Origin of the sequence: Thermococcus sp. EP1, from assembly GCF_001317345.1 — an archaeon.
Lineage (GTDB): Archaea > Methanobacteriota_B > Thermococci > Thermococcales > Thermococcaceae > Thermococcus_A.
Map to the genome: position 1 here is coordinate 1 of NZ_JXCG01000003.1, position 52,957 is coordinate 52,957.

Consider the following 52,957-nt stretch of genomic DNA (forward strand, 5'->3'; position numbering starts at 1 on the left):
TTTTGTGTTTGGGACGAATACTACAAACCCCTTAATCCTAGCTATGCCATCTCCACCTTGACCTATACTCTCTATCTTCACTTTATATCTTTCCCCAACCTTCACTGGGGCTTCAAATCTCCTTCCACCAAATCTATCTCCATACATTTCCAACAATCTCCTTTCAAATTCTTAACGCTCCTTAAAAGAGCGCCAAACTTACTTCTTTCTGGAGTTTATAAACTTTTGCATTTTTATTCTAACTTCGCATGGAAGTAAACATTAGTGCTAATAAAAGTTGTGCATCGTGTATTTTAGTACATTGTTCATTCTAATCTGCCATCAAAAAACGGGTTTTTACATAACTTTTGGTTGGAAACGAGATCTTATATACCTTTGTTGTTAATTTAGCCCTTTACAAAACCCTTTTAAAAGAAACAATTGAATTTAATATCGATAAATAGAAAAATAGGTGAGGACTGGGATGTAAACCAAAAGTTGAGGTGGGAAAAATGAGTTTCATTGTTGCATTCATGTGGTCGTTTGTGCTCTGGCTTGTACTTACGGCAGGTAGCAAAGGCATGCTCTGGAGTACAGAAGAGATTATAGCGGGCATTATTTTCGCGTTCGTAATTGGATTCTCTACTAGGAATATCGTAGGAGAAAAAGCAAAGAGGTTCTTAAACCCTATTAGGGTAGTAGGCTTCTTGGTATATGCAATAGGGCCTTTATTCTGGGGCATGGTGAAAGCCAATTTAGATGTAGCTTATAGGGTTGTCACAGGTAAAATAAAACCAGGAATCGTTAAGGTCCCTGTTGATTTGGAAAATGAAGCCCAGTATACTATTTTGAGCAATTCCATTACATTAACTCCGGGTACTTTAACAATAGATGCTTGTCCCGAGGAAAATGCCCTTTATGTTCATTGGATACACGTAACAGAAGAGGAACCAGAGAGTTCAGAGCCCGTTGCAGGCTCATTTGAAAAATGGGCAAGGAGGTTAGGAAAATGATTTTCACCGGGTTTTTCTATGGGATACTAGGAGTGATTCTTGCAGGGGTCATAACTTTGGTTCGTGTGATGTTGGGGCCAAGTGTTCCTGATAGAGTTGTAGGGGTTGATACACTAAATACTCTCATAGTTGCAGGAATGATCCTGCTGGGCGCAGCTTATGATAGGGTAATTTACATTGATATTGCAATAGTGTATGCTCTTCTTAGCTACATTGGTACGTTAGTGGTTGCTAAATATCTACAGGGGGGATTAGAGTGATCGATTTCATAGTTTATGCTCTCCTCGCTGTAAGTATCATATTTAACATATTGGGAAGTCTTTCTCTTCACAGGTTTCCAGACGTATATACTAGACTTCATGGAGCAACAAAGTGCACTACATTTGGAACAATATTCGCTGTTTTTGCGGTTATTATACATTCTATCTGGCAGATAAAGGAGACAAACAATCCAAAGTATCTTCAGATGGCTCTTCACAGCTTGGTGGCACTAATAGCACTGATGTTAACCAACCCTACAGGAGCCCACGCGATAGCAAAAGCAGCCCATCTCAGTGGTTACAAACCTGCAAAAGCTGTCATTGATGCATATGAGACAAAACTCCGAGGTGAGGCCCAATGAATGTAGTTAATGTTGATATGGCGATCCAAGTGATTCTGTTAATTAGTATATTGATGTCTTCATATTGGATGATAACTACTAGGGATCTGCTCTCAGCAGCTTTGGCATCAACTGCTATGAGTCTCCTTCTTAGTTTGGAGTTTTACATGCTTCATGCTCCTGATGTAGCGATAGCAGAGGCTGCAGTGGGAGCAGGCATTGTTACTGCAATTGTTGTTTATGGAATATCAAAAACCGAGAGATGGGAGCGTGAGGCACCATGAAAACAACTTTCGGAGCATTGTCATTACTTTTCATGTTGGGTGTTCTCTTAGTAGTTGCTAATCCAAACTATGGTTTACAGTTTGGTTTAGGGGGCGAAGAGTGGCAAAAATACCGCTATACTGATCAATATTACATAGAGCATGGTGTGGAAGAGGTGGGTGGTACAAATATCGTCACGGACATTGTGTTTGACTATAGAGGTTACGACACACTAGGGGAAGCGACAGTATTGTTTACTTCCATAGCAGGTGCAATTGCTTTACTTAGAAAATGGAGGGGAGAAGAATGAACAGTCAAAATAATGACATGGGTCTTATAGTTAAAACAATGGCGAGAGTTACCATACCTCTTATTGGAATATTTGGTGCTTATGTGATTGCTCATGGGCACCTCACACCTGGAGGCGGATTCCAAGGTGGTGCTACTGTAGCAGGTGCAGGAGTTCTTTTCTTAATAGCTTTTGGTCTTAGCGAGACAAAGAACAGGATTAACAAGACGTTATACTCTGCTCTTGAAGGTATCGGTGGATTGGTGTTTCTAGCAATGGGTATGCTTGGTTTCGGTGTCGCGTTCTTTTATAACACTCTGTGGCGTGAAGGACCGGTTTTCAATGGAGAACCTGGAAGCCTTCTTTCGGCGGGATACTTGCCCATAATGAACTTAGCTGTAGGTCTAAAAGTATACACAGGATTGGTTAGTGCGTTATTCGCAATGGCATTGTTCAGGAGGTGGAAAAAGTGATACCTTTGCAATTTGTAACTGCATTCCTGATGATATTCATGGGCATCTATGCATTTTTGTACAAGAGGAATCTCATTAAGCTAATTTTGGCATTAAATTTAGTCGATGCAGGAATTCATTTATTGCTTATAAGTCTAGGTTATCGCTTAGAGAATGGCATTTTGCCAACAGCTCCAATATATACCGGGTATGAAACACTAGAAGGAGTTCCAATGGTGGGGCCGATTCCCCAAGCTTTGGTGCTTACTAGCATTGTTATTGGAGTTTGTGTCCTTTCTCTTGCAATGGCGTTGACAATTAATGCATATAAGCACTACAGAACTCTTGATGTGAGCAAACTAAGGAGGTTGAGAGGATGAATGCCCTTCCATGGCTTATAATAACTCCATTATTTGGGGCATTCTCTATGCCAATACTTGGTTTGTTAGGAAGAAAAGTTAGAGAATACTGGGCAGTAATTATCAGCGGGTTTACATTTGCAATTGCCGCAAGGATATTTTACGGGATTTGGAGGAGCAATGAGATACTGCTCTATACGTTGGGTGATGTAACTCCAATTGGAGAGGGAGTTAAGTTCCCAATTAGGATAATATGGGAAGTTGACCTGTTTGGGGCCTTGCTTGCATTAACGGTGACTTTTGTAAGTTTTCTAGCGATAGTATACTCTCTAGGATATATGAAAGAGGATAGTGGGTTAGACAAATACTACACTTTAGTACTCCTTTTGGAACTTGGAATGCTGGGTATAGTAATTACTGGGGACATTTTCAACTTCTATGTCTTCCTCGAAATAATGAGTATAGCAAGCTATGTGTTGGTTGCATTCAGAAATGAGACTTGGGAAGGAATCGAAGCGGGAATTAAATACATGTTTGTGGGATCTCTTGCAAGCTCCTTTATCTTATTGGGAATTGCACTCTTATACGGGCAGTATGGCACACTCACAATGGCGTATCTAGCAGTAAAAATAGCGGAAAATCCAACTCTCGTAAGTAGAGTTGCCCTTGCCTTTCTTATTGGTGGACTATTATTTAAGAGTGGCGCAGTTCCAGTCCATATGTGGCTTTCTGATGCTCATCCAGCAGCACCAAGCTCTATTTCAGCAATGCTCTCTGGTCTTGTTATTAAAGTGGGTGGTGTTTATGCTATAGCCAGGATAGTATTTGGAATCTTTAATCCAGGGTTGCATGAATACCTTAAGGCCTTGGGTGCGCCTTCTATTGCTGTGAATACACTGGGGTGGGCAATAATATTTTTCGGTTGCTTAACGTTAATTGTTGGAAATGCAATGGCAGTTATTCAGACGGATATGAAAAGGCTCTTTGCTTTCTCAAGTGTCGGTCAAATTGGATATATCCTTCTTGGAATTGGAATTGGGGTAGTTGCATACGGAGAGAAGGCTGGGGAAATAGCTTTAACAGGCGCTGTTTATCATATAGTTAATCACGCAGTCATAAAGGCACTCCTCTTTTTTGTGGCCGGTGCAGTGATCCATCAAGTTGGAACAAAAAATCTGAACGAACTCAGTGGATTAGCAAGAAGAATGCCATTTACTACTCTCTCCTTTTTAATAGGCGCTGCAGCAATAATAGGACTTCCTCCACTAAACGGTTTTGCAAGCAAGTGGCTTATCTATGAAAGCTCTGCAATGTATAATCCAATTTTGGCCGTGATTGCAGTGATCGGCACTGTGTTTTCATTAGCAGCTTATACAAGAGTATTATTCACCTTTTTAGGAATTGAGAGTGAACGAGTGAAAACTGCTACAGAGCCAGGGAAAACAATGCTTATCCCAATGCTACTCTTAGTGGGGGTTATAATTCTAATGGGTCTCTTACCTTGGCAAATAAATGAGAAAGTCATGTTACCAGTGGCAAAAATGCTTGAGCAGCTCAAAGGGGAATACATAATGGCACTTGTTAAGTTCATGGGAGGGGTGTGAGATGTTTGGTTATTGGGATGCCCTTTACTTTATTTATGCCTTTGTTATTGGTCTGCTGATTAGTTATTTGCTCATGAAATGGGCTGAGAATGTAAGTGCTGGGACTAGAAAGGCAGGAGATGGTACTAAGATCTTTATAAGTGGAGAAGACCAGGATAAGGTTATCCCTCAATTTGAACATTTTAGAGGGTATTTTACAGGGAGACATGTCATGTGGGGACTAATCAGGGGAATAAACAGAATGTTTTTGACTTTTAGAAGGGAACACACTGGTTTGCTTACTGATTATGTTAGTTATTTGCTAATTACTGTAGCGATACTGCTTGGTCTCATGGTTATTTGGGGGTGAAATGATGAGTGAGAGAGAAATGCTTGAAAAAAAGATCTCAAAACTTTGTAAATATCTTGGAAGATCACCTTGGGTCTTTCACGTTAATAGTGGTTCATGTAACGGATGTGATATTGAGATAATTGCTGCATTGACTCCTCGTTATGATGCGGAGAGGTTTGGTGTTAAACTAGTAGGAACACCAAGACATGCAGACATTTTACTTGTAACTGGGCCGATTACTGATCAGAGTCTTGAGAGAGTTAAGTTGATCTATGAACAAACTCCAGACCCAAAAGTTGTTATTGCTATTGGTGCTTGTCCGACGGGAGGGAGTGTATTTTTTGAGAGTCCTTTCACGAATGCGCCACTTGATAAGCATATCCCAGTAGATGTGTTTATTCCGGGATGTCCTCCAAGACCTGAGGCAGTTCTTCATGGTGTAGTTTTGGGCTTGGAAAAGCTTCTAAAAAAGATAGAAGGTGAGAAAGAATGACTCCGGAAGAATTAATCAAAAAAATTAAAGAGAGATTTGAGGTTGAAACTCATACCTCACAGACTAAAACACCCTATCCTAGGAAAAGGATTTGGATAGGGATTGATAGGGAGAATTTCAAAAGCCTCATGAAGTATCTTCAAGAAATTGACCCTCATGCCCAATTCTCAATAATAATTGGTGAGGATAGAGGAGACTACCTAAGTGCTACATATCACTTGGAGCTTTTCTGTGAAGAGGAACCAAGTCTATCAGTAGCTGTGACAACAACCTGTCCAAAGGAAGATCCCAAGATACCCTCTCTTGGGGACGTATTTCCCAGCTCGGTACCATATGAAAGAGAGAATCAGGAGTTTCTTGGAATAGTCTTTGAAGGCATACCTGATCCAAGAAGATTATTCCTCCCTGATGACTTCCCAGAGGGTGTCTATCCATTGAGACTTGATGAGACGGGCATAACTCCAGAGATGGTGAAAAATGCTGGACATCCTTACAAAGTCAAAAAGGAGGGGTCATAATGAATGGCAGAATTGAATATTGGGTTAAAATCCCAATTGGTCCAATTCATCCAGCATTAGAGGAACCGGAGAAGTTTATTATAACCCTTGATGGAGAGCGTATAATAAACGTTGACGTTAAGTTGGGTTACAATTTAAGGGGACTTGAATGGATTGCTATGAGAAGAAACTATATCCAATTGCTTTATTTAGTTGAAAGAATTTGTGGAATATGTTCATTTTCTCATAATCACACATATACTAGGGCCGTTGAGGAAATGGCAGGTATAGAAGTGCCTGAGAGGGCTGAATATATTAGGGCAATCATAGGAGAGCTGGAGAGGATTCATTCCCACTTGCTCAACCTTGGAGTAGTTGGACATGCAATTGGATATGACACTGTTCTTCACTTGAGTTGGCTTGCTAGGGAGAGAGTGATGGATATCTTGGAGGCAATTGGTGGTAACAGAGTGAACTATGCTATGAATACAATTGGTGGTGTTAGAAGGGACATAGAAGATAAGCATAAAAGAGCAATTCTTGAGATGATAAAGTACTATCGGGAGGAGATAATGCCAAAGATAGAGGAGATCTTTCTTTATGATCCCACAGTAGAGGCACGTTTAAGGGATGCAGGAGTCATCCCAAAAAGAATTGCAGTTGAATATAGTGCCCAAGGTCCAACTGCAAGAGGGAGTGGAATTAAGAAAGATATAAGATATAATGAACAACTTGGTGTTTACCCTGATCTAGGAGTTAAACCCATAACTCCAAAGGAGTTCACTGGGGTAATAAAGGGAGATGTTTTTGACAGAATGGTTGTTAGAGTTGGTGAACTTTGGCAAAGTATGGAGATTATAGAGCGAGCTTTTGATCAAATGCCTGAAGGGAAAATAAAAACATTTCCAAAGGACAATGTAGCACTGGTTAAGCTGAAAAAAGCAGATGGTATGGGAATTGGGAGGTATGAGGCTCCTAGAGGAGAGACTATCCATTATGTGAGGGCAAATCCTGGGACAGATGGCCCGGCAAAGTGGAAGGCAAGAGAACCTACTTTTCCAAACTTATTTGCAGTTGCAAGGGCATTAGTTGGAGAGCAACTTGCAGATGTGCCGGTAGCGATAGCCTCAATTGACCCATGTTTAAGTTGTACAGATAGAGTAGCCGTAATAGATTCAAATACTGGTATTAAGAGAATATTGACTGAAAAAGATCTGCTTAAGGCTTCAATAGATAAAACAAGAGAGATCAACCCAAATATAAAAGCGAAACCTGAACTAATTGGAACTACATGTGGGGGTGTGAGACTATGAATATTTTATATGCAACCCTTGGATTAGTGGGAGTTTATATTTATGTTTCATTTGTTTCTCTCTTATGGGAGGGTTTGGATAGGAAGTTAGTTGCTAGAATGCAGAGAAGAATGGGTCCCCCTCTACTCCAGCCTTTTTATGATTTCTTAAAGCTCGTTAGTAAAGAAGCTATAATTCCGAGGGATTCAAATAAGTTATTCGAAATAGCTCCAGTGTTGGCTTTAGCAGCATCAATCTCCCTCTTGGCATATACTCCTCTTGGATTTGGTCCACTCTTTGCCACAAAAGGAGATGTGCTTGTATTTCTCTACTTACTCGCGTTAATAGCTTTCATAAGAGTAATAGGAGGAGTGAGTTCAGGTTCTCCCTATGCCCAGATAGGAGCTCAAAGGGAAATTATAATGCTGGCTTCAAGAGAGGTATCTATGATGCTTGGACTTTTTGCGATATTGTGGCGTCTAGCTAAACTCGGCGCAGAAAGACCTTTTAGTCTAGAAACCCTATATCAGTACAATATATGGGAAATTGGGACGCCATTAACAATTGTCGGCACCTTAATTCTTTTAATAGTATTTATCTTTTGGCTTGCAAGTGAAATTGAAGTAGGTTACTTCAATATCCCTGAGGCAGAAACAGAGGTCGCTGAGGGACCTATGGCAGAATATAGTGGTAGACATCTCGCATTATTCAAATTAAGCAGTGCATTAAAAGAATTCGCAAGTGCTAGCTTAGTGGTGGCAATATTCTTCCCCTGGGGATTAAGCGGATATCTTGGGATGAGCGGTATTGGGGCAATATTCGTAGACTTGGTGTTCCATACAATAAAGGTTTTCATAGTTCTCTTTGTTAGCATGAGCGTGTTTAGAGCGGTTACAGGAAGGCTTAGGATTACACAGGCTGTCAACTTATTCTGGAGTAGAATATTGCCTGCGAGCATCATTGGAGCAATCTTGCTGGCGATGGATATTGTGGGGGTGATTGCATGAAAGTTCCTCCAACACTTTCAGTAGTTCTAAGAAACTTATTTAAAAAACCAGCCACAAATCCTTTCCCTAAAAGCGAGCCTTTACCAACTCCGGAAGGTTTCAGGGGAAAGTTAGTGTATCACGTGGACAAATGCATTGGATGTAAGTTGTGTATAAATGTATGTCCAGCGGGGGTATTCGAATACGTTCCAGAAATAAAGAAAGTGACACTTTGGTTGGGCAGATGTGTCTTCTGTCAGCAATGTGTGGATGTATGTCCCGTAAGTGCCCTAGAGATGAGCAATGAGTTTCTATTGGCTACCTACAATAAATATGATGATAACTTAAGATGGCTTAAAGAGGAGGAAATCGAGGAGATGATTGCTCAACAGGGAGGAAAGACAAAGAAATATCGGATAATTCCTGAAAAATGTAAGGGTTGTACTCTGTGTGCTAGAAATTGTCCACAAAATGCCATTGAAGGGGCACCTAGGGTAGTTCACAAAATCGATCCAAATAAGTGTGTTGGATGTGGTGTGTGTGCTACAGTATGTAAGTTTGGTGCCATAGAAGAATACGAAGAGTGATCTTTTTTCTATATTATTATGATTTATTTTTATATATTCTTTTAGGGTTTGTACATTTTTGAGGATCAAAATTATTATTTTTTGCATTATTGAACAATTTAGTCTATTCTTGCAGCTTAATGTTCTATTTTATGTAAAGCTTTATTACTTTTATGTTTGTCAAATTTCATGTTTTTAACCTTTCGTTAAAGAAACGTATTTAATGGAATTTAGCTAAGCGAGTAATGGAATTAGGTTGAAATATGCTCCCAAAAGGTTTAGAACCTAAAGATGAGGTGAGAAAATGTCCTTTGCAACATCTTTCCTTTGGTCGTTAATTGTATACCTTGTTTTGACTGCAGGTTCAGGCAGTGTTTTACTATGGAGTCCAGAAGAACTAGTGGCGGGCATTATAATAGCAGCCATAATAGGCTATGTTACAAGAAATATAATGGATGAAAGACTGGATTACTTCTTTAATCCAAAAAGATGGGTGCTTTTTATTGTATATGCACTAGGGCCCTTTTTCTATGCCATGGCAAAAGCGAACCTTGATGTTGCTTATAGAGTCATTACAGGCAAGATAAGGCCAGGAATTGTCAAAATCTCTCCAGATTTGACTAGAGATGAAAGCAGAACGCTTCTAGCAAATTCAATAACTCTAACACCAGGAACGTTTACACTTGAAATTGACGAAGAAGGTAATTTCTATGTTCACTGGATTAATGTGCCTCCTGGAAAAGAGAAACCAACTCCTGAGGAACTTTGTGGATATTTACCAAAATGGGCAAGGAGGATTGCGGAATGACGCCTGAGAGTATATTTATGACTGCAATGATACTATTGCTTGTTTCGGCTACATTAACCATGATAAGAATGTTAATCGGTCCAACAATACCTGATAGGGCCGTAGCTCTGGATGCTTTAACAACCACAACTGCTGGCGCAATGGTTCTGTATGGCATTATTACCAAACAGGCAGTGATGATTGATGTTGCTCTTGTTTATGCCGTGTTAAGCTATATTGCGACCCTTTACATAGCTAGATATCTAGTGAAAAAGAAGGTGGGAGTGGCATGATCGAGTGGCTATTATTACTCTTGCTTGCCATTGGAGTGGGTTTCAATCTGTTAGCGAGCGTGGGGATCCTTAGATTTCCCGATGTTTATACAAGGATTCACGCTTCTACAAAGTGTACCACGTTCGGTACTATTTTCATAGTACTCAGTGCGATCGTTTATTCAATCTACAACTGGAGACTTAGCCATGAGACTGCATGGATTACAATGGGAATTCATTCAGCACTTGTGGTCATATTCTTGGTCTTAACAAATCCAGTAGGAGCTCATGCGTTGGGTAGAGCTGCTAGAAAATCAGGTATACGGCCATATGGTGCGGTAATAGATGAATTGGAGGGGAGACTATGAATCCTGAAACATTTTTCTGGGCAATTCAAGTTCTAATAGCCATAGCTTTAATTGGAAGTTCAATAGCAGCCATTAGGTTCAAGAACTTAATCTCAGCAGTAATTGCAATGGCCGTTTTTAGCTTGGCTCTTTCTGTGGAGTTCTATATTCTACAGGCACCAGATGTAGCAATAGCAGAGGCTGGTGTTGGAGCAGGACTCACAACGGCGATGTACCTTCTTGCTATACGAAACACCACCGATGAGGAGGTGGTAGAATGAGGAGAGCATTGGGACTTTTTGCGTTCTTAGCATTTACGCTATTCCTGTTTGCAGCGGCCATAAGTATAAGGCCTTTTGGAGAACCTCCTCATATGGAAATGGATGCATACTTTATAGATCACGCTCAAGAAGAAGCGTCAGCTAATAACGTCGTTACAAGCGTTGTGTTTGACTACAGGGGTTTCGATACTCTTGGTGAAGCCACAGTTCTGTTTACTGCAGTTGCTGGAGTTTTAATGGCACTGAGACAGTACGGGGGGAGAGGAAAATGACTACCACGATCATAAGGACAACTACTAGATTTCTAGCTTCATTGATACTTGTATTTGGAGCGTATATAATCCTCCATGGACATTTAACCCCAGGAGGTGGTTTTCAGGGAGGAGCAGTTTTTGCAAGTGGTTTGGCGTTGTTGATCGTGGCTAACAGCAAAGACAAAGTCCAAGAACTCTTTGAAAAAACTCCCTTAACTCAACTGGAAAGCATTGGTGCACTTGGATTTTTGGGCATCGGCCTCTTAGGATTAATGGGCTATACCTTCCTGAAAAATGCAATAGCAAACAGTGGATTTCTCTTTGGCGCCCCCACACCAGAGGGGATAAATCCTGGATACTTGAATACTGGAGGAACCCTCTCATACCTTAACATCTTCGTTGGAACAAAAGTCTTGGCTGGTCTTACAAGCATCATACTAATCTTCTTCTTGATTCTAAGGAGGGAGAGAGATGAATGGTAACATCTTTGTGAACTTTCCATTTATTGTAGTTGCAATCCTACTTGCGTTAGGATTTTACACTATTGGCTTCAAGCGGAATCTCATAAAAGTAGTTATCGGAATTGAAATCTTAGAAGGCGCTGTGAACATGTTCATTGTAGCTGTAGGATACATCAAAGGTGGATATGTGCCAATCTACACTCAAGCACCACAGGAAGCTGTGGGAAGAATGGTTCTCCCGACTCCCCAAGCATTGACTCTTACGAGCATTGTCATAGGTGTTGCAGTAACTGCGTTGATGCTTGCCTTTGCGGTTAACATCTACAAGCACTATGGAACCCTAGATATTACAAGAGTAAGGAGGTTGAGGGGATGATTGAGCACTTACCTGCTTTGATGGTGGCGGTTCCACTCTTTGGAGCGTTTATAGCACCGCTCTTCAAGAAGCATTACAAAGGGGTCTCGATGTGGGCCGCCTTGATCACTGGCAGTACTGTAATTCTCTCCCTCTTGCTGGCAAAGCAAGTAGTCACTAATGGAATAATGGTATATGTCTTTGGAGCAGACAAGCCATCTATAGTATTGCCTTCTGGTTACGCAGTTCCGATAAGAATTATGTTTGAAGTAGATGCAATGGGAGCCTTCATGGCAATTTCTGCCACTTTGATGAGCTTTATTGGGGCCATATATTCATATACACATGTTGAAAAAGAGGCGGGGTTGGAAAAATACTATGCATTGCTAATGCTCTTAGAAACCGGAATTTTGGGCATGGTGCTCACTGGAGATCTATTTAACCTGTTTGTGTTCTTAGAAATAGCAGGAATAGCAGGTTCAGCCTTAGTGGGCTTTAGAAACTACCGTGGGGAAGCAAGTGAAGCTGGAATAAAGTATCTTATCGTTAGTGCTGTAGCTTCTCTTATGGTACTATTTGCAGTGGCTATACTTTATGGTCAGTATGGAAACCTGAATTTAGCTTACATAGCAAAAAATGTATCCTTTAACATGGTAGACATGATAGCTCTTGGGTTGTTATTTACGTCATTTGCAATGAAGTGCGGTGCAGTTCCAATGCATTACTGGGTACCTGATGCTTATACTGAAGTGCCAGCTGGAATAAACCCACCCTTGTTGGTAGCAACATATGCAAGCCTTTACGCTCTCTTTAGGGTCAGTTTTACGCTCTTTGCGAACATAGTAATAGACCTCGCTCGGGTAGGCTGGATAATGTCCATCCTTGGAGTGCTCACAATGTTCATTGGAGTTACAATGGCTCTTGTGCAAAAAGACGTCAAGAGATTGATGAGCTATCACGCTATCTCTCAGACAGGTTACATGCTTTTGGGTGTGGGTGTTGGATTAACAGTGTTACATGACCCATCTAAGCTCGCAGAATTTGGAAGGGATGCAATGGCAGGAGGAGTTTTCCATATAATTAACCACATCATTTACAAGAGCTTACTTCTGATGACGGCGGGAGCACTCTTTTATGTCACTGGAACTAGGAATCTCAACGAAATGGGAGGTCTAGCAAGAAAAATGCCAATAACAACAATAAGCTTCATGGTCGGAGCTGCCGCAATATCTGGTTTACCGCCATTTAACGGATTTGCAAGTAAGATCCTAATTTATGAGACTTCCTATAGGTTAAACCCCCTCCTTACGGTATTCGCTATGGTAACTAGTGTCCTGACACTGGCTTCATTCGTTAAGGTTTTTGCATCAGCCTTCCTTGGACCGCCATTAGAGAAATTCCAAGATAAACGAGAAGTTCCGAAGCCCATGGTTATAGCAATGCTCATTTTGGCAGTATTGTGTATACTATTCGGTCTATTCCCGAACCTAGTATTGGATAAACTTGTGTATCCAGCAGTTGATGCGTTAATTAACTTTGCACAATATCATAGCTGGGGTGGTTTAGCATGAGCTTTACACTAACAACTCCATCTGGATTTTGGAATCCTTTACTCTGGCTGATATTCCTAGCACTCTTTGCAATAGTTGCTTACCTCATTTATTCCAGAGGTAACCCCTCATATAAGAAGGAAAGCGATCAGGTGAAACCTTACTTAAGTGGTAACATTGAACCAACAAAGGAAAAAGTCCAGGTAAAAGCAGGTGATATTTATTGGGGATTCATAGAGGCTCTAAAAGGGTATTACACCGTACTTCAAACTATGCATACAGGAGACATAAGGGACTATATCCTATGGTACCTGGGAGTTGGAGCTATAATAACATTCATCTTAATTGGAGGGGTGTGATATGGGAAAACTAACCAATTTTAAGCGCTCTCTTTGGGTCTTTCATGCCTCAGGAGGTTCATGTAACGCATGTGATATCGAAATAATTGCAGCATTAACCCCTAGATATGACGCAGAAAGATTTGGAATAAAACTCGTTGGGAGTCCAAGGCACGCTGACGTGCTTTTGGTAACGGGGGCAATTCCTAGAGACTTTGCTGACAAGCTAAGACGTGTCTATGAGCAAATGCCAGATCCAAAAGCAGTGATAGTGATAGGGAACTGTGGGACCAGTGGAGGAGTTTTCTATGACTCATACAATATAGTTGGTCCAATAGACGAAATAATTCCAGTAGATGTCTATGTTCCAGGGTGTCCTCCGAGGCCAGAGGCCATAATAGATGCAGTGGTGAAAGCTTGGCTTAAACTTGAGAAGCTTGAAAAACAATTGGAGGGGGAGGAAGAATGACATTAACTGCTGAGGAGATCTTTGATAGATTAAAAGAGGAGCTTGGAGATGCTATACTAAACTATGAGCTCAAAGAATATAAGATGGGAGTCAAGAAGCCCAGAACCTATAAAGAAGTTTGGATGGAGATAGACAAAAGTGCCTTCAGGAGGGCAATTGAAGCAATATTCAAGATAGAGTATCCTCACTTACACTTCATAACTGGTGAGGACATTGGAGAATCTATACGAATGATTTATTCATTTGGACTTTTCCACGAGCATCCTTGGGGTGAGGTGAGCATAGTTATAAAATTTGACCTTCCAAAGAACGAGCTCGTCCTACCTACAATAACGGATCTTATGATGGGAGCTGAAACTAACGAGAGAGAAATCAGGGAAATGCTAGGGGTTGAATTTGATGGTCTCAAGAACAAGAGACATCTTTTCTTGCCGGACGACTGGCCCGAAGGAAAGTATCCGTGGAGAAAAGACGAATATGGTGTTGATGACATGATTAAACACACTCACAAAAGCGTTAAAGAAATAAGGAAAGAACGAGGTGAGCAAAGTGGCTAAAACAACTTATTATGTCCCCATTGGTCCAATTCACCCCGCTTTAAAAGAGCCAATTAGGGTTGAAGCAGAAGTTGAGGGAGAAAAGATAGTAAAAGTTGATGTAAAGAGAGGTTTTGCTCACAGGGGAATAGAGTACATGGGTATGAAGAGGAACGCAATACAAACCCTCTATTTATCAGAAAGAATATGTGGAATATGCTCAATTTCTCACCCATATGCATTTGTCATAGGCAGTGAAAAAGCTCTTGGAATTGAAGCTCCTCCTAGAGCCCAGTACATAAGATCTATAATTGCTGAGCTTGAAAGAATACACTCCCACATCCTTTGGCTTGGAGTTATAGCCCACGAAATAGGCTTTGACTCTCTACTCTTCTGGACGTGGAAAGGAAGAGAAAAAGTTCTAGATATCTTAGAGGCTATTACAGGGAACAGAATAAATTACTCCATGTACATGATAGGTGGAGTCAGGAGAGACTTAAAGGAGAGTCATATTAGAGCCCTCAAAGATATGATAACATACTACTGGGAATTCACTGAACACATGAAAGAAGTTTTCCTTTCTGACCCGGTATATGAAGCAAGAACTAGAGGAGTGGCACAGGTTTCAAAGGATGTAGCCCTTAAATTAAATCTTGTAGGTCCAGTAGCAAGAGCCGCTGGTCTGAGGATGGATATCAGACAAGATATTCCTTACGACGCTTATGCAGATATAGATGTGAAGGCAGTGGTGCCGCAGGACATTGTGGGTGAAGCTAGAGGAGATGCTTATGACGTTACTATGGTTAGAATTTATGAAATAGAGCAGAGTTTAGATATAATAGAGTACTGTATCGACAACCTTCCTGAAGGAAGGATACTGGCCATTCCTAACTATATTGCCCTTTTGAACAAAATCAAGAAAACAGAAGGAGAAGGAATAGGTGCCCATGAAGCTCCAAGAGGAGAGGTTATACATTACTTTAGATACGATGGAACAAGAGATGGTCCCGCAGTGTGGAAGGTGGTAGCACCAAGTTACAACAATATCAACAGTTGGGCATATTGTCTCCTAGGTGCTGAAGTGGCGGATATTCCCGTTGTCGTAGGATACATTGATCCTTGTATGTGCTGTAATGACAGAATAGCAGTTGTGAAAGATTCAACGGGTAAAATGCTGGATTACTCTTACATTCATAAGAGGGCCATCGAAAAAACAAGGATGCTAGAAAAAGAACTGGGGGTGAGAAGATGACCCCTGAAACTATCTTTTATGCGATAGGGATGCCACTTATTGGAGTATTTCTTGGACTATTTTACAAGGGTATTGATAGGAGAGTCTCTGCGAGAATGACATCAAGGATAGGGCCTCCAATAAGACAGCCCTTCTGGGATGTTGGAAAGTTACTTCTTAAGGAAACTGTAGTTCCAGCAAATGCCGTAAAATGGATCTTCAATGCAATGCCAGTTTTAGCTCTTGCATCCTCAATGACACTCCTCCTTTACATTCCCTTTGGCATTATTAAGGCACCTTTGGAAGGTTATGGTGATTTGGTAGTAATCCTCTACCTTTTAACGCTGCAAGCTCTTGCAATGGCAATTGGAGGATTTGCCTCAGGAAGTCCATTCTCCTCAGTTGGTGCACAGAGAGAAATGGTCTTAATGATGAGTTACGAGATGCCATTTGCAATAGTGATAACGGGTTTTGCTCTAATCTACAAGAGCTTTTCACTAAGCACTATAGCTTCAACACCTGTATGGACTATTGTAGGTCCATTGGGAGGATTAGGAGTTTTCTTACTTTTAATAGCATTCCTTTGGGTAACTCCTGCAGAGCTTGCGAAGCTTCCATTTGATATAGCTGAAGCAGAAACAGAAATAGCCGAGGGTATGCTCGCTGAGTACAGTGGAAGAAATCTCGCTTTATTCTATCTCTCAGACGCAGTAAGGGGCTTTGCAATGATAGCAATAGAAGTTGTTCTTTTCATACCATTTACACTCAGTTACCTATTTGGTCTAAACCTCTCAGGGCCGATGCTCTATATAGCTGAGGGCTTGTGGTTCTTATTCAAAGTACTGCTATTCTACGTATCTGCAGTGACCTTAGTTAGAACATCTTTCGCAAGATTCAGAATTGAACAAGCTTCAAAGTTGTTCTGGGTTTACGTGAACATAATAGCCTTGCTAGGTCTACTCTTAATATGGGTGGAGGTGATGTGAAATGCCTACCAAAGCAATGTTCCTGATGATAAAACAAGCACTTCAAAAGCCCTTCACTAATCCTTTTCCAGTGAAACATGCTCCTGTTAACGTTACTGCACTTATTGAGAAGGTTCAAAAGGGAGAAGTAAAGATACATCCTCCAGTCCCAGTTCCAGAAGACTTTAGAGGAAAGATCCATTATGATCCAGAGAGATGCATTGGATGCAGGTTCTGTATTACCGTTTGTCCAGCGGATGCCATGGAATGGATACCCGAGCTTAGGAAAATAAGGCATTATGTTTCGAGATGTATGTTCTGTGCTTTGTGCGTGGATGTTTGCCCAGGCAAGAAGTTCCCAGGTGAAGAAAAGGCAGTAAAGGCTCTTGCGATAAGCGAAGATTTCTTACTAGCAGATTATGATAAGTATAGTGACAATCTTATAGAAGAACCACCAGAAGCTAAGGAAAAAGGTCTTTAACCTCTTCTACTTTATTTTTTATCATGATAGTTGTAGGGACATGTGGCTTTTGTGAAAGAAGAGAGAAGTATTTCCGAGATTTTAACACTGTAGAGGTTCAACAAACTTTTTACAAGCTTATCCAAGATAAAACTCTTCAGAAATGGAAACAGGAAGCTCCAAAAGATTTCATATTCTCTATAAAGGCTTTTCAAGGTGTGACTCATCCTCCCACTAGCCCTACGTGGAGACGAAGCAATGTAAAACCCACCCCGGAAGTGGGCCTCTTAAGACCAACCCCAGACGTTTTTAAGTATTGGGAGTTAACTCTTAGAGAAGCAGAGATCTTAGGGGCGAAATTTGTTCTTATTCAGCTTCCCAAGAGTTTTAAGGAAACTGAGGAAAACTTCAATAATGCAGAAAAGTTCTTCTCTAAAATTGAAAAAAGAGACTTCACGATTGCGGTAGAACTTAGAGGCTGGAGTGAGAAAGGGATAGAGGAGTTTGTGAAGGAGTTTGAGCTTATTGATGTTTCAGATCCTCTTGTTAGAAAACCTGTTCATCGAGGTGACATTAACTACTACCGACTTCATGGGGCTTATGAAAGGGGAAGGATAATTTATAAACACAAATATGGGGAGGGAGAACTAAAGGAACTTGCAAGCAGGATTAAAGAATGGAATAAAAAAGAAAGCTATCTCTATTTCAATAACGCTTATATGTGCGAAGATGCGAGGAGATTCATTCAAATCCTGGCTTTTTAATGTTTATCACATCTTTGTTCACTAGGTTTGGAGGAATTTCTCCTTTTGCAAAGGCTATCAAGTTTTTTGCCACCAATTCTGCCATACCTTCCCTTGCTTCATGTGTTGCACTTCCTAAATGAGGAGCCAGAACAACGTTTTCCAGTTTAAAGAGCTCTTCATTGTAGTAAGGTTCTTCTTCAAAAACGTCTAACCCTGCTCCAGCAATCCACCTCTCTTGGAGAGCTTTTATTAGTGCCTTCGTATCAATAACTGGACCTCTTGCAGTGTTGATTAAAATTGCAGTAGGTTTCATTATCTTTAGTTCTTTTTCTCCAATCATGTGATGTGTTTTATTAGTAAGAGGGACATGAAGGCTTATAAAGTCACTTTCTTCTAAAAGCGTCTCAAAGTCAACATATTCTGCTCCGATTTCTTTTTCAGCTTCTAGTTTTCTCCTTCTTGAATAATAAATGATTTTCATTCCGAATCCTTTAGCCCTTCTTGCAACTGCTTGTCCAATTCTTCCGAATCCAATTATCCCGAGTGTCTTTCCCTTAAGACCATATCCTAAGAACATTAATGGATGCCATCCAACAGCGCTTCTCTTCCATTCCCCACTTCTCACAAATTGATCTGCTTCTATTAGCCTTCTGGCAGTGGCTAAGAGGAGAGCAAATGCCAAATCTGCAGTTGCATCAGTAAGAACCCCTGGAGTGTTGGTGACGTATATTCCTCTTTTGGTGGCTTCTTCTAGGTTTATATTGTCATAGCCGACCGCATACTGGGCTATTATCCTAAGTTTTGATGCATTATCCAAGAGCTCCTTGTCCACCTTGTCTGTAACTAAAGTTACGATCGCATCTGCATTCGTTATCTTCTCCAAAAGTACATCTCTTGGAGGCTCTCTTTGATCTTTCCATAGATCTATTTCGTAGTATCTTTCTATCATTTTAATGCCATTTTCTGGGATTTGCCTGGTAATAAAAACCCTTGGTTTCATTAATATCACCCTAGAAGACGTTTATCAAAACGTATAAATATTTTTATGAATACCTTTAATATTGGTGGGTCTTATGGAATACACTAAATACCTTGCTGGAAGGGCCAACTGGATTAAAGGTTCAGCTCTAGCAGAGGTTATGAAAAAGGCCGCTGAGCTCCAAAAAAAGGGGACGAAATTGATATCGCTTGCTGCAGGAGATCCAGACCCAGATTTAATCCCAAGGAATGTTCTTGGAGAAATAGCAAAGGAGATTCTTGAAAGAGAACCGAAGTCAGTCATGTATACTCCAGCCAATGGAATCCCAGAATTGAGAGAAGAGATTGCCTCATTTTTGAAAAAACACGATCAGCTGGAGGTATCTCCTGAGAATATCGTCATTACAATAGGTGGGACAGGAGCTCTAGATTTGTTGGGAAGAGTTCTCATTGACCCTGGTGATGTAATTCTCACAGAAAATCCATCATACATAAACACTCTTCTAGCTTTTGAGCAATTAGGAGCAAAAATTGAAGGAGTTTCAGTTGACAACGATGGGATGAGGGTAGATCTTCTAGAGGAGAAGATTAAAGAGCTCAAAACTAAAGGGCAGAAGATTAAATTCATTTATACGATCCCAACAGGTCAAAATCCTATGGGAGTTACCATGAGTATGGAGAGAAGAAAGGCATTGCTTGAGATAGCTTCAAAATATGATCTTTTGATAATTGAGGACACAGCTTATAATTTCATGAAGTACGAGGGAGAGAACATACTCCCCTTAAAGGCCTTAGATAAAGATGGGAGAGTGATTGTTGCTGGAACTTTAAGCAAAGTTCTTGGGACTGGTTTCAGGATTGGATGGATAATAGCTGAGGGAGAGATTCTCAAGAAAGTCCTTATGCAAAAGCAACCCATTGATTTTTGTGCTCCAGCCATTTCTCAATATATAGCCCTGGAATATTTAAGGAGGGGATATTTCGAAAAATATCACCTTAAAGGGGCTCTTTTAGGCTATAAGGAGAAGAGAGATATCATGTTAACGGCTCTTGAAGAGCATTTACCAAGTGCTGAATTCACAAGGCCCATTGCAGGAATGTTTGTAATGCTCTTTTTACCAGAGGGGGCAGATGGGATTGCTTTTGCTAGTGAATTAATGGGGAAGGAAGGAGTTGTAGTGGTTCCAGGAGAACCTTTCTACACTGATGATACTGGAAAGAATGCGATTAGACTCAATTTCTCAAGACCGAGCAAGGAAGATATTTCAATTGGAATTGAGAAAGTTGCCACGCTGTACAGAGAAAAATTTGGTAAGTAGATCTCCTTTATTTTCTCTTAATTCTAATTTTTACCACCGCAGAAGAGCCATTTTTGGTGCGGGGGCGGGGATTTGAACCCCGGAACCCCTACGGGACGGGACCCTCAATCCCGCGCCTTTGACCAGGCTCGGCAACCCCCGCAAGAGCGCCGTTTATTTGTCTTCTTAGTTTGTTTATAAATTTTTCTGTCTTCTTTAACCGAAAGGTTTATAAGTGGCCTTCAATCCCTATTGGATTGGGTGTGGGCCGGTAGCTTAGCATGGTTAGAGCGGCGGACTCTTAATCCGCAGGTCGGGGGTTCGAATCCCCCCCGGCCCGCCAAAAGAGCTTTTCTAAAGTATTATTTATAACCCAAAAATTTATGTATGGGTGCTGATAATAATAAGATGGTTAGCAGAAAATAGACCCGAGAGGAGATGTTCCATGGAACCTCATGAGTTCAAAATAAATGAAGATGGGTTGAAGGCAATTCTTCCCCCTATGGAAGCGGAGATTATGGAGTATATGTGGAAAGTCAAAGTAGCCACTGCTGGGGAGGTCTATGAGTATCTTAAAGAAACTCATGAAACCCTGAGACGTTCCACTGTGAGCATATTAATGAACAGGCTCTGTGAAAGGGGGCTATTAAAAAGAAGCGTGGATACTGGAAGGGGCGGAATGAAGTACGTATACAGCGTTGTAACAAGTAAAGAGGAATTTGAACAGAAAGTAGTTGAGAGCATACTCAATGCACTCATGAACAACTTTAAAGAAGCCACTGTAGCATATTTATCAAAAATAAAGAAGTGATAGTTAATGCTTAAGCTGATATTTTTGGCCCAACTATTGATAACCTTATTATATTTGGGTAGGATTGGCCTAGCTGTTACTCTACTCACAATATTTATTCTTGTGGGCCTTTACTTCTGGACGATTAGACGGTCTCTCCAAAGGGATCAGAGACTCCTTTCTTTTGAGGATATGCCGTGGCTTTATGATGGGATAATGAGAATGGCAAACAAAGCGGGTATAGCACCTCCGGAAATTTATATACTTGATGATTATATCCCGAATGCATACTCCTTTGGAAATTCAATTGTCCTTTCATTAGGCCTTTTTGAAGTGCTTGATGAGGAGGAAATTCTTGCCGTGGCTGCTCATGAGATAGGGCACATCAAGAATAGTGATACTCTCATGTTTCCATTAATCTCCTACCTAAGGTATCTCATGCTTAGCCTAGCTTTGTTGAATACAGCATTTTCCAAGAGTTTATTAGTGAGTGTAGTTTCTATATTGCTCTACATTGCGTATGAAGTTGAGAGGTCACGTCATCTAAGAAAAAGAGAGTTCAAGGCGGATGAGACTGCACTGAGATTAGTTTCAAAACCTTTGGCATTAAAAGAAGCCCTTGAGGAATTGAAATATTATGAAGATCTAAGAACTACTGTTAAGGATCCAGTGTTACCTTCAATAGAGCCAAGTATTGAAAGAAAGTCACAAAAACCATTTTTCACTACCCATCCTAGTTATGATGAGAGGATTTGGAGAATAATGGCGGAAGTTGATGCAATGACTTTAAGAGAAAGAATCTTCAATTAATTTTGAAAAATTCTTTTAAAGTTTTTACCATTTTTGTATGGGGGGAGATTATGGAAGTAGAGATAATTCTCAACAAGAAAAAAGCAGAACACATAAAGAACGTACGTCCTACAAAGGATGAGTACTTTATGCTTATTGCGAAACTTGTGGGGCTTAGAGCAACCTGTTCAAGACTTAGGGTCGGGGCTGTGGCTGTTAAGGATGGATATATTTTAGCCACTGGATACAATGGAGCGCCTAGAAATATGGAGCATTGTATTGATGTGGGTTGTTTATTAGTTGATGGGCATTGTCACAGAGCGGTTCATGCAGAACAAAATGTTATAGCAATGGCTGCTAGGAAGGGAATAAGTTTGGAAGGAGCCACTGTATATGTAACTCACTTTCCCTGTGATACTTGCTTTAAGTTGTTAATTAATGCAGGAGTTAAGGAGATAGTCTACGAAGAGATGTATCCAAATAAAGCTACTGAAATTCTCCTAAAAGAGGCCCAAAAAAAGGGTATTGTAAAAATAAGACAATTCAAGGTTCCTAAAGAGAGAGTTAAAATATTTTTGGACGAACTCTTTAGAGAGGATCTTTTGACAGAGTAAATTATTTTTCAAGTTTTTTTAGACTCTCTTTGATTTCTTGGAGCTCAATAGCCATTTGTCTAGTGAGTTCTGTTATTTCTCTTTCGGTTTTATCTATTCTCATGTATATCCTGAACATGAGAATGTAGTTAAGTCCAATCAATACTACAAACAGGGCATCTAATCCTCTTCCAAGTCCTAATAAGTTTTTTATGAAGATCGATGTCTCAATAGGCTTTAAAGAGATTATTAGCATGATTATCAGGAGGAATTCCCAGAAAATAAATCCTTGCCATGTCATTTCTTTCTTTCCATATTTTCCTAATACATATACCATAATTCCCAAAGATGCAAGGATAGCAATATATTGGATAACGTACACCTTAATCACCTCAACTTCTCTATAATCAAATCAAAGGCGATTTTAATTCCCTCTATGATGTTTGTTCCCTTCTTTTTAGTATATTCTGTGTAAACAGCTTTTATTGGAACTTCACTAATTTTGCACCCATTTTTAGCGGCTTCTATTATTATCTCACTTGAAACAGCGTATCTATCGCACGTTATCCTCAATTTTGAGGCACATTTTCTATTTAAGCATCTTAGCCCACTTTGAGAATCAGTGACATACTTTCCTGCAAAAGCCGCAGTTATAAAATCCAATATAGAGTTCCCAAGGCGTTTTACAAAGGGCATTTGAGTGACATCTCCTTTTAGCCTAGATCCAACTGCAAAATCTACTTTCCCCTCAATTACAGGTTTCATGACTTTTAAGGCATCCTCTATTCGGTGTTGTCCATCAGCATCAAAAGTTAAGACAATCTCTGCGCCCTTAAGGAGCGCATATTTTATCCCTGTACCGAGGGCACCGCCTAGTCCTCTGTTTACTAGATGGCTTAGTACTACAACTCCTTTTTTCTCTGCGATGTCTTTTGTTCTGTCTTTGCTTCCATCATTTATTACTATAATCTCACTTTTCTTGAAGTATTCTAGTAACCTTTCTAGAACCATTCCAATGGTCTTCTCTTCATTGTATGCGGGAACAACCACATAAGTGTTAAGCAATCGTTTAAATAAAGGTATTGCCTCTTTTATTGTGGGTATCTCAAAATTGGCTTTTTCATCTATCTGAAAACTCATTCTGCCACTTTCATTAGATGTTACAAGGACACTTAAAGTTCCTAGGGCTTTTGCAGGAATCAAGTCGTATCCATGATCCCCTACCACCACAGTTTTTGTAGAGGGAACTTTAAAATGATCTAAAATGGCCTTTAGGTGTCCATTATTTGGTTTTACTTCCTTCCAAGGAACATCGTCTCGTGTTACTACGAGGTCGAAAAGATTCATAATTCCATGTTTTTTCAGAGTGAATTCAGTGGCTTTGCGAGAACTCCTTGTCATTAGGGCTAATTTTATCCCATTATCTCTTAAAAATTCGAGAAGTTTTCTCGTCCCCTCGAATAAGTAACTCTCTTTGGCCCTTTCGATTTCAAGTTCTACAAGAAATGAATGTAGATATTCAAAATCTATTCCAGTCTTTTGGGAGATCCGAATTAGTGTCTCATACATGGGAGTTAAATTACCTATCAGCTCTTCTGGAATCCCTTCTTCTAGTAATTTATTTTGTAGTCTCTCTTTTATTTCTTTGAAGTCCATTGGGGCACCTATGAGTGTTCCATCGAGATCGAAGACCACCACTTGGATATCCATCTTCTCCACCGACCCTTTATTAGATAGCATCGGAAAAGTTATTAATCTATTCCCCAATTTAGCGTGAGGGATTATAATGATAACGGCGGTTATTGGAATTTTCCTTTCCTTGATCCTCACGCCATATATTGCTTCACTAATGAGAGAAGCAGGCATTTTAGGTAGAGACATTCATAAATTGGATAAACCTGAAGTACCAGAGATGGGGGGAATAGTGTTTTTGATTTCACTTCCTTTAAGTTTGCTCATAATTTTAAATGAAACAATAGGTAAGGCCATCTTAATTTTCGTGCTCTTTGGAATTATTGGTATACTTGATGACATAACCCGATTGAAACAATCACATAAAGTTGTGCTTTCGTTATTAGCATCTCTCATAGTATTCTCTTTACCCTTAAGCACCAACGTAGATTTGTTATTATTCTCGATCGAACTTGGCGTGCTTTATTACATTTTTTCTGTTCTTTTTATAACTGGAGCCGCAAACTTGGTGAATCTATTGGCGGGTTTTAATGGATTAGAAGTTGGGACTTCAACAATAGCCCTTTTCTTTTTAGGGTTAATAACATCTGGGAGTGCACAGGTTTTGGCTTTTACAGGGGCAGCAGTTGGGTTAGGATTTTTATGGTGGAACAAATATCCAGCAAAGATTTTCCCAGGTGATACTGGTACTTTGTCTCTAGGGGCACTAATAGGAATTGTAGGGATTTTGGGAAAAGTTGAACTCTTTGTGGCAATTCTTCTCCTTCCACATTTTGTAGACTTTCTCCTTAAGACAAAGATACGATTTAAAGGTAGGCCTCTAGGTAAAACAGAGGTTCAGAAAGATGGCACACTTAAAGCTCCTCCCTATCTAACCTTTTTAGGCCTTATAATGAGAATGAAAAAAGTGAAGGAATATCAACTTGTTGCAATAGTATGGACAATAGAAGCTTTTCTAGGCATTATTGCTCTTCTTCTTCAATCACTTTAACCATACCAAACCCATAACTGGTTTTATCTCCAAATCCATTTTCGTATCCAAATTTTGCTATCTCCTTTGAACCGTAATATCTAAAGACCATCAGTGATCCTCTATAGTATGTTTTGCCCACTTTTATTCGTACTGGCTTGAATTTTATGACATCTATGTGAAAATCGGTATCCTCTGGGAGTTTTCCATATATTTCTGAGAATTTTGTGAGCATAATCTTTCTAAGTTTGTCCTGAAATCCAGGACTGTTAGGATATAAATCCCAGATCTTTACCTTATTATCTTCAAATTTGGCAGTTCTAACAACAATGGGGCTTAGTGTCGAGAAGAGTGTGCCTTCAGATATCTGTGGTTCTCTGAGTATTTCAATATTGACCATCGAAAAGGTAGCATTACCCACCTTGAGAATAGGATTTGAGACAAAGCCTTCTGCAATTGCTTTTATGATTTCGGTAAGTGAGGAGGATATATAGAGGGACACGTCATCTGAGAGGACTTTAATGCCCTCTTCTGGAATAATTTCTCTTTCTCTAATCATTATCCTAGAGAAGGTAAAATAGTCCTTGTATTCTGTTTGCAATATTTCAGCTAAATCTGGTGCTGCAAGGAATATCTTTTCGAGCAATTGGTCATGAATTTCATCATTGTAGTTGAAGGGAACTATAAGATTCTTATTTTCTGGTTTAAGCTTGATTTCAATTCTCATTAATTTCCCCCTCCGCTTCAAATACTATCTTTGCTTTTAGTGTTAATAAGAATTTCGAATGGAAATAGTATCCTCGCTTGTTTTTTAACAAATTGAAAAGGGCAGATGAAAAAGGAGGTTAAGGGCAAACTTTTTAAAGTCCTTTTATCACCCACTATTGGCTATCTTATAAGGGACGGCTGGCTAGAGCTGGCCGTCACCGGGAGGTGTTGTAAATGGCACGGTTACATGCAAGAAAGAGAGGAAAATCTGGATCAAAAAAACCACCGAGGACTGCTCCACCTACTTGGGTGGAATATACTGCTGAAGAGGTTGAGAATCTTGTTATCAAACTTAGGAAAGAAGGTTACAGTGCTGCTATGATTGGTACTATTTTGAGAGACCAGTATGGAATACCTAGTGTTAGGCTTATCACTGGAAAGAAGATAACTCAGATTCTCGATGAAAATGGTCTCGCACCAGAGTTACCAGAGGATTTAATGTTCCTTATCAGGAAAGCAGTTAAACTAAGGAAGCACTTAGAACAGCACCCCAAGGATCTTCACTCAAGAAGAGGACTTCAACTCACAGAAAGCAAAATCAGAAGACTTGTTAAGTACTACAGAGGAACTGGAAAGTTACCAGCCAAGTGGAGATATGATCCAGAACAGGCAAAGTTGCTTGTCCGCTGATTTTTCACCTTTTTATTATTAAGGTGATATGATGGATAAAAATGCGTTCTTAGATAAGGTTAGAGAAGGGGCAGAATTAATAAAAATGCACATTGAGTTAGGGCATACTATACGTATAATCTCCCATAGAGATGCAGATGGAATTACTGCAGGAGCGATTCTAGCAAAAGCTATAGCAAGGGAAGGCACTAATTTTCACCTAAGCATTGTAAAACAACTCAGCGAGGACATAATTAAAGAGCTGGCTGAAGAGAATCAAAAGATATATGTTTTCAGTGACTTGGGAAGTGGATCTATAAGCCTAATTGAGAAGTATCTAGCAGATGCCACAGTAGTGATAGCTGATCATCATCCCCCTGAAGATGGAGAGATTGAGCAGGAGAATCATGTTCTTGTGAATCCTACACAATTTGGGGCGGATAGTGTTAGGGATTTGAGTGGCTCGGGCGTTGCTTACTTCATTGCGAAGGCATTAAATGAAAAGAACGCGGACTTGAGTTACTTAGCTCTAGTTGGTGCAGTTGGAGATATGCAAGAAGTAGATGGTCAGTTTCATGGGATGAACATTGAGATAATAGAGGATGCAAAAGAGCTCGATCTTATAGAAGTACAGAAGGAGATAAGACTTTTTGGAAGGGAAACAAGAACATTATCTCAAATGCTCGCTTACGCGTCAAATCCAGAACTTCCAGGGATAACAGGAGATATAAGGAATGCTATAGAGTTCCTCCGAAGCAAGGGATTTGATCCAGATATGAATTACTGGCAACTTAAAGAGGAAGAGAAAAGGAGACTTCATGATGTACTAGTCATCCATCTAATTAAAAACAACGCTTCTAAAGAAGACATCGATAGGCTCATAGGGGATGTAATCCTTATTAAAAAATATCCCGAAGGGGATCCACGGCACGAGGCAAGAGAATTTGCCACACTACTAAATGCAACTGGGAGACTTAACATGGGCACGCTTGGTGTTGCTATATGCTTAGGAGACGAAAAAGCATTCAAAGATGCCTTAAAACTTGTAGATGAGTACAAAAGAGAGCAAATAGAGATGAGACGATATCTTATTCAAAATTGGAACAGTGCAATTGAGAAAGATCATGCTTATGTTTTCTACGCTGGAAAGAACATTAAAGACACTATGGTTGGGATAGCAGCCACTATGGCAATAAATGCCCAGTTAGCTAAAGCTGAAAAACCGGTGATAGTTTTAGCAGATAGTGAGGAAGATGGACTTATTAAGGGATCTGCTAGAACCACAAAGAAGGGCATTGAAAAGGGGTATGATCTTGGAGAAGCCCTAAGAAAAGCTGCAGAAGTGCTTGGAGGAGAAGGCGGAGGTCATGCTATAGCAGCAGGGATAAGGATACCAAAAGATAGGCTTGATGAGTTTACAGAGCTTATAGATAAACTTCTTGGAGAGCAGAATTCACGTGGTGAAAAGAATGAAAATTAGTGCTAGGGCTGAGATAGTATGGGAATACGAAAATGAGAATGTAGCCCGAGCTATAGCTGAGGCAGTTGATGTTGATAATTTGGATTTACCAGAAAACTTTAAATTTAAAACTTACTGGAAAGATGGTAGAGTCATAACAAAAGTTAAATACCTTGGTGAGATTGAAAGCTTGATAGTGGCGCTGGATGATTTGGTATTTTCAATCAAGATCGCTGAGGATGTCATAAAGAAGTGAATTGGAGGTGTTAAGATGCCAAGAATTAATCCGAGAAAGAGAGCTGCTGCCGCAAAGGATAAGTGGAAGCTTAAGGACTGGTATATAGTATACGCTCCAGAGTTTTTTGGAAACGTTGAAATAGGACTCACTCCTGCAGCGGATCCTGAAAAGGTTAAAGGTAGGGTTATTGAAACCACATTGAAAGATGTGACAGGAGACTTCACAAAGGGTCATGTTAAACTTTACTTCCAAATACATGATGTTAAGGGTCAGAATGCATACACCAAGTTCAAGGGACACAAACTCTCTAGAAGCTATATAAGGAGCCTTGTAAGAAGAAGAACTACAAGAATAGATGGAATATTCAATGTCACCACTAAAGATGGGTACAGACTCAGAGTCATGGGGATGGTCATTGCCATAAGAAGAATTCAGACCAGTCAGGAAAGAGCAATTAGAGACATTATGGAGAATATAATCCGCAAAAAGGCTGAGGAACTTAACTTTACTGAATTTATCTTAGAAGCAGTTACTGGTAGAATGGGTGCTGAATTGGCAAGAGAAGCAAAGAAGATATATCCACTTAAAAGAGCTGAGATAAGAAAGATAAAGGTTCTTGCTGAACCAGAAGCATGACTATTTTTCTTTTCTCTTAGCTTTTTGGTGGGATCTATGAAATTTTTGATTAAAACTCAAAAGGATATGGAAGCAGTAGCTGCAAATTATATTAAAGATCTTCTTGATGAGACTGAAATATGGGTAACTCCTCAAGGTTATTCGGGTTTAGTTCTTGTTGATACTAAAGACCCAAAGGCCGAAGAAAAGTTTTTTGAAATTCCTGAGATTGAAAGGATTATTCCAGTTCTTTTTGAAGTTCCAGCAAGCCTTGATGCAATAGTAAGTGTAGCTGAAGAAATTGCAGACTATATAAGCGAAGAAGAAACCTTTGCAGTAAAAACAAAAAGAAGAGGAAAGCATGAGTTCTCAAGTATAGATGTAAATATTACTCTGGGTGAAAAAATTAGAGAACTTACGAACGCAGCAGTTGACCTGTCTTTTCCGGACAAGACAGTTCTTGTAGAGATTATAGGTGAGAGAGCTTACATTTCCATTGCTGGAAAAGAAGAGTGGAAGAAATTCACCCCTGAAAAGATTAATGCAAGAAAGCTGTTCAAGAAGGTTACTATAGTGCAAATGCCTTATTGGGGAGACTATAAGGCATGTAAAAACTTTGGTGAAAAAATTGGCAGAGCTGTTCAGGCCTTTGAAGTTAAAGAGCTAATAATTGCACCTAAAGAAAAAATGAATGCCTATGAATTGATGGAATTTATAAAAGGTATTAGAACAGGCCAAGAGTCGAGGTATCAAATTCAGAAGGAAGCTTATCCTTGGAAAGTTGAGAAAGTCCCAATTAGTGTTTGGGATCTTTATCAAGTTATAAGAGATAAAAGAAGGAATAAACGGCTTCTTATAATAACAGACCCCAAAGGGAATACTATTCCCGAAGTGAAGGAAAATCTTACGAAGGATTTGTATTATGCTAAGGAGGTTGTTGTTTTCATAGGGTCAAGAGAAGGTATTCCAAGAGGCCTTTTTAGGTATGCTGACTATGTGCTTGACTTGGCTCCATACATGACGTTTGCAACAGAACATGGGATCCCTGCAGTTTTAATAGCTCTTTGGACTATTTACGAAGAAGAACTCAGGAAAAAAGGAATTAAAGAGGAATAGGCTCAGGCCCTAAGGTCTTCATCACAGATCAGTAATCCGCCATCTCATCACAGCAAGAGAGAGAAGATCAAAGCTCCAGCAAGTCCTCCAAGGAAGGTTGCTAAAAAGTTTGTATGGTGATTGTTCACCAAGCCTCTTTTTTCTAGTGTGGCCCCAATAATGCTATCGATATTGCATCCCAAGAATCCACCCAAAGTTATCGCAGTAAGCATTTCAATCCACTTATTGCTTAAGGGAATGGCAAACAGGCCTATGACGAATGCCCCTGCTATTGCAACTGCTTCACCCTGTAGGGATATAGCACCTTCCTCTCCTGGTAGTGCTGGTTCGAGCGTTGTTATAATTCTTGGAGCTTTCCCCCAGATTTTTCCCAGTTCGCTGGCTAGGGTATCTGCATTTGCAGTAGCTATTGCCGAAAATGTGGCAGTCCAAAAAATGTCCTGCCTTGTGTAATATTCTATAAGCAGAAATATTAATGCAGCTAAACCGTTCCCAAAAACATTCTCCCAGCTTCTAATTCCCTTGCCTTCTTGTGCAATTCCATTTCTGATTTTTTCAGAAAAGTGATACTTGGTAGCTAGAATTCCAAGTATTACAAAGGCTAAGAGGGCAAGAAATGGATATACTCCCCCTAATCCTAAGGTTAGGATCCCTAAGAAAGTGGCAGCTAATGCGCCTTTATTGTCCAATGCTCTCAGTTTATATGCCATAATTCCAAGTGTTCCCACTAGTGTTACGCTGAGTATGATGTTCATTGCTGTCACCATTGAAATTTACTGTTTGGGTTCTTGTCTCTTTTTTGTTTTATTAGTCTTTCCTTCACTTATTGCCGAAAAAGAGAAAGGGTTTAGACGAGCTCAAATTTAACAATGTCTGTTACAAAACTCATGTCCATACCTTCTAATCCTTCAACTTTTTTAGAGAGTTCATGGATTTTTCTTTCGATTTCTTTCATATTCTTCGGAGCTACTAAGTGAACTATTAACTGGTGATATCCAATAGCCCTCTGAATGACTTTTACCTCTTCATCCTCTTTTAAGGTCTCAATTATTTTCTCAATTGGAGCTCCAGGTTTTAAGGAAATACCGATAGCCACGTAAATATAACCTAGCCTGTCAAAATCTGGTATTATAGTGTATTTCTTTATTACTCCTTCCCTTTCGAGCCTCTCTAGTCGTCTAGAAACCCTTTGTCTTGTCGTATTCAGAAGTTCTGCAAGCTGTCTATAATTAATCCTGGCGTTTTTAGCTAATACACTCATAATTTGTAAATCAAATTTGTCAATTTTGTTTTTCATGTACAAGTCACCTTATACTTTTTAGATGGCGATTTATATAAATATTTCGAAAATTACTAACATGATGATCTGTAGTTTTATAACATTATCAGTAAAAGGTTATGTCTTCTGAATAATATTATGTAATTGGAGATTTCCATCTTTTTCTATCTCGAGATGAATACTTAGAAATTGTTTTGCGGAGAGCTTTTTCTGCATCAATATTATAGTAGTTTGCAATGCATAAAAGAGCAAATAAGACGTCTCCGATTTCTTCTACAATTTGAGCTGGTTCTTTTTGATCTTTTATCCCCTCCGCTTTTAATATCTCCCGAGATAATTCTCCCAGTTCCTCAATAAGCGCAGTTAGCATTGCAAAAGGTTCCCAATATCCCCCAAATTTTTTTATGAGCTCATCAACTTCCTTTTGGATACTCATCATGTTTCATCACCAAAAAATAGAAATTGGCTAAAAGAGCTCTTTTTCCAATACAGAGAGATATTTTTTAAGTTCTTCCATGTTTGTTTTATAGAATCTTAACTTGCCCTCTCGTCGTTCATGTAAAAGGTTCATGCTCTTTAGAGTTCTTAAATGATGGCTTATGAGTGTTTGGTCTTGATTTAGTGCCTTTGCTATTAAACAGACACACATCCATCTGTTTTTGAGCATCTTTATTATCCCGGCTCTTATTGGGTTTGACAGAACCTTAATAAATTCCATAAGTTTAGGGGACAACTCTGTCTCTACTTCTTCTTCTAGGTCAAGTATTTCACATGAGGCCAGACACTTCTGAACCGTTTTTCTCTGTTTTTCGTTAAGTCCTTCAAGAAGTTCCCTCACCTTCATTTTAATCACCAGATATTTTAAAGAACTCCCATTTATAAAAATTTTCATATGAATGAAACCCCTAATCAATAATCTCTATTTCTATTTCCACACCCTCACTATTGTAAGCTTTCACACTCCACTCTTTGAAGGGATATGAGATTATCACATGAACTCCACCAAATTTAGAGAAAAACTTCTTATCGGCTTGTGATGGTCGTGAGGAAGGGCCGGGATGAGAGTGAACAGTTCCTTTTATATTTTCGTCATGAGGAAGGAGCCAGGTATCAAAGTAAATTGATTCTTTTCCAAAGTATCCTTTTGGGATTATCAAGACCTCTTCAAAAATACCGTCTTTTTCTCTTAGAAATCCCCCAAATTCATTAGGATAAAAGTCTCTTGCCAGCTGGAGAAGATATTGGAGAAGATCTCTTCTAATCTTTATTCTCATTTTTCTTTTCCTCCAGCATGTCTAAGGGGGAGTATAAGACGTATCCTTGTTTTCCTCTGACTAACTGGCAAGCTTTATCGACTTCTTTTTTTATCCCTATCCACAACTCAGGATAGTCTCGCTTAAACTCCTCAAAAAGGGCCTTTAATTTTTCTTTATACCTTATTATCTCGCTGTTGTTTCGAAGTTCTTCAGGATCTTTGTCTTTAAGCTCTTTTTCAGCAATGTATGTTCCCAAATAGGCTGCTGGAAATCTTGAGACGGGGAATACTAAAAAGAGAGCTAAATTGAGGGGGGTTGGTTCATATTCGCTTATTGTATTGAACCCTTTTCCTAGAACTCCATATCTTTTGGGGATGAGTCTTTTTCTTGAAAAAATAACACTCTTTTTTAGAAACCGTTTTTTCAGCTCTAGGCTTATGTATCCTTCATGCAGAAGTTCTGCTATCGTGGCTCCTACTATGGAGTATGCAACATCATATCCATCGTATCGTTTCTGCCATTTGAAGTACTTGGCCCCTTTTCTAATTGAGGGGTTTTCTTTGGCGAAGTCTTCTAGGAATAATAGCACAGCAATTGCTGGACTCACTTCATCCATTTTTCATCCCATATTTTATCTCCATTTTGCAATTATTAAATATATCTCTTGGGAATCTTTTTAAATGCCCTCCTTTATAGGTAGAATATGCGTGCCTATGTGTTAGCTTTTCCAGAGAGAAGATGGGAGAACTATTTACTTCCAATAAATGAGGAACCAGTAGTAAAAATAGTTGAGAGGAGATTATTGACAGCAAAACGAATTGATGAAGTTATTACGATAGTTAGGAAAGATCGGTTAAAGAAATTCTCCCTTCATATATCAAGGCCAGAGGGAATAAATGCGAGAAATAAACTTGAGGCTCTCTATAAAGTTTTGCCTTTCTCAGGAGATATCTTTCTTATTGAGGGAAACATGCCTTTGGTAATGCCTTTTTTGGTAAATTACCTCTCTACCCTATTTTATGAGTCAGACAGTGAAGCTTTAATACCATCATGGGCTAGTGGGGAGCTCGAAATAACTCATGCTTTCTATGATGCAAGAGCTCTAAAAAAGGCGATTGAGATTTGTTTAGCTGAGAATGAGAGGCGATTGGGTTGTATTGCAAAATATCTTGATTATAAGAGAAGTAGTATAGAAGAACTTAGCAAAAGGAATCCTAAAGTTACACTAAGCTTTTTTAAAATCAGAAATTCGTTTGACTTGGTATTTGTAAAAGAAAATTTAAAGAGAGGTTTCTAGATTGTAACGGCTTGTTTAACCCTCTTGGCAACTATGATTGCAATTCCTCCCTTTATCAGGTCTATTATCACAAAGGGGGCTACGCCCACTATAAATGCCTTTTTGAAATCTCCTCCCATAAAAATTCCTAATCTGAACCATCCAAGAAGGTAGATCACTAAGATTCCCAAAAGCATTGCGAGAGTATAGTTCAAAAAGGTCTCTTGTCTTTCACTTAGGAAGCCTACTAGGAATGCTGCTAGAGGAAATGCTATTAAATAACCTCCTGTTGGGCCGTAAATGTAAGCAAAGCCACCACTTAGATTTGCGAACACTGGAAGGCCAAGGCTGCCCATGAGGAGGTATATTAGCTGGCTCAAAAATCCTAGGCGGGAACCCAGAATAAAACCACTTAATAAAACAAAAAGAACTTGAAGTGTTATTGGAACAGTTCCTATTGGAATTGCTATTTGAGCTCCAACTGCAGTTAAAGCAGCAAATAACGATGGGTATGCAATATCCTTCGCCCTCATTTTACCACCTCACTTTTCTCCCTTTGGTTAACTTTAAAATTTTTACGGTTAACGAGTCTCTTAGCAATAAACCTTTAACCTCTCATTTCCAAAGACACATCATGAGAGGAGGGATAAGAGATAGTCCAGTAAAGAGGGAACTATTGAAGCAACTTCGGAGGAAAGATGTAGTGTCCGGTGATGAAATTGCTCAGAGAATGGGGATCTCTCGTGTAGCTGTTTGGAAACATATAAAAGAACTGAATATGTTAGGCTACGAAATTCTTTCTACTCCTAAAGGATATGCCTTGATCAGGGAAGCTCACAAGCCTTATCCATGGGAACTGGATTTTGAAGTGTATTATTTTAAAGAAGTTTGGTCCACAATGGATATTGCAAAAGAACTTGCAGAAGAAGGAAAAGAAAACGTCTTTATAATAGCAGAAAAACAGAAAGGAGGGAGAGGAAGACTAGGTAGGAATTGGATTTCTCAGGAGGGAGGATTATACTTTTCTCTTGTTGTGAGGCCTAAAATACCACTGAAAGATGTAGATAAGCTTGTATTCCCTATTTCAAGTGCTATTGTAGAGATATTGGATGAATATGACATTTCCGCCGAGATGGCCTCTAATGGAGACATTTTTGTGGGGAATAAAAAACTTGCAGGAATATTAATTGAAGCTGAGGGAGAAATTGATTTACTTAAATATGCCATAATCGGAGTGGGGGTAAATGTAAACAACCCTGTTCCTGAGGAAGCAACCTCTCTAAAAAGAGAGCTTGGTAAAGAGATTAATCTTTTAGAGTTCACGAGAGTATTATTCCTGAGGATTAATCACCATTTGTTAAAGGCAATCTTTTAAAGTATTGAGCTAAAGTTTGAACGATGATAGAAGTAAGGGATCTCTGGCATATCTACAATGGGAAGAAAGTGGCAGTTAAAGGAGTAGATCTAACTATTGGAAATGAGATAGTTGCATTAGTAGGGCCTAACGGCTCAGGGAAGACCACTTTGGCGAAGCATCTAAACGGTCTTTTAAAGCCAACAAGAGGGAAAGTCATAGTTGATGGAATGGATACAAGAAAACATAGTGTAGCAGAACTTGCTAAAACAGTAGGTTATGTCTTTCAAAATCCTGAGCACATGTTTTTTGAGGAGAGTGTGCTAAAGGAGGTAGCATTTGGACCAAAAAATCTTGGACTATCAGATGAGGAAGTTGAGAAAAGGATTAAATGGGCCCTGAAAGAGGTTAACCTTGAAGGATATGAAGACAGATCCCCATATGCACTCAGTGGAGGAGAAAAGCAAAGACTAGCTATTGCATGTGTCCTAGCTATGCGGCCAAAATATCTTATTCTCGATGAGCCTACTACAGGTCTTGATGAAGAAAACGCCGAAAGTATAAAGAGGATAATTAGAAATCTCTACTCCGAGGGGCATGGAGTTCTTTTGATAACACATGAAATGGAACTCGTTCTTGAACTCGCTGATAGAGTGGTTCTTTTATATGAAGGAGAAAAAATCTTTGATGGGGATGTTAGAGAATTTTTTGAGCTTGAGCTGAGAAAATATGATTTAGATAGACCCAGATTACTAGATATCAGCCAAAGAGCGGGCATTGGATTTGTAAGGAATATCGAGGATTTTGTGAAGGCCTTGGAGATGAGAACATGATGTATACTCTTTATTTAGAACGAGACTCATTCCTCCATAGTATGGATCCTAGAGTTAAAATAATTGGATCGTTTCTTGGCGTAGTGGCCCTTATATTATTCAACTCTCCATACCTCCTTCTGGCAATATTTCTAGGGCTCATTTTAATTCTCAATTTCTTAGGTAAGATACAGTACAGGGAGATCTTTAAAGCATTGAAACCTCTTATACCCATAGTATTAATTGCCATGGTGATATGGCCATTTATTCTAAAGCCCTGGTATTTTGGTCTTTTAATAGGGGTGGGCTATGGAATTAGATTGCTCTCAGTGGCCCTCCTTACTTTGGGCCTCATAATGACAACTTCGCAGAAGGACCTTGTACTTGGGTTTATCAAGATGGGAATGCCCTATGAAATTGGACTTACACTCACAATAGCCCTTCGTTACATCCCGACCCTTTACATGCTTACACAGACAATAATGGATGCTCAAAAGTCAAGAGCTTTGGAATTAGAAAAAGGAAACTTTCTTCAAAGGGCTAAGAATACGGTTCCTGTCCTAATTCCCTTAATAGTGGCTTCAATAAAGACTGCTCACGAGCTTAGCATTGCTTTGGAAAGTAGGGCTTTTGGTGCCAGTAAAAGGAGGACCTTTCTTCATAGTATTAAAATGGAAACCAAAGATTACATATCTCTTGGAGTACTTATTTCACTATTTTTTGTTGCTATTTATGCGAGATATTATCTCAGGGTTGGATATATTAAGCTGTTTTAGTGTTTTTGTTCTTTTATTATCTGTGGAATTCAAACTTTGGATATTCTCCAACGTTCATATTCCGTTGTCCTTTAGTAACTTGATGTTTCGAGAAATTGTGGGCTTACTCTCTATGGTAAACGACATTTTAATGGAACATTTATAGTTGATTGTAAAAATTCTAAAAAACTGTTCAATATCTGAAAAGGGAGCTCAGGTGTTAAAACCCTTCAAAAGCTTTTTTTAACATACTCAAAGAATAATATATCGGTGATAGTTGTTTTGAACTAAAATATATCTTAAAAAGTGAAAATCGAACTTTTCCTAAAGGTTTAAATAATATGGATGTCAATAACTTCCAAAGGATAGTTGTAATTTGAAGGGCAATAACTATTCTTAGAATCAATGGTTATCTAATCTATCGGTATTAGGGAGATGATTATATGGAAAAGTCAGAAATTTCTGTTGAAAAAGAAATTTTGAAGATTCTTAAGGAAAAAGGGGAGTTGACAGTTGCTTTCATTACTCGTTTTTTAAACGAAAGTGGTATTGAGTGTACTCGCCAAAAAGTTGAAAAAACACTCGAAAAGATGTCAAGAGCAGGAATTGTAGAGTTCTTCTATAGAAATGGGAACCATAGAAGGCACTATCGGTTGGTGGTGCAATGAGAGAAGTACGTGGAGGGGTTCAAATGAGGAGTGAGGCAAATACAATGAGCCCTTCCTCAATGATATTGGGTAATGATAGAAGGATGCTCCTGATTAAATATCTTCAAGAATGCGATGGAAAGGCCGATTTGAGGGATATAGTGGACTTCATAGCCGAAGAAGAAGGACAAACTGATAGAAGACATAGGAAAAGTGTTTATGTTAGCTTGATCCAAACACATATCCCAAAAATGGAACGAGCAGGAATAATAAAGTTTGACCATCACACTGTCACATTATTAGAGATTCCTGAAAATGTTGATGTATACATGGAGATGGTAGGAAAACACGATATAAGTTGGAGTGCTTTTTATGCGGGGGTTTCTATAATATTTGCCATTACTGGTTTATGGCTCAATAATCTTCCTCTTGTCATAGTATCCGGGATCTACCTAGGCCTTTCAATAATTCAGCATTTTAAGACTTATAGAGTGCTTAGCTCAGGAAGTCGTGAAGAGTAATGAGAGATTACCTACAAATAATTCGAGGTAAGTCGGAATTAACTATATACAAGAGAGGGCAAGAAGAAGGTGAGTGCTTCACCGTTGGGGTGAGGCACCCTTCGAAAAATTGGAGGCGAAAGATTTGAAAAAAGTTTTAGCACTTGGAATGTTGGGCCTTTTAGTGGCCTTTGCAATGGCCCTTGGCACTACTGCAACCTTCAGAGATTACAGAGCTCAAAGAAGTGTCCACGTTAGTGTAGTTGCAGATGACGTTGAGCTTATTGATCTGCATCCGGGCCAACCATACGCTTACATAAATGACAGAGGAAAGCTCGTTATAGACTTCTCTGTCGACAATCCAAACTGGCCGGGGTATATAGACTCACCATACTACATCCCCAACTGGACAGGAGGTCTTGGGATAAGTCCGCAATCAAGGTACAACTTTGATCACGTGTTCTATGTAAGCAACCACCTTTGGGAACAAATGCCTATAGTGGTCCAGGTTATTTCATCTGACCCAGGTACATTCTCATTCTACGACCCCACATACAATATGTGGATAACCAATAGTTTCGGACAGCCTTACAACTCAGATACCGCAGCTGGAGACGTATGTTTCATTCTGTTCCCTGGAGAAGAACTCGGTATTGGAATGGAAATAGCAGGCGGACAACTCGGTGACTTCTATGGAAACATAACAATTAAGGCATGGCCATTAGGAGAAGAGCCAATTCAGTGTGGGGTGATACTATGAAGAAGATACTAGGAATTTTCATGTTGATTGCAGGAATTGTCATTGCAGTAACAGCAAGCAGTGCCACTTTTGCATACTTTGAAGCAGATAGAGAAGTTCACATAGAAATGGTTCCAGATGATGATGAACTTATTGACTTAGTACCCCTTCAGCCTTATGCATACATAAATGCTAATGGAATGCTTGTAATAGACTTGAGTATGCAGAATGCGAACTATTGGGAGCTGTTCTTACAAAACTTGACAATAGGTAAAGGTGTTAGCCCAGACTCAATTTACGTGTTTGAGCATGTTTTTGGCGTGAGCAACCACCTTTGGGAAAACGTCACTATTTGTATGCATATTGAGTACAGTGGAAGTGGAGCAATTAGCTTCTTTGAAGGAGAATACACAAACGAGACTGTTGGTGTAGATGAGCTTGAAGTTACTATTCTTCCAGGAGAAACTGTGGAGATCGGAATGATCATCGACAGCGAAGGCTTGGACGATGGCGATGCATTAAGCGGGACTTTAAGCTTTGATGCAGTACTCGGTGAATGTGAAGAGGAGTGATTAATCTTTCTATCTTTTGGGGCATTTGCTCCTTACATTTAAATTTATTAGGGGGAGAGAAAAGTGAGAAAGATAGTCAAGTTTGCTGTTCTACCAATTATATTAATCATAATGTTTTTTGCTTGGGGGGTTTTTGTGGTGAAGCCAATTCCTGTTGTTCTTGCTGTTGATAACAATGGTTCACCTTCAATCGAGACTCCCCTCCCACCATATGCTTATCTAAGTGAAGGATATTTAAAAATAGATATCAGCAATCAGAGTCCTCTTTATCCTGGTTTTGGAGAAGGTCTCTCGCTGAATTCAATTTACGTCTTCGATAGTGTTTTTGAGATATACAACAATGAAAGTGAGACAGGGTTTAGTGAAATATGTATTACTATAAACTCACCAACTTTAACAATTGGGCTCTTTGTAACTCCTTACAATAATACTTGGAGTCAAAGCATAGAATTTACTGTTTTGGCAAATCAAACTGTGCAGGTAGGAATGCGCTTTAATACCATAGGTCTATCCTTAGGGAATTACGACCAGAACATTACAATACAGGCTTTTGGAGGTCCTTGTGAATGAAGAAACTCATTGAGTATCTTCTAATTCTCACGATTTCCGTGATTGTCTTGGGGTCTATTTTGGGAGCTTTTCTGGATAGGCCCGTTTTTATTTCTTATGTTTATTCAGATAGCATGACTCCTACTTTGAATAGGGGGGATTTGTTTTTCATAAATCCTCTTTCAAGGAGTGCAGATATTGGTGATATAATAATCTTCAATCTAAGAGGTAGTTGGACTGTCCATAGAGTTGTAGGAATCGTTGAAGGTGGGTATATAACAAAAGGCGACAATAACGTTGCCACGGACCAACAAGGAAAGAAAACAAATCCAATTTCACCTAAAGAAATTGCTGGGAAGGTTATTATGATTGGAGGTTCTCCTCTTAAGCTTCCTCAAGTAGGCACTTATCTTCAACGTGGAGTTTCAGGAAGGACCAAAATTATACTTGCTGCATTGCTGGTAATTGTAGGGGCTCTTGCATTTACGGGTGAGAGCACGAAACACAGAAAAAAGAGGGCTAAGTTTATTAAAATTAAATTCAAGACACTATACATCCTTGCTTCGGTTTTACTACTTGTCATGCTCTCAATTTCAATGTTTGTTTCTTGGCAAGTTCTTCCAATAGAGTATGCAGTAACTTCTGCTGGTGGACAGAGAGAAGGGTGGTACTTACCAGGATCCACATTTGAGGAGGAAATCACGATTAAAAATGGGAACTTTTATTCCATGGTCTATTATCTTGAACCAGAAAGCCCAAGGATAGTGGAAATATCAGAAACTCACTTTGAATTAAACCCTCAAGAGGAGAAGACAATCAAAGTTTTAATAAACACTCCGCAAGAAACATCGTTATTTGTGGATAAGATCAAGGTTAATGCTTATATGCCAGTGTTGCCTCGATCTGTAATTGACTGGCTTTATGGCATAAGGCCTTTTGCCCCGCTTTTTGCAATTCTTGCAGAGACGACAATCTTCTTGGGGTTGCTTTATGCTATCTCAGGAATTGGAAATGAGGACATTCTCAAAATCAGAAATAGGAGATCGGGCTTATTAAGGCAAATCAAAATGGAGGTGTTTGGAAAATGAAAAAAATAATCCCAGTCATACTTATATTGCTACTATCTTCATTGATAGTCATTGGTTCGAGTGGGACTTTTGTCTACTTTAATACAGAGAGAGAGGTAAAAGTTGCAGTAGTTCCTCACGATGAGGAATATATAAGCTTCATGTGTTACGATGGATATGCAGCGACTGTGGTTGTTGATCAAAATAGTCAGGTTGAATTTGACGCACTAACAATTGGCAACTATCTAAATGAACTTGAAAGAGTATGGATCTGGCTTGATCCGGATTATTCGGACCTTCCCACAGGAGCAGAAATGTGGATCGAGAGTGAAAATGGTGTGGAAAAACCAATAGATTCTCAACAATACTACACGTTCTTGGGAAACATAACAGTAGATACCGCTGATCCGGGTACTTACATAGTACCTGTTACCATCTATGCCAGATGGGACGATGGGGACGCTGTTATAGAAGCATGCTCAATAAGAGTGATAATTTTAAGTGGTCCAACGATTAGAAAGGTTCTTTTAAGCGGAAACACTACAGGAATCCCACTAAAAACGTATCAGGAATGGGTATTCCAGATAATTGTAAACAATTCTGGAACTCCAAGGAACTTGACTATAAAGGATGTTATCCCAGGGGAGTTCAATGTAGATCTAAACAGAACAAGTGCAAGTAAAGGTACTTATGCGTTTACTAGACATGGAAAGTCAGATCACTTGGAATGGGACGTGGAGCTGGGTCCAGGAGAGAGTGCCCATATGAATATAACCATCTCTACAAGATGGGTAGAAACTGGACATGGTGGAAAATGGGAATTTACAACTTGTGGAACTTACCCCTTAAACGAGGGTGCAAAAATTGTAGGATACAATATTACAAGTAACAATATCACTGTTGTAGCTGATGTGGATTGTGAAGACGACGGAAACTGTGAACATGATTGTGGAGGATCTAGCAAAAAATGTTGTTGAAGTAGTGGAGGAAATTTAGATGGATATTAAAAGTATGATTAATGTAGAAAACTTAAAAAAATTGGTAACTAGGAGAGAGGTTCTAGCCGTATCACTAGTGCTCTTCTTATTTTTTGCATTTTACTCAGTGAAACTTTTGGGGGTTAGTTCAACAGTAACTACCCAGAGTGTGCTTGGAAAATACACTCAGGAGGGCGAGTTGATTCATGTGGCTATTTTGAAAAATAACACCTTGTATGGAGAAAGCCTCAGAAGAGCGGAATATCCAATTCCGCTGGTTGAAAGATTTGTTTTAACTTACAGCTATCGATTTACTCCCATGACGGAAATAAAGGGCACATATCGGACTTGGGGAATAGTGAAATACAGTGTGAAGAGAGGTAGTGAAGAAATAGTTCTTTGGGAGGACACACTGTTTGAAGACTCCGGAGAACTAGAAGATGGTAAATTCATTGTCGAATACAATTTGAACTTAACTAAACTTGATAGGAGAACGGCCGAAATAATGGATCAGCTTGGGTTAAAAAGATTGAATAGGAAAATAGTATTCACAACAAGTGTTCATGTTGAAGGTAAAGCCTTTGGAAAGGAGATAAATGAAAACTTTGAACATATATCTACGTTAGTTAAAGATACTGGGATTGGTTTGTACTATTTCACAAATGAAAAAGAAAGTGTTCAAAAATCAATAATAGAGAGACAGACCCAAAGAACAAGAATTAGTAAATATGGCGTAACTATGTATGCTGATACTGCGAAGAAGGTCATGCCATTGTTGGCTCTTTTGTTCTTGACTCCATTGATAGGAGGCGTTTATACTATTAAAAGCCAAAGACCAAAGAATGAATTTAAGGATCTAGCTCCCTACATTACAGAAGGGGCCCCTGTTGAAGTAGAGAAGAGAGTTATCTTAGCTACAAAAGATGATCTGAAGAAGACTTTCGATCTTTTAGACAAACCAATTCTCCATTACACAGAAGGTGGAGAGGACATTTATGTCATAATCGACGGTGGCATAGCATACGAATACAGACATAAGAAGAGCAACTGACTTTTCTTTTCTTATTTTACTTACAATAAAAATTAAAAATCAAAAGAGTGCTACACTAATGCCTAAGAGTACCATAAAAGCAAACATTACTATTATTTCTACTACTATTGTCATGAGCCAAGCTATCGCTGCTTTTCCCCAATCTGTGTTGAACACTGTTTTTATGACCCAAACATACACTAGTATTCCTAGTATCCACCCTATGATGGGTATCCATCCTATAAGCAGGGCCAAAATTCCTCCGCCAACTACTGCTATCATAGATTTTCCAAGTGTTACATCCTCTATTCCAGCAAATTTGGCTCCAAGCATCAAGAAGAACCCTGCAATCACAAGAACGATCAATATTACTATCACTGCCATGAATCCCATTGCAGCAAAAAGTCCTGGAACAAAGGGAGCCCCCATAGGTACCCCCATCATTTCACATCACCTCAGAACAGATATTTGCAATACATACCTTATTAGCTTTTTCATTTTGGAGTAGAAAAAAATTTAAGGAATTAAAAAGAGGGCTTTTGGGGAGTAAGATGGAATCAGTTGAAAGGTTTATATGGGAATATTTTGTAAGACCAATGTATACAAGAGAAGGCTACAATCCATATAACACTCTTGTTTATGCCCTTGTTTTAGGATTTGCAATTATCTATACTTACAAATGGATAATAAGACCACTAAGGATAAGAGTGGATGAAAAACTCTTCTATGCTGTTACCCCGATGGTGATATTTGGTTCTACTGTTAGGGCCCTTGTAGATGGGGGAATTCTAAAACCACATCCTCTTATTTTGACTCCCGGAATATTTTTCACAGCATTTATTTTAATTGTGCCTGCGATTTTTGCTGATTCGAAACTAAAGACATATCCGAAAATAACAATAGGATGGGGTTCTTTGCTGGCCCTTTATGTTAACTATCTTCTTATAATCAATGCTAAAAGTTGGAGGCCGTATGAGCTAACGGTATTCTATACAATAGTGTTTTTACTGCCAATTTTGGGGTATTACAGATTCAAACCCTTTGAAAAGATATATCTTTTCCCAGTGTTTGCCCACATCTTTGATATAGGCTCTACAATTGTTGCAATCCACTATTATGGTTATAGAGAAGTACACTGGCTGGAGAATATCTTGGTTCAAAAGTTTGGGGCTTTTGTCTATTATCCGTGGATAGTGTTCATTCTTGTAGTGGTTTATTATGGTCTGAGATATCTTGTCCCAGATGAAGAGGAGAGGAAGTTCTGGTATCTGGCTGTTTATGTCCTAGGACTTGGGCCAGCAATTAGAGATCCGGCCCAAATGATCCTTCAGATCGTGAGTTAATCTTTTCTTAGTTTTCTTCCTTCTTCAAGCTCTCTTCTCAAGAGAGTTGCCTCAAATTCTGCCTTCTTTGCCCTGAATACCTTTGCTATTCTCTCAATGGCTTCGAGCTTCCTTATTATGCCGTCGAGCCAGGTAAAGACATCTCCAGGGTAGAGTATCAGAGAATATTGCTTTCTGAAGTATTCTGCTATTTGAGTGGGATGCATCCCCTGTCGGCGGAGTTCTATCACAAGGGAAGAAAATCTTTCCATGGCATACTCTGTACACTCCTCTGCTTCACACATGAAGAAGTCTTGATATATTAGGAATAATTTATCCTGAACGTTGGGACTAACCTCTGGTAAAACTTTTTCAAGTTCTTCCAGTATGGAAGCAAAACTGGGTGAAAAGATGTTGCTACTCAGTCTTCCTCTTACAGCACTTTCGAGTTCTCTTTGGAAGCTTCCGCTTAAATAGACGTTTTCAAAAGGCAAGAGTTTGACTGCAATTTCTTTCGGAGGCTTTTTAAAGAGATTTTTTCTGATAAACTGGGCTTCTTTTGGAAGGAGGAAGCTCATGCTAACGGCTCTTCCATAAGGAGTTACCTGAACAAGCTTACCTTTCAATCTAACAAATTCAAACTCCTCAAGTTTCTCTAAGACTTTTTCAGCATTTTGGTTTGCTCCCAAGCAAAGAGTTTGCACTTTTTCTATGTCATCTAAATAGGAGAATACGCATGAATGGGCTAAAACCTGATCTTGTTCAAGTTCGTCACTCCATTCAACATAGACAGGCTCAATTGGAGCCGTTAAAAGTTTAAAAGCTACCTCATCTTCACTACTCTCCATTTGAGCGGAGTACTTCCTTCCAGGTTCGACTATAAGGTAAACCTTGCCTTTTTCATGGTACAAAGGTCTTCCTGCCCTTCCGAGCATCTGGTGGAATTCTCTAACAGAAAGCCATTTGTTGCCCATTGCGAGACTTTCAAAGATAACCTGTGATGCTGGAAAGTCAACTCCTGCCCCTAATGCTGCTGTAGTTACTACAACATCAAGCATTTGTCCTTGGAACTCCATTTCAGTTAGTTTTCTTTGGTGATATGGCAAACCACTGTGGTAGGGTTTGGCCTTAAGTCCTTTACTAGTTAAGAATGCCGCTAGCTCGTGGCATCTTTTTCTTGAATAAGTAAAAACTATGCTCTGTCCTTTAAATCCCTGAGGGGATTTTCTCATACTTTCTGCCTTGCATAACTGGGCTACGTATCTCCATTTTTCGCTCTCGTTTCTTGTTATGATGACGTGTCTCTCTAATGCCACAGGTCTTGCATCATAAAGCACTAATTTCAGCCCTAGTTCATTTGCGAGCTCATTTGCATTTCCAACAGTAGCACTAAGGCCGATAAATTGGGCATTTGGATATAGTTTCCTAAGCCTTGCAACAAGACCGTCAAGCCTTACTCCTCGTTCTTCATCATCAAGCATGTGGATTTCATCTATTACAATCGTTCCAACATTTCCAATTTTCCTTCCTGCCCTAAGAAGGTAATCAACTCCTTCATAAGTTCCAACAATTATGTCTGCATCTATGCCTGTGTCTACCACTACAAGTTCATCCTTTGTTTTTATTCTGCTCATTCCAACCCTTATGGCTACTTTGAGCCCGAGTTTAGAATATCTTCTTTTAAAATCTTCATATTTCTGGTTGGCTAGGGCTACAAGTGGAACAAGAAAAAGAAGCTTTTTCCCGGTCATTGCCTTTGGAACACCAGCGAGTTCTCCTATTAGAGTTTTTCCACTTGCAGTTGCGGAGACCACTAATAAACTTTCACCATCAAGAAGACCATGTTGCAAAGCTAGTGCTTGGACTGGAAGGAGTTGATAAACCCCTTCTTTCTTTAATATTTGTTTAAATTCGGCTGGAATTGGGAGTTCATCTATAGAGACTTCTCGCACTTTAATCCTTTTTGGTTTTAATTCATCCCACTTTGTAACTTCTGGGTTTTTTGTTGGATCAAACCGAGGGTCAAAAACAACGAGTACCTTATCAAGGTCTTTAAATCTTTCAAGAAGTTTCTTAGCTTGGTCAAACATCCCAATGCTTCTAAATCTATATCTAAGCTCGTTTTTTAATTCTTCTTCAGCACACTGTTGACAAATATATTCCTTGTGGTATTTTACTCTGTTTCCCTCCGTGAGTGTAGTAATTTTCCCGTTCAAAAGACAGAGTCTACAAAGGTCGGCTTTTTCTACTCTCTTATTCTGAAGTCTTACTTTGAAATATTCGTTCCATTTGTCCCAGGCCTCTGAAGTGAGGACTATTCTCGCACTTTTTAGCATTTTTTCAATTTCTTTGGGGTTCTGATACTTACTTCCTTCTAGAACCTTAAAAAGTCGTCTATCTCTCATTATAAGTCTAAAAATACGTTCTGCCTTCAGATTTTGGATTTTGGAAAGTTTTTCAGGTTCATTTTCTATATAGTAGGCTTCAAGCTCGCTCTCTTTTCTACCTTTCTTGACCACGAAAAGCATACTTAATCACCGGTTGTTTTTTCTCTGATTCTCCTTGGAGAGGGATATGCCTCCATCCTTGAGGACTTCTAGTACAATTGTGACTCGCCAACGGCGTAGATTTTTGCGTAGGTATCTTCTAGAAAGGAGGTTCAAAAATTCTTTTAGCTCGTCCATATTCTTAAAATTGGCTCGTATTAGGATTTGAAACTCTCCAGTTTTTTTGTAAATTCCTAAAACATTATCTAACTTTCCAATTTCATGAAGAACTAAGTCTGTTCTAGGGTCTTCCACTAAAAGCTCCAGTTCTATTAGAGCCTGCAGGTATTCATCAAGAAACGTAGGTTCAACAAGAGTGGAATATCCCTTTATAGCTCCAAGTCTTTCAAGCTTACTTACTCTATTCTTTACACTAGCTACAGATAGCCCTAGCTTTTTGCTTAACTCGGTAAGCGTGGCTCTGCCATTCTTTCTAAGTTCTATCAGAATCTTTTTGTCTATCTCATCAATACCTGCCATGGTGATCGAAAAATATTAAGAAAAGGGAGCTATTAACTTTTCGCTATTCTATTGTGTGAACTTGGGGCAGTGTTGAGATTTTAATTGGGGCACCAAATGCTCTGTCACCTGCATCTCCAAGACCGGGGAGGATATAGCCCTTACTGTTAAGTTCCCTGTCTATTTTTGTTACAAATATTTCGGCCTCTGGAAATTCTTCTTTTATTCTCTTTATTCCTTCAGGTGCAGCAAGAACACCGAGGACTATGAGGCGTTTTGGAGTGCCATACTTTTTGACTTCTTCAATAACTTTTACCAGCGTTGAACCAGTAGCTATCATGGGATCGGCTATTATTACAGTATCTTCCGGGGTTATCTGGGGTATCTTAATGTAATTCATTTCTATCTCGAACTTAGGGGCTTTTCCTCTTGAGGCCGAAACAATTCCAATACGGGCATGCTCAAATACCTTTACAAGTCCTTCCATAAGAGGAACTGCGGCCCTTAACACAGTGACGATCACAACATTCCTTCTATCTCTAACGATTATCCCTTCAGTCTCCTCTAAAGGAGTTTCTATTTTTATTTTCTCGATGTCCATTGTTTTTATTATCTCGTATCCCATAAATCTTCCAAGTTTTACAAGGCCTTTTCTAAAGGCTATTGAATCAGTTTCTTTATTCCTTAGCTCTGTTAAAATCTCCATCAAATATGGAGAGTCGTCAAATGAGTAAACTTTTTCCCATCTTTCATCCTTTATCATTTTTCTTCACCTCAATATCTGATCAAGTAGTATGGCAGTTAGAGCTCCAATAGCCATTCCCGATTCTAAAATACTACTAACAATTTGAGGGAAATGTTCAAGGAACTCAGGAGGTAGTTGAGGAGCCCCCAACCCGACTATTAGGGCACTTGCAATTATGAGCATGTTTCTATCATTTAACTCAACTTTATCCTTTATTAATCTAAGCCCTGTGACGCTTATCATACCGTAAAGTGCTATTGTAAGACCTCCAAGTACAGGATGAGGCATTGAAGCCAAAATTCCAGAGAATTTGGGAATCATAGCTAGGAGTATTAGTACTACCCCACCTACTTGGACCACTTGTCTGCTTGCAATTTTTGTTAGAGCTACGAGTCCAATATTTTCGGAATAACTTGTAGTCCCACAGGCTCCAAGAATTCCAGCTATTGAACATGCCAATCCTTCACTCATGATTCCTCTGTTAATGTTTTTGTTTGTTATTGGGGCTTCTGCTATTGCTGAAATTGCATGATAATCTCCTACACTTTCTATGATGCTCACCATGAAAGCAAAGAGAAGGGTTATTATTGCAGTTGCATTAAATACCGGAGTTCCCCAGGGAAGAGGTTTTGGAATATTTATAAGTGGGAGTTCCCTTACAAGTGTGAAATCAGTCATTCCCAAAATTATACTCGCTGTATAACCCACAAATGCCCCTGCGATTACAGGCATTGCTCTCAATGACCCTTTTCCTTTAAGTGCTATATGCATAGTGGTTGCAAAGGTTATTAGTGCTATAAAGAATGCTTTTGGAATGCTTGTTCCATTTGGATCAGCAAAGAAGTTAAATGTGTACTTTACGGCTACATGAGCAAGCGAAAATCCTATCAGCATTATTGTGACCCCAGTGACAACAGGGGAAAAGAGCTTTTTGAGTTTTCCAATGATCCCAAAGGCACCTATTGCAGCTTCCATTAATCCACCAATTATCAAAGCTCCTTCTACGGCAGGTAATCCTAAGTTATTTCCTATACTTATGAGTCCTGGTATGAAGGCAAAACTGGATCCTTGAACTATTGGATATCTGGATCCTATAGTTGTCTGTAAAAGAGTTGCTATTCCCATGGCTAGTAGGACTACTTGAATTAAGAGGGCAATGTCTCTTCCATTAAGTCCGATTGCTGTTCCAACAACAAGAGGCACTGTAACAGTTGCTCCAAACATCGCAAGAACATGTTGAAATCCTAAAAGAACAGCTTTCTTCGATTCCACTTTTTCTTCGATTCCGATTTTAATTCCATTTGCCATTAAAGCCCGCTCAACGTATGTTATATATGGCTTAAAAAATTTTCGGAAATATAGATGAGTTCATGTTAATAAGAGATTTGAAAATATATAAAATAATCAGATTTCAGATTATTGTAACTACTAGCCTTTCTCTTCGGGTGGTATGCTCTCCTCTTTTACAGGGATAATGCATAAAAATTCGAATGTTTCTGAGTCAGGGTTCTCGTAGCCATGAGGTTCATTAGGTGGTACGTAAAGGAAGCTTCCTGGAATTGCTTTTATGGTTTTCCTACCATTTGTTATGTATCCCTCCCCTTTTACAATGAATATTTCATGCTCCCAGTCGTGTTGGTGAATGGGGATTTTCCCACCTTTCTTAATAACAAAATATCTCATTGCAAAATTTTTTGCACCAATTTTTGGAGAAACAAGCCATCTGATTGTTGTATTCTTAACGCCTTCAATTGTGACATCTTTTTCCTCAACGTCTCTATAGTGGCTAACAAACATTCTCTTATCACCATAAAATTTGAGGTGAGAGTGTTAATAAGTTTATTCCTTGAAAACCTTGTCTTTCAAGTCGGGTATGTCATCTCACGATCCATATAGTCCACACCATGAAAAGATATGCTAGGATGCTCAAAACGATGTGGACCTTCACCCATGTTTCTCTTCTTTTAGATAGGAAAATAAATGCGCCACTTAGCATTGAGAGGCTCATAAGGGCAAATGTTATATAACCTAGGGTATAGTGATCCAGCACAACCATATCAAATCCTCCCCACTGGGAAAATATAGAGTGGAACTCCATTAGTACCAATGATCTTTGCCACTTCATTTTCATAAAATGCTCCTATGGCAACGGTTCCAAGACTTAGGGCAGTTGCTTGGAGATAAATGTTTTGACCTATATGTCCAGCTTCCATATGCACGTACATTCGTCCTCGTTCACCATAGTAGGAAGTTGTCCTCTCATAAAATGCTACAAGAACTATATCTATTGCTGCATCTCCTACCCATTTTTGATTAAGGGCTGCTTTTTGAAGCTCTTTTCTGAAATCCCCTTCTTTTGTTAGGGTCATGCTATGTTCAAAGGGATTGTAGTGATATATGCCTGGGGTAAGGCCTTTGACATTTCCAATAACTACGAATACCTCAAATGGATAAGTAGCTCCAGCACTGGGAGCAGCTCTTTTGTTGTCGTGGGTTATCCCCTGAGCTGCCCATAAAAGTTGGGAAAGTTCTTCTAGTGTTAGGGGTTCATTTTTATAAGTTCTGATGCTCATTCTCTTTGCTATTGCTTCCTCAAGACTCATCTTGCCTTCCAGCTGTGGCTGTGGTAATATTATCTTCTCTCCTGAATACACGACTTCACCCCCTTCTTCTTGAAGACGGGGCTTTAAGAATAGTAGAACTGATGACGTGAATACAAGAACCACTATAAGGAGCGAGACTTCTCGATATACCATGGTTATAGATATGTCTTCATATTATTTTAGCTTTGCTTTAAGAATTAAAAAAAGGAATTAGGATTTTCTTCCGGCGATAAATCCTAAAATTAAGCCTACAACTAAAGCCGAAACTATTAATGGAGTTGAGAGTTTCTTTGTTTCAGGTAGTGGTTCTGTAGTTGTGTTAGTGGATGTTGCAGTTTGGTTGGGGATTAATGATATCAAGGGTTCCTCAGTTATTTTCGGAGGAGATGTGGTTTCTAAGAAAACAGTTGATGTTTCTTTGGCGTATTGATAAAACATCATGGCAGTTTGGATATTGTCCAATCCTCCTTGCTTTTCATAACTCTGGGCAAATTCGTAGTATGAGAGGCTTAAAACGGGGTAAATGCCTTCTTTCTGGGCCTGAGCAATTGCGATTTTGGCATCTTCTTTCATTCTCTGCAATTTATCCATTAAAATAGTCTCGTTATCTATTCCAAGAGTGTCTAGGATTATCTCAGCTTGGATTCTTGCTTCCATTGCTGAGAATATTGCTGCTGAATATTTTCCATCTAGATAGTATTCTTCTCCCTCGTTCATTAGATTAATTAAGTCTTGAAGACTCACTTCGCCAAACATAGAAGTGATATAAGTAATTATTAGTCTTGAATTGTCCAAGTATTCTCTTGCAGTCTCTTTTATTGAATCTCTTTCAATGACTTCCCCTTTTGCATATCTCTCTCCTAAAGATGCCCAGAATTTTGCAGTTTGTATTCTCTCGTAAGCAAAGGCAGCACTACTTACTGCGTTCCAGTAATTTCCATCATAATAGTTTGACCAAGCATCTTTTAGGAGGGACTTTGCTTGTTCTATCCTCTCTTCACTCGCAGCAACTGCTTGAAGCATACTTATTCCCCGTATTGTAATGTTTGAAACATGGTTTTCTGTTTCCTTTATTTCATTATCAATACTTTTTAGCAGGGTCTCTAAGTCACCGTCTGATTTTATATCTAAATACCAGTCTACGTGTCGTATTGTGATCCTGGCTTGGAAATCAAGGCTTAGAGCTGTGTAATACATTCCTTCATCAAGGTTCTTCTTAGCTTCGTCTAGTTTCTTTTTTGCTTCATCTAGGGCATTTTTAAGGTAGGAATAGGTAGTATAACTAATATCACTGTCTTTAAGTTTATTTTCGATCTTTTCGTAGTATTTAATGGTTTCATCATAGTCTTTAACGGCATCCTCTTTTAAGAAAGATGTATCGACATTCAAATTAGCTGGTACAGGAGGTTTTTCTATCTTTTTTCCTGTAAAGTAATAAACAGCATCGTAAATGTCCTTAATCTCTTTAACATCCAAGCCCCATCTCTCTTTGGCATATTCAACCACATCTACTTTTTCTGACTTACTCGTTATCTCGACTATTGATCCTATTTGTTTCTTTTCTGTTGTCTCGACAATTTGGATTCTTTGTCCTTCCGGAATTAAGAAAAGCTTAGCTCCCACATTATATGCTGCAGAAGCTTTCTCTAAGATTCCTCCAACTGGCCCAATGCTTCCATCTGGGTTTATCATTCCTGTCATCATTACGTCTTCTCTAATTTTCCATCCCTTAAGGGCTGCAATAATCCCTACTGTCATGGTTCCTCCTGCAGAAGGCCCACCTATGATTGGTGCGTCAGATTTTACATGAATAAAAACATCATACTTGCTCATATCCACACCTAAGACTTTTCCTGCTATCTGTGCTGCCAATCTTGCTGAAGCCTGCATATCTACTTCTGCAAGGGGCCAAGTCTCAACATAAACGTGTCCGGTTCCGGGAGCAACAGTTATTATAAAGTCCGTTGCAATACCAATTAGCTCACCATCTGAGGTTCTTGAGACTGCTGGAGCCTTTAGGATAATTGTATTTCCACTCTCTGGACATTGTGCACTTGTAAATGGTAAAAGCAAGAAAATTAGCATTAATATTGACAACATTTTCTTCATTCTATTCACCCCCGCTAATTTAACTCTCTTTGCCATTTAATATCTCTTGTGGTTCATGAATCCAAAATTCAGTAAATGAACCAAAGCTCTTTTAAGGAATTTGCTAAAGATTCAAGGGGGAGAAACATGGGCCTTTACTCTTCATTCATCGGGAGAAAGTTCAAACATATAGCGGGTAAAAAATATGAGGATATAATAAAGCACTATCGTGAGTTTTTGCTTACAGAAGAAGAAAAAATGCTACCTGAGATTCGGTCAATCCTCATGCCCCTTGATCGGTATGTAAAAAACATTCCCGATGAAGTATATGAAACTGTAAGTGCATATGATGCAAGTGTGTTACTAGTTTATATCATGGACTCAGAGATCTTTCATTTATTGAGCCAGACATTGAGCAAAGAAGCTAGTGAAGAATTTAAGCGAAGAGAAGAGATAGTAGGTAGGGAGATGCTTGATAAGGTTGCAAAAGAATTAGAGGATTTTGGGTTAAGGGTACAACGAAGGATCTTTTTTGGAAACAAAAGTGAAGATATAATAAGGTTGGCTGAAAATAATGATATGCTTGTTATTTCAAGGGCCTATGGATCTGAGATAACAAAAACCTCTCCTTTGAGCCCAATAGTCCTTAAGATAATCCAACATCTGAAAATTCCTGCTGTAGTCTATT

At 39.3% G+C, this 52,957-nt stretch carries 74 protein-coding genes and 2 tRNA genes (1 of these 76 cut by a window edge); 54 read left to right on the forward strand and 22 right to left on the reverse strand.

What is annotated here, in order from left to right:
* On the reverse strand, window positions 1-147 hold a 147-nt coding region (locus tag EP1X_RS02650), incomplete at its 3' end, for a TRAM domain-containing protein (protein WP_055281469.1).
* Between the two features lie 344 nt (window positions 148-491).
* Here EP1X_RS02650 and EP1X_RS02655 point away from each other — a divergent pair.
* From EP1X_RS02655 to EP1X_RS02795, 29 genes are all read left to right on the forward strand, one after another.
* Window positions 492-992 carry a monovalent cation/H+ antiporter subunit E gene (locus EP1X_RS02655; RefSeq protein ID WP_055281471.1) on the forward strand — a complete coding sequence of 167 codons (501 nt, stop codon included), beginning with the start codon at window positions 492-494 and terminating at the stop codon, window positions 990-992.
* Entirely contained in the window at window positions 989-1,252 is a 264-nt protein-coding gene (locus EP1X_RS02660) for a cation:proton antiporter (protein WP_055281474.1), read from the forward strand. Before EP1X_RS02655 ends, EP1X_RS02660 begins: the two co-directional genes overlap by 4 nt.
* Window positions 1,249-1,614 (forward strand): monovalent cation/H(+) antiporter subunit G, encoded by a 366-nt coding sequence (mnhG, locus tag EP1X_RS02665; protein ID WP_055281476.1) that lies wholly within the window; start codon window positions 1,249-1,251, stop codon window positions 1,612-1,614. Before EP1X_RS02660 ends, mnhG (EP1X_RS02665) begins: the two co-directional genes overlap by 4 nt.
* Window positions 1,611-1,877: a DUF4040 domain-containing protein gene (locus EP1X_RS02670; protein WP_055281478.1), complete on the forward strand. Its 267-nt coding sequence runs from the start codon at window positions 1,611-1,613 to the stop codon at window positions 1,875-1,877. Before mnhG (EP1X_RS02665) ends, EP1X_RS02670 begins: the two co-directional genes overlap by 4 nt.
* On the forward strand, window positions 1,874-2,167 hold the full coding sequence (mbhE, locus tag EP1X_RS02675) for a hydrogen gas-evolving membrane-bound hydrogenase subunit E (protein WP_055281480.1): 294 nt from the start codon (window positions 1,874-1,876) through the stop codon (window positions 2,165-2,167). The genes EP1X_RS02670 and mbhE (EP1X_RS02675) overlap by 4 nt, the downstream gene beginning before the upstream one ends.
* On the forward strand, window positions 2,164-2,619 hold the full coding sequence (locus EP1X_RS02680; RefSeq protein WP_055281482.1) for a Na(+)/H(+) antiporter subunit B: 456 nt from the start codon (window positions 2,164-2,166) through the stop codon (window positions 2,617-2,619). The genes mbhE (EP1X_RS02675) and EP1X_RS02680 overlap by 4 nt, the downstream gene beginning before the upstream one ends.
* Window positions 2,616-2,978 carry an NADH-quinone oxidoreductase subunit K gene (locus tag EP1X_RS02685; RefSeq protein WP_055281484.1) on the forward strand — a complete coding sequence of 121 codons (363 nt, stop codon included), beginning with the start codon at window positions 2,616-2,618 and terminating at the stop codon, window positions 2,976-2,978. The genes EP1X_RS02680 and EP1X_RS02685 overlap by 4 nt, the downstream gene beginning before the upstream one ends.
* A complete protein-coding gene (locus tag EP1X_RS02690) occupies window positions 2,975-4,561 on the forward strand; it encodes a proton-conducting transporter membrane subunit (protein ID WP_055281486.1) in 1,587 nt (528 codons plus the stop codon). The genes EP1X_RS02685 and EP1X_RS02690 overlap by 4 nt, the downstream gene beginning before the upstream one ends.
* A gap of 1 nt (window position 4,562) precedes the next feature.
* Window positions 4,563-4,910, forward strand: coding sequence for a hypothetical protein (locus EP1X_RS02695; protein WP_055281488.1), 348 nt, complete (start codon window positions 4,563-4,565; stop codon window positions 4,908-4,910).
* A 4-nt stretch (window positions 4,911-4,914) separates the two neighbouring features.
* A complete protein-coding gene (locus EP1X_RS02700) occupies window positions 4,915-5,385 on the forward strand; it encodes an NADH-quinone oxidoreductase subunit B family protein (RefSeq protein WP_055282068.1) in 471 nt (156 codons plus the stop codon).
* Complete coding sequence (locus tag EP1X_RS02705) at window positions 5,382-5,903, forward strand: NADH-quinone oxidoreductase subunit C (protein ID WP_055281490.1); 522 nt, start codon at window positions 5,382-5,384, stop codon at window positions 5,901-5,903. Before EP1X_RS02700 ends, EP1X_RS02705 begins: the two co-directional genes overlap by 4 nt.
* On the forward strand, window positions 5,903-7,195 hold the full coding sequence (locus EP1X_RS02710; protein ID WP_055281492.1) for a nickel-dependent hydrogenase large subunit: 1,293 nt from the start codon (window positions 5,903-5,905) through the stop codon (window positions 7,193-7,195). The genes EP1X_RS02705 and EP1X_RS02710 overlap by 1 nt, the downstream gene beginning before the upstream one ends.
* Window positions 7,192-8,181, forward strand: a complete 990-nt coding sequence (locus EP1X_RS02715; protein ID WP_055281494.1) for a respiratory chain complex I subunit 1 family protein — start codon at window positions 7,192-7,194, stop codon at window positions 8,179-8,181. The genes EP1X_RS02710 and EP1X_RS02715 overlap by 4 nt, the downstream gene beginning before the upstream one ends.
* Complete coding sequence (locus tag EP1X_RS02720; protein WP_055281495.1) at window positions 8,178-8,747, forward strand: 4Fe-4S binding protein; 570 nt, start codon at window positions 8,178-8,180, stop codon at window positions 8,745-8,747. The genes EP1X_RS02715 and EP1X_RS02720 overlap by 4 nt, the downstream gene beginning before the upstream one ends.
* A 283-nt stretch (window positions 8,748-9,030) precedes the next feature.
* Window positions 9,031-9,534 carry a Na+/H+ antiporter subunit E gene (locus EP1X_RS02725; RefSeq protein WP_055281497.1) on the forward strand — a complete coding sequence of 168 codons (504 nt, stop codon included), beginning with the start codon at window positions 9,031-9,033 and terminating at the stop codon, window positions 9,532-9,534.
* A 17-nt stretch (window positions 9,535-9,551) separates the two neighbouring features.
* Window positions 9,552-9,806 (forward strand): monovalent cation/H+ antiporter complex subunit F, encoded by a 255-nt coding sequence (locus EP1X_RS02730; protein WP_253276534.1) that lies wholly within the window; start codon window positions 9,552-9,554, stop codon window positions 9,804-9,806.
* The gene (gene mnhG, locus EP1X_RS02735) at window positions 9,803-10,153 is read left to right on the forward strand and encodes a monovalent cation/H(+) antiporter subunit G (RefSeq protein ID WP_055281501.1); all 351 of its coding nucleotides are present in this window, start codon (window positions 9,803-9,805) and stop codon (window positions 10,151-10,153) included. Before EP1X_RS02730 ends, mnhG (EP1X_RS02735) begins: the two co-directional genes overlap by 4 nt.
* Window positions 10,150-10,413 carry a hydrogenase subunit MbhD domain-containing protein gene (locus EP1X_RS02740; RefSeq protein WP_055281503.1) on the forward strand — a complete coding sequence of 88 codons (264 nt, stop codon included), beginning with the start codon at window positions 10,150-10,152 and terminating at the stop codon, window positions 10,411-10,413. Before mnhG (EP1X_RS02735) ends, EP1X_RS02740 begins: the two co-directional genes overlap by 4 nt.
* Window positions 10,410-10,685 (forward strand): hydrogen gas-evolving membrane-bound hydrogenase subunit E, encoded by a 276-nt coding sequence (gene mbhE, locus EP1X_RS02745; RefSeq protein ID WP_055281505.1) that lies wholly within the window; start codon window positions 10,410-10,412, stop codon window positions 10,683-10,685. The genes EP1X_RS02740 and mbhE (EP1X_RS02745) overlap by 4 nt, the downstream gene beginning before the upstream one ends.
* Window positions 10,682-11,149, forward strand: a complete 468-nt coding sequence (locus EP1X_RS02750; protein ID WP_055281507.1) for an MnhB domain-containing protein — start codon at window positions 10,682-10,684, stop codon at window positions 11,147-11,149. The genes mbhE (EP1X_RS02745) and EP1X_RS02750 overlap by 4 nt, the downstream gene beginning before the upstream one ends.
* Window positions 11,139-11,504, forward strand: a complete 366-nt coding sequence (locus tag EP1X_RS02755) for a sodium:proton antiporter (RefSeq protein ID WP_055281509.1) — start codon at window positions 11,139-11,141, stop codon at window positions 11,502-11,504. Before EP1X_RS02750 ends, EP1X_RS02755 begins: the two co-directional genes overlap by 11 nt.
* On the forward strand, window positions 11,501-13,054 hold the full coding sequence (locus EP1X_RS02760) for a proton-conducting transporter membrane subunit (protein WP_055281510.1): 1,554 nt from the start codon (window positions 11,501-11,503) through the stop codon (window positions 13,052-13,054). Before EP1X_RS02755 ends, EP1X_RS02760 begins: the two co-directional genes overlap by 4 nt.
* Complete coding sequence (locus tag EP1X_RS02765) at window positions 13,051-13,392, forward strand: hypothetical protein (protein ID WP_055281512.1); 342 nt, start codon at window positions 13,051-13,053, stop codon at window positions 13,390-13,392. Before EP1X_RS02760 ends, EP1X_RS02765 begins: the two co-directional genes overlap by 4 nt.
* Before the next feature lies 1 nt (window position 13,393).
* Window positions 13,394-13,840 carry an NADH-quinone oxidoreductase subunit B family protein gene (locus EP1X_RS02770; RefSeq protein ID WP_055281514.1) on the forward strand — a complete coding sequence of 149 codons (447 nt, stop codon included), beginning with the start codon at window positions 13,394-13,396 and terminating at the stop codon, window positions 13,838-13,840.
* Window positions 13,837-14,397: an NADH-quinone oxidoreductase subunit C gene (locus EP1X_RS02775; protein WP_055281516.1), complete on the forward strand. Its 561-nt coding sequence runs from the start codon at window positions 13,837-13,839 to the stop codon at window positions 14,395-14,397. The genes EP1X_RS02770 and EP1X_RS02775 overlap by 4 nt, the downstream gene beginning before the upstream one ends.
* Window positions 14,390-15,628, forward strand: coding sequence for a nickel-dependent hydrogenase large subunit (locus tag EP1X_RS02780; RefSeq protein WP_055281518.1), 1,239 nt, complete (start codon window positions 14,390-14,392; stop codon window positions 15,626-15,628). Before EP1X_RS02775 ends, EP1X_RS02780 begins: the two co-directional genes overlap by 8 nt.
* Entirely contained in the window at window positions 15,625-16,593 is a 969-nt protein-coding gene (locus EP1X_RS02785; RefSeq protein ID WP_055281519.1) for a respiratory chain complex I subunit 1 family protein, read from the forward strand. The genes EP1X_RS02780 and EP1X_RS02785 overlap by 4 nt, the downstream gene beginning before the upstream one ends.
* Window position 16,594: 1 nt before the next feature.
* The gene (locus EP1X_RS02790) at window positions 16,595-17,053 is read left to right on the forward strand and encodes a 4Fe-4S dicluster domain-containing protein (RefSeq protein ID WP_055281521.1); all 459 of its coding nucleotides are present in this window, start codon (window positions 16,595-16,597) and stop codon (window positions 17,051-17,053) included.
* 23 nt (window positions 17,054-17,076) lie between these two features.
* Window positions 17,077-17,796 carry a DUF72 domain-containing protein gene (locus tag EP1X_RS02795; protein WP_055281522.1) on the forward strand — a complete coding sequence of 240 codons (720 nt, stop codon included), beginning with the start codon at window positions 17,077-17,079 and terminating at the stop codon, window positions 17,794-17,796.
* On the opposite strand, the gene gyaR is transcribed toward EP1X_RS02795, so the two are convergent.
* Window positions 17,774-18,778 (reverse strand): glyoxylate reductase, encoded by a 1,005-nt coding sequence (gene gyaR / locus EP1X_RS02800; protein ID WP_055281524.1) that lies wholly within the window; start codon window positions 18,776-18,778, stop codon window positions 17,774-17,776. The genes EP1X_RS02795 and gyaR overlap by 23 nt on opposite strands.
* Before the next feature lie 73 nt (window positions 18,779-18,851).
* Here gyaR and EP1X_RS02805 point away from each other — a divergent pair, with 73 nt between their 5' ends.
* Complete coding sequence (locus EP1X_RS02805; protein WP_055281526.1) at window positions 18,852-20,075, forward strand: PLP-dependent aminotransferase family protein; 1,224 nt, start codon at window positions 18,852-18,854, stop codon at window positions 20,073-20,075.
* A gap of 54 nt (window positions 20,076-20,129) precedes the next feature.
* Here the strand turns inward: EP1X_RS02805 and EP1X_RS02810 are convergent.
* Window positions 20,130-20,217, reverse strand: a tRNA-Leu gene (locus EP1X_RS02810).
* A 102-nt stretch (window positions 20,218-20,319) separates the two neighbouring features.
* Between EP1X_RS02810 and EP1X_RS02815 the strand changes: the two genes are divergently transcribed.
* From EP1X_RS02815 to EP1X_RS02830, 4 genes are all read left to right on the forward strand, one after another.
* Window positions 20,320-20,397: transfer RNA gene (locus EP1X_RS02815), tRNA-Lys, on the forward strand.
* Between the two features lie 102 nt (window positions 20,398-20,499).
* Window positions 20,500-20,865: a BlaI/MecI/CopY family transcriptional regulator gene (locus EP1X_RS02820; RefSeq protein ID WP_055281528.1), complete on the forward strand. Its 366-nt coding sequence runs from the start codon at window positions 20,500-20,502 to the stop codon at window positions 20,863-20,865.
* 6 nt (window positions 20,866-20,871) lie between these two features.
* A complete protein-coding gene (locus tag EP1X_RS02825) occupies window positions 20,872-21,654 on the forward strand; it encodes a M48 family metallopeptidase (RefSeq protein WP_055281530.1) in 783 nt (260 codons plus the stop codon).
* A 50-nt stretch (window positions 21,655-21,704) separates the two neighbouring features.
* Window positions 21,705-22,247, forward strand: coding sequence for a cytidine/deoxycytidylate deaminase family protein (locus tag EP1X_RS02830; RefSeq protein ID WP_055281532.1), 543 nt, complete (start codon window positions 21,705-21,707; stop codon window positions 22,245-22,247).
* Window position 22,248: 1 nt separating this feature from the next.
* Here the strand turns inward: EP1X_RS02830 and EP1X_RS02835 are convergent, their stop codons facing one another.
* Window positions 22,249-22,608 carry a DUF2304 domain-containing protein gene (locus tag EP1X_RS02835; protein WP_055281533.1) on the reverse strand — a complete coding sequence of 120 codons (360 nt, stop codon included), beginning with the start codon at window positions 22,606-22,608 and terminating at the stop codon, window positions 22,249-22,251.
* 5 nt (window positions 22,609-22,613) lie between these two features.
* Window positions 22,614-23,936, reverse strand: coding sequence for a glycosyltransferase (locus EP1X_RS02840; protein ID WP_055281535.1), 1,323 nt, complete (start codon window positions 23,934-23,936; stop codon window positions 22,614-22,616).
* 76 nt (window positions 23,937-24,012) lie between these two features.
* Between EP1X_RS02840 and EP1X_RS02845 the strand changes: the two genes are divergently transcribed.
* Complete coding sequence (locus tag EP1X_RS02845; RefSeq protein ID WP_055281537.1) at window positions 24,013-24,909, forward strand: glycosyltransferase 4 family protein; 897 nt, start codon at window positions 24,013-24,015, stop codon at window positions 24,907-24,909.
* Here EP1X_RS02845 and cas6 read toward each other — a convergent pair.
* On the reverse strand, window positions 24,881-25,615 hold the full coding sequence (gene cas6 / locus EP1X_RS02850; RefSeq protein ID WP_055281539.1) for a CRISPR-associated endoribonuclease Cas6: 735 nt from the start codon (window positions 25,613-25,615) through the stop codon (window positions 24,881-24,883). The two genes, EP1X_RS02845 and cas6, sit on opposite strands and share 29 nt — an antisense overlap.
* 215 nt (window positions 25,616-25,830) lie before the next feature.
* Between cas6 and EP1X_RS02855 the strand changes: the two genes are divergently transcribed.
* The 5 genes from EP1X_RS02855 to EP1X_RS02875 are packed head-to-tail and all read left to right on the forward strand — an operon-like array spanning window position 25,831 to window position 29,693.
* Window positions 25,831-26,286, forward strand: a complete 456-nt coding sequence (locus tag EP1X_RS02855) for a 30S ribosomal protein S15 (RefSeq protein ID WP_055281540.1) — start codon at window positions 25,831-25,833, stop codon at window positions 26,284-26,286.
* 31 nt (window positions 26,287-26,317) lie between these two features.
* On the forward strand, window positions 26,318-27,745 hold the full coding sequence (locus EP1X_RS02860) for a DHHA1 domain-containing protein (RefSeq protein WP_055281542.1): 1,428 nt from the start codon (window positions 26,318-26,320) through the stop codon (window positions 27,743-27,745).
* Complete coding sequence (locus tag EP1X_RS02865) at window positions 27,735-27,980, forward strand: KEOPS complex subunit Pcc1 (protein WP_055281544.1); 246 nt, start codon at window positions 27,735-27,737, stop codon at window positions 27,978-27,980. The genes EP1X_RS02860 and EP1X_RS02865 overlap by 11 nt, the downstream gene beginning before the upstream one ends.
* Before the next feature lie 15 nt (window positions 27,981-27,995).
* Window positions 27,996-28,598 carry a 30S ribosomal protein S3ae gene (locus EP1X_RS02870; RefSeq protein ID WP_055281546.1) on the forward strand — a complete coding sequence of 201 codons (603 nt, stop codon included), beginning with the start codon at window positions 27,996-27,998 and terminating at the stop codon, window positions 28,596-28,598.
* Window positions 28,599-28,634: 36 nt separating this feature from the next.
* Window positions 28,635-29,693 (forward strand): SPOUT family RNA methylase, encoded by a 1,059-nt coding sequence (locus tag EP1X_RS02875; protein ID WP_055281548.1) that lies wholly within the window; start codon window positions 28,635-28,637, stop codon window positions 29,691-29,693.
* Between the two features lie 47 nt (window positions 29,694-29,740).
* Here the strand turns inward: EP1X_RS02875 and EP1X_RS02880 are convergent, their stop codons facing one another.
* From EP1X_RS02880 to EP1X_RS02905, 6 genes are all read right to left on the reverse strand, one after another.
* On the reverse strand, window positions 29,741-30,448 hold the full coding sequence (locus EP1X_RS02880) for a TIGR00297 family protein (RefSeq protein WP_055281550.1): 708 nt from the start codon (window positions 30,446-30,448) through the stop codon (window positions 29,741-29,743).
* A 92-nt stretch (window positions 30,449-30,540) separates the two neighbouring features.
* The gene (locus tag EP1X_RS02885; protein WP_055281551.1) at window positions 30,541-30,990 is read right to left on the reverse strand and encodes an Lrp/AsnC family transcriptional regulator; all 450 of its coding nucleotides are present in this window, start codon (window positions 30,988-30,990) and stop codon (window positions 30,541-30,543) included.
* Window positions 30,991-31,108: 118 nt separating this feature from the next.
* On the reverse strand, window positions 31,109-31,408 hold the full coding sequence (locus EP1X_RS02890; protein WP_055282070.1) for a MazG nucleotide pyrophosphohydrolase domain-containing protein: 300 nt from the start codon (window positions 31,406-31,408) through the stop codon (window positions 31,109-31,111).
* Window positions 31,409-31,438: 30 nt separating this feature from the next.
* Window positions 31,439-31,816, reverse strand: coding sequence for a helix-turn-helix transcriptional regulator (locus EP1X_RS02895; protein WP_055281553.1), 378 nt, complete (start codon window positions 31,814-31,816; stop codon window positions 31,439-31,441).
* Window positions 31,817-31,877: 61 nt separating this feature from the next.
* A complete protein-coding gene (locus EP1X_RS02900; protein WP_055281555.1) occupies window positions 31,878-32,246 on the reverse strand; it encodes a Mov34/MPN/PAD-1 family protein in 369 nt (122 codons plus the stop codon).
* On the reverse strand, window positions 32,230-32,844 hold the full coding sequence (locus EP1X_RS02905) for a hypothetical protein (protein ID WP_055281557.1): 615 nt from the start codon (window positions 32,842-32,844) through the stop codon (window positions 32,230-32,232). Before EP1X_RS02905 ends, EP1X_RS02900 begins: the two co-directional genes overlap by 17 nt.
* A gap of 87 nt (window positions 32,845-32,931) precedes the next feature.
* Here EP1X_RS02905 and EP1X_RS02910 point away from each other — a divergent pair, with 87 nt between their 5' ends.
* Window positions 32,932-33,525 (forward strand): molybdenum cofactor guanylyltransferase, encoded by a 594-nt coding sequence (locus EP1X_RS02910; RefSeq protein ID WP_055281558.1) that lies wholly within the window; start codon window positions 32,932-32,934, stop codon window positions 33,523-33,525.
* Here the strand turns inward: EP1X_RS02910 and EP1X_RS02915 are convergent.
* Window positions 33,522-34,037 (reverse strand): biotin transporter BioY, encoded by a 516-nt coding sequence (locus EP1X_RS02915; RefSeq protein WP_055281560.1) that lies wholly within the window; start codon window positions 34,035-34,037, stop codon window positions 33,522-33,524. The genes EP1X_RS02910 and EP1X_RS02915 overlap by 4 nt on opposite strands.
* Window positions 34,038-34,138: 101 nt before the next feature.
* Here EP1X_RS02915 and EP1X_RS02920 point away from each other — a divergent pair, with 101 nt between their 5' ends.
* The 11 genes from EP1X_RS02920 to EP1X_RS02970 all read left to right on the forward strand — a co-directional run bounded on the left by EP1X_RS02920 (window position 34,139) and on the right by EP1X_RS02970 (window position 42,527).
* Window positions 34,139-34,879 carry a biotin--[acetyl-CoA-carboxylase] ligase gene (locus EP1X_RS02920; RefSeq protein WP_055281562.1) on the forward strand — a complete coding sequence of 247 codons (741 nt, stop codon included), beginning with the start codon at window positions 34,139-34,141 and terminating at the stop codon, window positions 34,877-34,879.
* A 23-nt stretch (window positions 34,880-34,902) separates the two neighbouring features.
* Window positions 34,903-35,691 (forward strand): energy-coupling factor ABC transporter ATP-binding protein, encoded by a 789-nt coding sequence (locus EP1X_RS02925; RefSeq protein ID WP_055281564.1) that lies wholly within the window; start codon window positions 34,903-34,905, stop codon window positions 35,689-35,691.
* Entirely contained in the window at window positions 35,688-36,446 is a 759-nt protein-coding gene (locus EP1X_RS02930; RefSeq protein ID WP_055281566.1) for an energy-coupling factor transporter transmembrane protein EcfT, read from the forward strand. The genes EP1X_RS02925 and EP1X_RS02930 overlap by 4 nt, the downstream gene beginning before the upstream one ends.
* Window positions 36,447-36,868: 422 nt before the next feature.
* Window positions 36,869-37,093, forward strand: coding sequence for a hypothetical protein (locus EP1X_RS02935; RefSeq protein WP_055281568.1), 225 nt, complete (start codon window positions 36,869-36,871; stop codon window positions 37,091-37,093).
* Complete coding sequence (locus EP1X_RS02940) at window positions 37,090-37,593, forward strand: hypothetical protein (RefSeq protein WP_082391452.1); 504 nt, start codon at window positions 37,090-37,092, stop codon at window positions 37,591-37,593. Before EP1X_RS02935 ends, EP1X_RS02940 begins: the two co-directional genes overlap by 4 nt.
* 124 nt (window positions 37,594-37,717) lie before the next feature.
* Window positions 37,718-38,332, forward strand: a complete 615-nt coding sequence (locus EP1X_RS02945) for a DUF1102 domain-containing protein (protein ID WP_055282074.1) — start codon at window positions 37,718-37,720, stop codon at window positions 38,330-38,332.
* Complete coding sequence (locus EP1X_RS02950; protein ID WP_055281571.1) at window positions 38,329-38,883, forward strand: DUF1102 domain-containing protein; 555 nt, start codon at window positions 38,329-38,331, stop codon at window positions 38,881-38,883. The genes EP1X_RS02945 and EP1X_RS02950 overlap by 4 nt, the downstream gene beginning before the upstream one ends.
* Before the next feature lie 63 nt (window positions 38,884-38,946).
* Window positions 38,947-39,453, forward strand: a complete 507-nt coding sequence (locus EP1X_RS02955) for a DUF1102 domain-containing protein (protein ID WP_055281573.1) — start codon at window positions 38,947-38,949, stop codon at window positions 39,451-39,453.
* On the forward strand, window positions 39,450-40,520 hold the full coding sequence (locus EP1X_RS02960) for a signal peptidase I (protein ID WP_055281575.1): 1,071 nt from the start codon (window positions 39,450-39,452) through the stop codon (window positions 40,518-40,520). The genes EP1X_RS02955 and EP1X_RS02960 overlap by 4 nt, the downstream gene beginning before the upstream one ends.
* Window positions 40,517-41,476, forward strand: coding sequence for a hypothetical protein (locus tag EP1X_RS02965; protein WP_055281577.1), 960 nt, complete (start codon window positions 40,517-40,519; stop codon window positions 41,474-41,476). The genes EP1X_RS02960 and EP1X_RS02965 overlap by 4 nt, the downstream gene beginning before the upstream one ends.
* Window positions 41,477-41,495: 19 nt before the next feature.
* A complete protein-coding gene (locus EP1X_RS02970) occupies window positions 41,496-42,527 on the forward strand; it encodes a DUF5305 family protein (protein WP_055281579.1) in 1,032 nt (343 codons plus the stop codon).
* Window positions 42,528-42,566: 39 nt separating this feature from the next.
* Here EP1X_RS02970 and EP1X_RS02975 read toward each other — a convergent pair whose 3' ends face one another.
* Complete coding sequence (locus tag EP1X_RS02975; protein WP_253276535.1) at window positions 42,567-42,950, reverse strand: hypothetical protein; 384 nt, start codon at window positions 42,948-42,950, stop codon at window positions 42,567-42,569.
* Between the two features lie 107 nt (window positions 42,951-43,057).
* Here EP1X_RS02975 and EP1X_RS02980 point away from each other — a divergent pair, with 107 nt between their 5' ends.
* A complete protein-coding gene (locus tag EP1X_RS02980) occupies window positions 43,058-43,849 on the forward strand; it encodes a DUF63 family protein (RefSeq protein WP_055281581.1) in 792 nt (263 codons plus the stop codon).
* Here the strand turns inward: EP1X_RS02980 and EP1X_RS02985 are convergent.
* The 8 genes from EP1X_RS02985 to EP1X_RS03020 all read right to left on the reverse strand — a co-directional run bounded on the left by EP1X_RS02985 (window position 43,846) and on the right by EP1X_RS03020 (window position 52,290).
* Window positions 43,846-46,356 carry a DUF5814 domain-containing protein gene (locus EP1X_RS02985; protein ID WP_055281582.1) on the reverse strand — a complete coding sequence of 837 codons (2,511 nt, stop codon included), beginning with the start codon at window positions 46,354-46,356 and terminating at the stop codon, window positions 43,846-43,848. The genes EP1X_RS02980 and EP1X_RS02985 overlap by 4 nt on opposite strands.
* 6 nt (window positions 46,357-46,362) lie before the next feature.
* Complete coding sequence (locus tag EP1X_RS02990; RefSeq protein ID WP_055281584.1) at window positions 46,363-46,854, reverse strand: Lrp/AsnC family transcriptional regulator; 492 nt, start codon at window positions 46,852-46,854, stop codon at window positions 46,363-46,365.
* A 43-nt stretch (window positions 46,855-46,897) separates the two neighbouring features.
* A complete protein-coding gene (gene upp / locus EP1X_RS02995; RefSeq protein ID WP_055281586.1) occupies window positions 46,898-47,596 on the reverse strand; it encodes a uracil phosphoribosyltransferase in 699 nt (232 codons plus the stop codon).
* A 6-nt stretch (window positions 47,597-47,602) separates the two neighbouring features.
* Window positions 47,603-48,886, reverse strand: coding sequence for a uracil-xanthine permease family protein (locus tag EP1X_RS03000; RefSeq protein WP_055281589.1), 1,284 nt, complete (start codon window positions 48,884-48,886; stop codon window positions 47,603-47,605).
* Window positions 48,887-49,006: 120 nt separating this feature from the next.
* A complete protein-coding gene (locus EP1X_RS03005; protein ID WP_055281591.1) occupies window positions 49,007-49,375 on the reverse strand; it encodes a cupin domain-containing protein in 369 nt (122 codons plus the stop codon).
* A gap of 79 nt (window positions 49,376-49,454) precedes the next feature.
* Window positions 49,455-49,634 carry a hypothetical protein gene (locus tag EP1X_RS03010; protein ID WP_055281593.1) on the reverse strand — a complete coding sequence of 60 codons (180 nt, stop codon included), beginning with the start codon at window positions 49,632-49,634 and terminating at the stop codon, window positions 49,455-49,457.
* A 1-nt stretch (window position 49,635) separates the two neighbouring features.
* On the reverse strand, window positions 49,636-50,334 hold the full coding sequence (locus EP1X_RS03015; RefSeq protein WP_055281595.1) for a SagB/ThcOx family dehydrogenase: 699 nt from the start codon (window positions 50,332-50,334) through the stop codon (window positions 49,636-49,638).
* A gap of 57 nt (window positions 50,335-50,391) precedes the next feature.
* Window positions 50,392-52,290, reverse strand: coding sequence for a S16 family serine protease (locus EP1X_RS03020; protein WP_055281597.1), 1,899 nt, complete (start codon window positions 52,288-52,290; stop codon window positions 50,392-50,394).
* 126 nt (window positions 52,291-52,416) lie between these two features.
* Here EP1X_RS03020 and EP1X_RS03025 point away from each other — a divergent pair, with 126 nt between their 5' ends.
* A protein-coding gene (locus EP1X_RS03025; RefSeq protein WP_055281599.1) for a universal stress protein crosses the window boundary here: on the forward strand, window positions 52,417-52,957 show its 5' portion. It continues 2 nt past the right edge of the window; only the first 541 of its 543 coding nucleotides appear in the window; the start codon lies at window positions 52,417-52,419; the stop codon is cut by the window's right edge — 1 of its three bases falls inside, at window position 52,957.

Coding starts and splice junctions, on each gene's coding strand:
- EP1X_RS02655 (WP_055281471.1), top strand. CDS start 492: ATGAGTTTCATTGTTGCATTCATGTGGTCGTTTGTGCTCTGGCTTGTA.
- EP1X_RS02660 (WP_055281474.1), top strand. CDS start 989: ATGATTTTCACCGGGTTTTTCTATGGGATACTAGGAGTGATTCTTGCA.
- EP1X_RS02670 (WP_055281478.1), top strand. CDS start 1,611: ATGAATGTAGTTAATGTTGATATGGCGATCCAAGTGATTCTGTTAATT.
- mbhE (WP_055281480.1), top strand. CDS start 1,874: ATGAAAACAACTTTCGGAGCATTGTCATTACTTTTCATGTTGGGTGTT.
- EP1X_RS02680 (WP_055281482.1), top strand. CDS start 2,164: ATGAACAGTCAAAATAATGACATGGGTCTTATAGTTAAAACAATGGCG.
- EP1X_RS02690 (WP_055281486.1), top strand. CDS start 2,975: ATGAATGCCCTTCCATGGCTTATAATAACTCCATTATTTGGGGCATTC.
- EP1X_RS02695 (WP_055281488.1), top strand. CDS start 4,563: ATGTTTGGTTATTGGGATGCCCTTTACTTTATTTATGCCTTTGTTATT.
- EP1X_RS02700 (WP_055282068.1), top strand. CDS start 4,915: ATGAGTGAGAGAGAAATGCTTGAAAAAAAGATCTCAAAACTTTGTAAA.
- EP1X_RS02705 (WP_055281490.1), top strand. CDS start 5,382: ATGACTCCGGAAGAATTAATCAAAAAAATTAAAGAGAGATTTGAGGTT.
- EP1X_RS02710 (WP_055281492.1), top strand. CDS start 5,903: ATGAATGGCAGAATTGAATATTGGGTTAAAATCCCAATTGGTCCAATT.
- EP1X_RS02715 (WP_055281494.1), top strand. CDS start 7,192: ATGAATATTTTATATGCAACCCTTGGATTAGTGGGAGTTTATATTTAT.
- EP1X_RS02720 (WP_055281495.1), top strand. CDS start 8,178: ATGAAAGTTCCTCCAACACTTTCAGTAGTTCTAAGAAACTTATTTAAA.
- EP1X_RS02725 (WP_055281497.1), top strand. CDS start 9,031: ATGTCCTTTGCAACATCTTTCCTTTGGTCGTTAATTGTATACCTTGTT.
- EP1X_RS02730 (WP_253276534.1), top strand. CDS start 9,552: ATGACTGCAATGATACTATTGCTTGTTTCGGCTACATTAACCATGATA.
- mnhG (WP_055281501.1), top strand. CDS start 9,803: ATGATCGAGTGGCTATTATTACTCTTGCTTGCCATTGGAGTGGGTTTC.
- EP1X_RS02740 (WP_055281503.1), top strand. CDS start 10,150: ATGAATCCTGAAACATTTTTCTGGGCAATTCAAGTTCTAATAGCCATA.
- mbhE (WP_055281505.1), top strand. CDS start 10,410: ATGAGGAGAGCATTGGGACTTTTTGCGTTCTTAGCATTTACGCTATTC.
- EP1X_RS02750 (WP_055281507.1), top strand. CDS start 10,682: ATGACTACCACGATCATAAGGACAACTACTAGATTTCTAGCTTCATTG.
- EP1X_RS02755 (WP_055281509.1), top strand. CDS start 11,139: ATGAATGGTAACATCTTTGTGAACTTTCCATTTATTGTAGTTGCAATC.
- EP1X_RS02760 (WP_055281510.1), top strand. CDS start 11,501: ATGATTGAGCACTTACCTGCTTTGATGGTGGCGGTTCCACTCTTTGGA.
- EP1X_RS02765 (WP_055281512.1), top strand. CDS start 13,051: ATGAGCTTTACACTAACAACTCCATCTGGATTTTGGAATCCTTTACTC.
- EP1X_RS02770 (WP_055281514.1), top strand. CDS start 13,394: ATGGGAAAACTAACCAATTTTAAGCGCTCTCTTTGGGTCTTTCATGCC.
- EP1X_RS02775 (WP_055281516.1), top strand. CDS start 13,837: ATGACATTAACTGCTGAGGAGATCTTTGATAGATTAAAAGAGGAGCTT.
- EP1X_RS02785 (WP_055281519.1), top strand. CDS start 15,625: ATGACCCCTGAAACTATCTTTTATGCGATAGGGATGCCACTTATTGGA.
- EP1X_RS02790 (WP_055281521.1), top strand. CDS start 16,595: ATGCCTACCAAAGCAATGTTCCTGATGATAAAACAAGCACTTCAAAAG.
- EP1X_RS02795 (WP_055281522.1), top strand. CDS start 17,077: ATGATAGTTGTAGGGACATGTGGCTTTTGTGAAAGAAGAGAGAAGTAT.
- gyaR (WP_055281524.1), bottom strand. CDS start 18,778: ATGAAACCAAGGGTTTTTATTACCAGGCAAATCCCAGAAAATGGCATT.
- EP1X_RS02805 (WP_055281526.1), top strand. CDS start 18,852: ATGGAATACACTAAATACCTTGCTGGAAGGGCCAACTGGATTAAAGGT.
- EP1X_RS02820 (WP_055281528.1), top strand. CDS start 20,500: ATGGAACCTCATGAGTTCAAAATAAATGAAGATGGGTTGAAGGCAATT.
- EP1X_RS02825 (WP_055281530.1), top strand. CDS start 20,872: ATGCTTAAGCTGATATTTTTGGCCCAACTATTGATAACCTTATTATAT.
- EP1X_RS02830 (WP_055281532.1), top strand. CDS start 21,705: ATGGAAGTAGAGATAATTCTCAACAAGAAAAAAGCAGAACACATAAAG.
- EP1X_RS02840 (WP_055281535.1), bottom strand. CDS start 23,936: ATGGATATCCAAGTGGTGGTCTTCGATCTCGATGGAACACTCATAGGT.
- EP1X_RS02845 (WP_055281537.1), top strand. CDS start 24,013: ATGATAACGGCGGTTATTGGAATTTTCCTTTCCTTGATCCTCACGCCA.
- cas6 (WP_055281539.1), bottom strand. CDS start 25,615: ATGAGAATTGAAATCAAGCTTAAACCAGAAAATAAGAATCTTATAGTT.
- EP1X_RS02855 (WP_055281540.1), top strand. CDS start 25,831: ATGGCACGGTTACATGCAAGAAAGAGAGGAAAATCTGGATCAAAAAAA.
- EP1X_RS02860 (WP_055281542.1), top strand. CDS start 26,318: ATGGATAAAAATGCGTTCTTAGATAAGGTTAGAGAAGGGGCAGAATTA.
- EP1X_RS02865 (WP_055281544.1), top strand. CDS start 27,735: ATGAAAATTAGTGCTAGGGCTGAGATAGTATGGGAATACGAAAATGAG.
- EP1X_RS02870 (WP_055281546.1), top strand. CDS start 27,996: ATGCCAAGAATTAATCCGAGAAAGAGAGCTGCTGCCGCAAAGGATAAG.
- EP1X_RS02875 (WP_055281548.1), top strand. CDS start 28,635: ATGAAATTTTTGATTAAAACTCAAAAGGATATGGAAGCAGTAGCTGCA.
- EP1X_RS02880 (WP_055281550.1), bottom strand. CDS start 30,448: ATGAACATCATACTCAGCGTAACACTAGTGGGAACACTTGGAATTATG.
- EP1X_RS02885 (WP_055281551.1), bottom strand. CDS start 30,990: ATGAAAAACAAAATTGACAAATTTGATTTACAAATTATGAGTGTATTA.
- EP1X_RS02890 (WP_055282070.1), bottom strand. CDS start 31,408: ATGAGTATCCAAAAGGAAGTTGATGAGCTCATAAAAAAATTTGGGGGA.
- EP1X_RS02895 (WP_055281553.1), bottom strand. CDS start 31,816: ATGAAGGTGAGGGAACTTCTTGAAGGACTTAACGAAAAACAGAGAAAA.
- EP1X_RS02900 (WP_055281555.1), bottom strand. CDS start 32,246: ATGAGAATAAAGATTAGAAGAGATCTTCTCCAATATCTTCTCCAGCTG.
- EP1X_RS02905 (WP_055281557.1), bottom strand. CDS start 32,844: ATGGATGAAGTGAGTCCAGCAATTGCTGTGCTATTATTCCTAGAAGAC.
- EP1X_RS02910 (WP_055281558.1), top strand. CDS start 32,932: ATGCGTGCCTATGTGTTAGCTTTTCCAGAGAGAAGATGGGAGAACTAT.
- EP1X_RS02915 (WP_055281560.1), bottom strand. CDS start 34,037: ATGAGGGCGAAGGATATTGCATACCCATCGTTATTTGCTGCTTTAACT.
- EP1X_RS02920 (WP_055281562.1), top strand. CDS start 34,139: ATGAGAGGAGGGATAAGAGATAGTCCAGTAAAGAGGGAACTATTGAAG.
- EP1X_RS02925 (WP_055281564.1), top strand. CDS start 34,903: ATGATAGAAGTAAGGGATCTCTGGCATATCTACAATGGGAAGAAAGTG.
- EP1X_RS02930 (WP_055281566.1), top strand. CDS start 35,688: ATGATGTATACTCTTTATTTAGAACGAGACTCATTCCTCCATAGTATG.
- EP1X_RS02935 (WP_055281568.1), top strand. CDS start 36,869: ATGGAAAAGTCAGAAATTTCTGTTGAAAAAGAAATTTTGAAGATTCTT.
- EP1X_RS02940 (WP_082391452.1), top strand. CDS start 37,090: ATGAGAGAAGTACGTGGAGGGGTTCAAATGAGGAGTGAGGCAAATACA.
- EP1X_RS02950 (WP_055281571.1), top strand. CDS start 38,329: ATGAAGAAGATACTAGGAATTTTCATGTTGATTGCAGGAATTGTCATT.
- EP1X_RS02960 (WP_055281575.1), top strand. CDS start 39,450: ATGAAGAAACTCATTGAGTATCTTCTAATTCTCACGATTTCCGTGATT.
- EP1X_RS02965 (WP_055281577.1), top strand. CDS start 40,517: ATGAAAAAAATAATCCCAGTCATACTTATATTGCTACTATCTTCATTG.
- EP1X_RS02970 (WP_055281579.1), top strand. CDS start 41,496: ATGGATATTAAAAGTATGATTAATGTAGAAAACTTAAAAAAATTGGTA.
- EP1X_RS02975 (WP_253276535.1), bottom strand. CDS start 42,950: ATGATGGGGGTACCTATGGGGGCTCCCTTTGTTCCAGGACTTTTTGCT.
- EP1X_RS02980 (WP_055281581.1), top strand. CDS start 43,058: ATGGAATCAGTTGAAAGGTTTATATGGGAATATTTTGTAAGACCAATG.
- EP1X_RS02985 (WP_055281582.1), bottom strand. CDS start 46,356: ATGCTTTTCGTGGTCAAGAAAGGTAGAAAAGAGAGCGAGCTTGAAGCC.
- EP1X_RS02990 (WP_055281584.1), bottom strand. CDS start 46,854: ATGGCAGGTATTGATGAGATAGACAAAAAGATTCTGATAGAACTTAGA.
- upp (WP_055281586.1), bottom strand. CDS start 47,596: ATGATAAAGGATGAAAGATGGGAAAAAGTTTACTCATTTGACGACTCT.
- EP1X_RS03000 (WP_055281589.1), bottom strand. CDS start 48,886: ATGGCAAATGGAATTAAAATCGGAATCGAAGAAAAAGTGGAATCGAAG.
- EP1X_RS03005 (WP_055281591.1), bottom strand. CDS start 49,375: ATGTTTGTTAGCCACTATAGAGACGTTGAGGAAAAAGATGTCACAATT.
- EP1X_RS03010 (WP_055281593.1), bottom strand. CDS start 49,634: ATGGTTGTGCTGGATCACTATACCCTAGGTTATATAACATTTGCCCTT.
- EP1X_RS03015 (WP_055281595.1), bottom strand. CDS start 50,334: ATGGTATATCGAGAAGTCTCGCTCCTTATAGTGGTTCTTGTATTCACG.
- EP1X_RS03020 (WP_055281597.1), bottom strand. CDS start 52,290: ATGAAGAAAATGTTGTCAATATTAATGCTAATTTTCTTGCTTTTACCA.